This is a genomic window from Frigidibacter sp. MR17.24, assembly GCF_037095655.1.
Taxonomy (GTDB): domain Bacteria; phylum Pseudomonadota; class Alphaproteobacteria; order Rhodobacterales; family Rhodobacteraceae; genus Frigidibacter.
This window is the reverse complement of record NZ_JBAWKE010000010.1, coordinates 57672-115342: the sequence shown is the minus strand read 5'-3', so window position 1 is coordinate 115342 and position 57671 is coordinate 57672. Positions and strand designations below refer to the sequence as shown.

Below are 57671 nucleotides of genomic sequence, written 5' to 3'. Positions count from 1 at the left end.
CTTCGTCTCGGGGCTCGTGCTGGTGCCGGTGGCGAGTTATTTCTTGAACAAGTTCTGGGTTTTCAGGAGCACCGCACGATGATGAGCTCGACCGTCTCCCGTCCCCTCTCGCTCGAGCGCCTGCTGCCCGGCGCGGTGGTGCTGCTGAACCTGCTGCCGCTGCTGCTGACGCCGGCCCTGCCCAGCATCGACTTCTACGCCCATATCGTGCGCTACAACGTGCTGGCCCATCCCGACGCCTTCGCCACCCACTATCAGCCGCACTGGGCGCTGCTGCCCAACCTCGGCATGGACGTGCTGGGCACCGCGCTGATGCTGGCGCTGCCGCCGCTGGTCGGGGCCAAGGTGCTGGCCGCGATCGTGATCACCGCTCCGGTTCTGGGCTGCATGGCGCTGTCGCGCGCGCTCAACGGCCGGGTCGAGCCGATCGCGGCGCTGCTGGCGGGGCTTCTGGGCTACAATCTGATCCTGTTCTGGGGCTTCGCGAACTTCCTGCTGGGCTTCGGCATCGCGCTGGGCTCGCTCGGCTGGTGGATCTCGCGCGCCGACCGGCCGCGGCTGCAGCTGGCGGTGATGGTGCCGGTCGGCATCCTCGTGCTGTTCATCCACGGGCTGGTCTTCGCGCTCTGGGGGCTGCTGCTCGGCGCGGCCGAGCTCGGGCTCGCGCTGCAGGCGGGCCGCCTGCGCCCGCTCGACCTTGCGCGGCGCGCCGGCCGGCTGCTGCTGCTCGCGGTGATCCCGGTGCTGCTCTTCACCCAGATGCAGACCGCCGAGGGCGAGGGCGGGGCGACCGGCGCGCTGCAGAACCTGGCGGGGATCGCGGCCGAGGGCGGTGGCAGCGGCCTTGTGCTGCGGCTGGTCGAGGAGCTGCTCAAGCGCGTCGATTCCGTGCTGCGCGTGGTCGAGACCTCGCTCGGGCCCTGGCCGGACCGGGCCTTCGGCCTGGTGCTCTGGGGCCTGCTCGGGGCCGCGCTCGTCCGCGGCAGGATCGGCGTCGACCGGCGGATCTGGCCGGCGGCGGCGCTGTGCTTCGTGCTGATCGGGCTGATGCCGCCGAACCTGTTCGGGGTCGGCCATCTGGACGAGCGGATGCCGCTGCTGTTCCTGGCAGTGCTGGTGGCCGGGCTGTCGCCGCGACCGGTCGCGGGACGGGGTGCGGAACGGGGCGCGGGAACCGACCGGCCGCTGATGGCCCTGTTCCCGCTGCACCTGCTGCTGGTGGTCTGGGCGCTGGCGCAGGCGGGGACGGTCTATCGCGACTTCCTGGCGCAAAGCGGCAAGATCGACACCGGGGCGATGGCCGCGGCCGCCTTCCCGGGCGAGACGCGGGCCCGCGACGCGTCGCGCGCGTGCAAGCCGCTGCTCTACCTGCTGCAGCTGCGCAACGGCACGGCGGTGCCGACCTTCGCCAACCCGACCCAGCAGCCGCTGCGCCTGGCCGGGCCGCTGGCCACGGCAGCGGGCGCCCAGGCCGCCCCCGGCGCGCCGCTCGCGACGCAGCTGCCCGCGCTGCTCGGTGCCGGGTTCGACAGCGTCGTGGCCTGCGATCCCGACACCGCGCCCGTCCCCGACGGCACCCGGGTCGCGGCCTCCGGCGCGGGCTGGGCGCTGTATCAGAATGCGTCCAAGCCCTAACGGCGTATGGACACCCAAGGAGCGGCGATGCGGCGACCCCGCCACAACCCCATACTTCCGGCCTGCGGATCACCGGACCGAAGATTGCTGATCCCAATCTGCCAGCCGCTCGCGGACCATAGGCTCGACACCCAGGCCAAGCGCTTTGCCGTTGTCGAGCGCACCGACAAGGTCTCCCCCGGCGTCCCCGAACGCACGGGAAAGTGCCCGTACCCTGTCACGGTAATCCTTCCTTAACCATGATCCCGAAACCTTTCCTCAACCGGGGAGGGTTTCATGACAGGGTCGGCACATCACCAGGGCACGTCCGGGCGGCTTGCCCATATCGACAATCTGCGCGTCGCCTGCATGGCGCTGGGGATCTTCGTCCATACCTCGGCGCTTGGCGAGTTCGGCCGGCTCGAGGCCTTCGCCGAGGTCTCGGACTGGTTCCGGATGGCGACCTTCTTCCTGGTGTCGGGCTATTTCGGGATGATGCTGCTCGACCGCAGGCCGGTCGCGGTGTTCCTCGACCAGCGCCTGCAGGCGCTGGTGCTGCCGCTGGTCAGCTGCCTGCTGCTGCTCAACCCGGTCACGCTCTGGCTGGTCTACCGCGTGCACAACCCCGGCCCCGCCGGCTGGCCCGAGGTGATCGCCGCGCTGACCGGAGAGAGCCCCGCGCGCGGGCCGATGGTCTGGCACCTGCACCTGTGGTTCCTCGTCTCGCTGGTCTGCTACGTGCTGGCCGCGCCGCTCGCCGCCGGGCCGCTGCGCCGGCTGGCGGCCAGCCGCGCGCTGGCCCGGCTGGCGGCCTGGCGCGGCGGCGCGGCGGTGCCGGTGGCGCTGACGCTGGGGCTGGTCGCGACCGTGCTGGCGATCCAGGTCGCGGCGAAGGCGCTTGGCGGGCCCTTCACCGAAGCCTGGCTGCTGCGGGCCACGCTCGGCTACTGGCCCTATTACCTGCTGGGCATGCTGCTGTGGCGCGCGCCCGCGCTCTGGTCCGCCTGCCACCGCGTCGATCCCGCGCTGATGGCGCTGGCCGCGGCCGCGATCGGCGCGCATCTGTGGCTGCATCCGCCGGGGCCGGCCGGCGCGCTGCTTGGCCTGGTGGCGACCGCGACGATGCGCTGCGCGATCAGCTTCGCGCTGCTGGCGCTGTTCGCGCGGTTCCTCGACCGCAGCACGCCCCTGACCCGGGCGCTGTCGGACGGGATCTACACCGTCTATCTGCTGCATTACCTGGTGATCTTCAGCCTCGGCTGGCTCTGGCTCTCGGCCGGGCTGCCGCTGGGGGCCGCGGCCTTCTGGACCATCGCGGCGGCGAGCAGTGTCGCGACGCTGGGGCTGCACCTGGGACTGGTGCGCCGGGTGCCGCTGCTGCGGCTGATGCTGAACGGCAAGTCCACACCCGCCCCGGTGGCGGCGCCCCTGTCCGGCCCCGCCTTCAGCCCCGCCTTCAGCCCTGTCTCTGCTGTCCTGCCGGGCGCCGCGCCGGCCCAGGGGCCAGCACCCGCCCCGGCCGCGGCGCCCTCCGCGGCGCCACCCGCGGTCGGGCCCACGATCACGGCCTGAGACGGGAACCCCCCGGGACCAGGCCCCGCGGCAGGACGCCGGCACGGCGCGGTTACACCGGGGCACCGCCCCCGGATGATGACCCGGGGCTTGCCTTCGGCCGCGGATCGACGCTTTCTGGGATCATCTCCCCGGTCCCCTGTCCCGGCCCCGGTCCCCAGGCCCGGTGCCCAGGTCCGGTCCCCGGCCCCGCCACCAGCCAAGGATCCTCATGACCTATCTCGTCTTCGGCCAGACCGGCCAGGTCGCCCGCGAACTCGCCCGCCTGCCCGACCTCGTGCAGTCCGGCCTCGTGCAGCTCGGTCGCGACCGCGCCGACTTCTCCGACCCCGAGGCCTGCGTCGCGGCCCTGCGCGCCACCCATGCCGAGACGCCGCTGACCGCGGTGATCAACGCCGCCGCCTGGACCGCCGTCGACCGCGCCGAAGCCGAGGAGGAGGCCGCGACGCTGGTCAACGCGACCACCCCCGGCGCGCTCGCGCGGGCGGCGGCAGAGCTTGGCCTGCCCTTCGTGCACATCTCGACCGACTATGTCTTCGAGGGTTCGGGCACCCGGCCCTGGGCGCCGGGGGATGCGACCGGGCCGCTGGGCGCCTACGGGCGCACCAAGCTTGCCGGCGAGCGGGCGGTGGCGGCGGCGGGGGGCACCCATGCGATCCTGCGCACCTCCTGGGTGTTCTCGGCCCATGGCGCGAATTTCGTCAAGACCATGCTGCGCCTGTCCGAGACCCGCGACAAACTCACCGTGGTCGCCGACCAGATCGGCGGCCCGACGCCCGCGGCGGCGATCGCGGCGGCGGTGCAGGCGATCGCGGGGGCGCTGGTCGCCGATCCCTCGAAGAGCGGCACCTACCACTTCTCGGGGGCGCCGGACGTGAGCTGGGCCGACTTCGCGCGCGAGATCCTCGCCCGTGCGGGCCGCACGACCAGCGTCGAGGACATTCCGACCTCGGCCTATCCGACCCCGGCGGTGCGGCCGCCCAACAGCCGGATGGACTGCAGCGCGACCGAGGCCGCCTTTGGCATCCCCCGCCCCGACTGGCGCGCGGGCCTCGAGGCAGTGCTCGCCGATCTCGGGGTCGCCGTGCCCGGCTGACGGCAGGCTAACGGCCGGCGGGAGGCTCAGGAGGTTCACGGGGCTCAGGCCCGCCGGCTCACTCGGCGGGCTGGCCCAGACGGGGCCGACCCCAGCCGCGGGACCGCGCCAGGCGCAGTCCCAGTGCCACGCCGAGGAAGTTGGTGATCAGGTCATCGGTGTCGAACTGGCGGTAGGCGCAGGGGTAGAGCCCCCAGATCCCGGTCAGCTGCGTCGTCTCGACCGCGAGCGTCAGCCCGGCGCCGAACAGCAGGATCGCCCGGTCCGACAGCCGTCCCTGCCAGACCAGGGCCGCGCCGATGAACAGGCAGAAGACCACGTTCATCACCGCCGCCGGAATGAGCGTGCTGTCGAAGACCCCTTCCCAGCCCCAGCGGCCGTAGATGCCCATCAGCTGCGGCACCGTGTTGAACGGCATCACCTCGGCCCGCACCCCCGGGACCGGGCAGATCATCGTCGCCCGGTCGGGGAAGGGATACTGGGTCAGCATCAGGAAGAAACCCAGACTGACCAGCACCGGCAGCTCGCGGGCGGGGACCGGCGCGGGTCCGCCCGCGAGCCGCGCCCAAAGCCGCCACCCCGCCCAGATCACCGCCACCCAGACCGCGGTCCAGACCGCCGCCCCGCCCAGGTAGGACACAAGGAAGCCCAGGCTCATCGCCGCGCCCCGCAAGGCATCCGCATCGAAAGGTCCATCGATCCCCGTCTCGTCTTTCGTCTCGCCGCAAGGCAGCAAAAGGCCAACGCCGCGGGTCAAGGTCGGTTTCCAGTCGCCCCGGCCTTGCATTTTCCGCTTTCCGGACAATGCTGCAATGCGACAACCCGCGCGGCAAGCTCTCGCCGCGCGCCCCACGCCCGCCTGACCCGAACGTGACCGCGCGCCCCGCGCCGGGCGGGTCATCCGGGACACACGATCGAAGGACGCACAGCGCATGACCACCACCGCCAGCCCGCCCAGCGGGCGCAAGGGCATCATCCTCGCCGGGGGCTCGGGCACCCGGCTCTACCCGATCACCATGGGCGTGTCGAAGCAGCTGATGCCGATCTACGACAAGCCGATGATCTACTACCCGATCTCGGTGCTGATGCTCGCGGGCATCCGCGAGGTGGCGATCATCACCACCCCCGACGACCAGGCCCAGTTCGTCCGGCTGCTGGGCGACGGCAGCCAGTGGGGCATGTCCTTCACCTTCATCGTCCAGCCCTCGCCCGACGGGCTGGCGCAGGCCTACCTGCTGGCCGAGGATTTCCTCGCCGGCGCGCCCTCGGCCATGGTGCTGGGCGACAACCTGTTCTTCGGCCACGGCCTGCCCGAGATGCTGGCCGCGGCCGATGCCAAGCCCGAGGGCGGCACCGTCTTCGGCTACCATGTCGCCGATCCCGAGCGCTACGGCGTCGTCTCCTTCGACAGGGAGGGCCGCGCGCAGCAGATCATCGAGAAGCCCGAGGTGCCGCCCTCGAACTATGCCGTCACCGGGCTCTATTTCCTCGACGGCAGCGCGACCGAGCGGGCCAAGCAGGTCACGCCCAGCCCCCGCGGCGAGCTGGAGATCACCACGCTGCTCGAGATGTACCTGCACGAGGGCAGCCTCTCGGTCGAGCGGATGGGGCGCGGCTATGCCTGGCTCGACACCGGCACCCACGGCTCGCTGCTGGACGCGGGCAACTTCGTGCGCACGCTGTCGCTGCGCCAGGGCATGCAGTCGGGCTGCCCCGAGGAGATCGCCTTCAACCAGGGCTGGATCGACCGCGACCAGCTGGCCGCCCATGCCAAGACCTTCGGCAAGAGCGACTACGGCCGCTATCTCGCGGGGCTGCTCAGGGAGTGACCGGGCCGCGAGTGACGGACAGCGAGTGACGGACGGCGAGTGACCGGGCGGCCGCCTGCGGCGGAGAGATCCGCGCGGCAGGCGGCCCCGGGACCTGCGGGCGATCGGCCGGCGTGACATTTGTGTTTCCCGCAGCGGGATTCCGGGATCAGATGTCCGCGTGTCCCGATCCGGCCGGCCGAAGCGGCCGCCGGAGCGGGACCGCGAGGCCATGCTGCGGATTGGGAGACGGGAATTCGCGCCATATCGGATCGGTGGAGCCCCGGCCCCGGAGCGTTTCGCGTCCTTCTGGCGCTGGCGGTCGTGGTGTCCCATCTCAGCGCGCTGGATGTCGGCCTGCCCGCGGTGATGGTCTTCTTCATGCTGTCGGGCTACTGGGTCGCCGCGATTCACGAAGATCTTCGCAGGGAATTTCGCGCGGGGCCCCAGGCGCTGACGATCTTCTGGGCATCGCGCGGATTGCGGATCTTCCTGCCATTCGCGGCCGCCTGGCTGCTGGTGGCGCTGCTGTTCGCCTGGTCGGGGCATGCCCTGCCGCGCGATCACCGGGGGCTGTTTCTGCTGGGGCTGGCGACGCATGGGCAGGATCTGCTGAGCATATCGTGGTCGCTCGACATCGAGCTGCAGTTCTACCTGCTGGCGCCCCCGCTCTGCTGGGCCCTGCGCCGCCACCCGGCCTGGCTGGGCGTCCTGTCTCCGGCCCTGTTCTGGGCGGGCCTGCAGCTGCAGGCGATGGGGATCGTGACGGTGGCGGCCTTCGCCATCCCGTTCCTGTGCGGCGGCGCGCTGTGGCGCTGGCGCGCCGGGCTGCTGCGGCTTTGTCCGCCGGCGGTCGGGGCGGCCTCTGTCGCACTGTTCCTGGCCGCGGGGCTTGGCACATGGGCGATGCCGTCGCTGCAGCCGCTGCTCTACAAGGGCCGCCCCGATCCGATCCCGGTGGAGCTGTTCGGCATGCTCTGGACGCTTCTGCTCGCCCCCTTCCTGCTGCGCAACCTCCAGCGACGCTCGGGCAGGTTAGACCGGCATCTGGGGAACTATTCCTATTCCCTGTACCTGGTCCATTTCGCGCTGTTCGTGGTGCTGCGCGACACGCCGCTGGCGGCGATGCCCGGTTTCAAGCCGCTGGCGGCGGCCGCCGGCCTGCTTGCCGGCCTGGCCTTCTACCTGCTCGTCGACCGCCCCTGCGAACGGCTGCGGGCGCGCGCCGTCGCCGGGCTGCGCAGCTGGGCGGCAGCCGGGCCCCCGCCGGGCCCCGCCCCCCCCAGCTGACCGCGATCCGGCCCGGGCCCGACCAGGCCATCACGCCGGCCGGATGGCCCGGCAGGGCGATCCGGCGACGGCGACCCGCTCAGGCGCGGTGATAGATGTCCTCGTAGCGCACGATGTCGTCCTCGCCGACATAGGCGCCGGTCTGCACCTCGATGAGGTACATCGGCACCTTGCCGGGGTTGGCCATCCGGTGCTTCTCGCCCAGCGGGATGTAGACCGACTGGTTTTCCGTCACCAGCTGCACCTGGTCGCCGATCGTCACCTCGGCGGTGCCCGCGACCACGATCCAGTGCTCGGAGCGGTGCATGTGCGACTGCAGCGACAGGATGCCGCCCGACTTCACCATGATCCGCTTCACCTGGAACCGGGTGCCCAGGCACAGCGTCTCGTACCAGCCCCAGGGCCGGTGGAAGCGGGGATAGTCCTCGGCCTGCGGCGCGCCGGCCTGCTTCAGCAGCGCGACCGCGGTCTTGACCTCCTGCAGCCGCGAGCGGTCGGCGATCAGCACCGCGTCGCGGGTCGCGACCGCGACCACGTCCTTGAGCCCGAGGCCGACCATGTGCACCCCCGGCTCCTCCGAGCGCAGGTAGCTGCCGGTGACGTCGATCGCGGTGACCGCGCCATGGGTGGTCACGTCCTGCCCCGGCTCGATCAGCGCGTCCCAGCTGCCAAGGTCGTTCCAGCCGCAGTCGACCGGCACCGCGGCCACGTTCGCGGCCTTCTCCATCACCGCGTAGTCGAACGAGATCGAGGGCGCGCGGCCCCATTGCTTGGTCTCGAGCCTGAGGAAGCCCAGATCCTCGACGCCGCCGGAGATGGCCGATCGCACCGGGGCCACCAGCTCGGGGGCGTGGCGCTCGAAGGCGGCGATCAGGTCGCCCGCGCGGGCAAGGAAGATGCCCGCGTTCCACAGGTAGCGCCCGGCCGCCAGGAATTCGGCCGCGGTGGCGGCATCGGGCTTCTCGCGGAAGCTTTCCAGCGGCACCGGCCGGCCGAGCGCGGCGGGCTCGGCCAGTTCCAGATAGCCATAGCCGGTCTCGGGGCGGGTCGGCGCGATGCCGAAGGTCACGAGGCTGCCCTCGGCCGCGGCCAGCGCGCCGGCGCGCACCGCGGCGCGGAAGCTGTCGGGATCGCCGATCACGTGGTCCGAAGGCGCGACCAGCAGCATCTGCTCGGGCCGGTCCTCGTGCATCAGCGCCGCGGTCAGCACCGCGGCCGCGGTGTCGCGGGGGCTCGGCTCGATCACCACCTTCGCATCGTCGAGCCCGATCGCCTGGGCCTGGTCGGTGGCGATGAAGCGGAAATCCTCGCCCGTCAGCACCAGCGGCGCGTCGAAGCCCTCGCCCGAGAGCCGGCGCAGCGTGCCCTGGAACAGGGTCTCGCTGCCGGTGAGGGGCAGGAACTGCTTGGGATAGGCCTTGCGCGAGAGCGGCCAGAGCCGGGTGCCGGAGCCCCCGCAGAGAATGACGGGCGTGATCATGGGACGACTATCGCTTTGCTGTTTCAAAAGGACCATGGCGGCGCATGTCCCCCGCCTGAAATGGTCGCGGGGGACGGCGGAAGGGCGGCGAAAAAGCGCCGGCACCGCGCGCCCGGATGCCCCCGGAGGGGCCGCGCACGGCACAACGTGAAGGAGACCTTAAAATCGCGCCTGCGTCCACAGCTTCGCGCATCCGCGGGGCCGCGAAGGGCCACGGCAGCCCCGCAGTGCCTCCGGGGCGCGCCTTGGCTGGCGGGCCCGACGTGCCGCCCCCCCACTCCTCCGCGCTCACTCCGCGCCCAGAAGCGCCCGGATCTCGGCCACCTTGGCGGCGACGAGCCCGGCATCGCCGCGGGATTCGACATTGAGCCGCACCACCGGCTCGGTGTTCGAGGACCGCAGGTTGAAGCGCCAGTCGGCGAAGCTGAGCCCGATGCCGTCGGTCTCGTCGCGGGCGGCGCCCGCATAGGCCCCGGTCACCCGCGCGATCGCGGCCTTGGGATCGTCGAGGTGGAAGTTGATCTCGCCCGACGAGGGGAAGGCCGCCTGCCGCTCGGCCACCAGCCCGGCGAGCGGCCCCCCGCGCCGGCCCATCAGCTCGACCACCAGCAGCCACGGCACCATGCCCGAGTCGCAGCAGACGAAGTCGCGGAAGTAGTGATGCGCCGACATCTCGCCGCCATAGACCGCGTCGTGGTCGCGCAGGGCCTGCTTGATGAAGGCATGGCCCGTCTTCGACTGGATCGCGGTGCCGCCCGCCGCCGTCACCAGGTCCTGCGTGTTCCAGATGATGCGCGGGTCGTGCACGATCCGCGCGCCGGGCTCCTTGGCCAGGAACACCTCGGCCAGCAGGCCCACGATGTACTCGCCGTCGATGAAGCCGCCCCTGGCGTCGAAGAAGAAGCAGCGGTCGAAATCGCCGTCCCAGGCCAGGCCCAGGTCCGCGCCATGCGCGACCACCGCATCGGCCGTCGCGGGGCGGTTCTCGGGCAGGAGCGGGTTGGGGATGCCGTTGGGGAAGCTGCCGTCGGGATCATGGTGGATGCGCACGAACTCGAGCGGCGCGCCCGCCGCCGCGAGCGCCCCGGCGATGGCGTCGAAGGTGGGGCCGGCGGCGCCGTTGCCGGCATTGACCACGATCTTCAGCGGCCGGAGCGCGCCGAGATCGACGAAGCGCAGCACGCCCGCGACATAGGCGGCGCGGGCCTTTGCCGCGATGTCGGTGAGCCGGCCGCCGGGGGTGGCGGGGCCGAAGTCGTCCGCCTCGGCCAGGTCGTGGATCGCCCTGAGGCCGGTCGCGGCATCGAGCGGGGCCGAGCCGCGGCGCACCATCTTCATGCCGTTGTAATCCATCGGGTTGTGCGAGGCGGTGACCTCGATCCCGCCGTCGGCGCCGAATTCGGTCACGGCCCAGTACATCTCTTCCGTGCCGCAAAGCCCGAGGTCCAGCACCTCGGCCCCCTCGTCCATCAGCCCCCGCGCCACCGCCGCGGCCAGCTCCTCGGACGAGGCGCGGATGTCGCGGCCCAGCACGATCCTCGCGCCTTCCCCCACACCCTCTCCCGCACCCTCCCCCGCGCCGAGCACCCGCGCGAAGCCGCGCCCGATCCGGTAGGCCAGCCCGGCGTCGAGGTCATGGCCGAGCCGGCCGCGGATGTCATAGGCCTTGAAACAGGTGAGGGTCATCGAAAAATCTCCGGTCCTTGGAAATGCGGCGGCCCCGGGGGGCCCGTCTGAAAAAAGGGGCGCGGCCGGTGGCGGCGGGTCCGCGGCGGGGCGGGGCCGCGGCGGGCGCGCGTGCCCCCAGAATGTCCCGGTCCGGCCGGGCGTCAAATGCCGCGGCGGGGCCGGGGCCGGGCCATGGCGGATTTCGCCGCCCCGGGGACGGGTGGCGACCCTGTCGCGCCCGGCGGGCACCGGAGATGCATAACAATTAATCAATTGCCCGCCCATCGACTTTTCGCCGCGGCCGCCGCACGGCACCGGTTGTGCGCCGGGCGGTTGCGCCTGCATGATCGGGACGGGGATTTTCCCGCCCCTGCCGGGCCCTGCCATTGCGGCAGACGGACCGACACGAGCTTGATACCTTTTCGCTATTTCATGACGGACCAGTGGCATTGCGTAATCTTCCCCGCCGCCCCCAGGGCCAGCCGCCCAGGACAGGACAGCTTCGGGCCCTGCGGGTCCCGTCTGCGGCGACGCCGCCCGCAGGACACTCGCCGCAGGGCCCGGCCCATGGCATGATGCTGAAACCATTGACGCTGAAACCATTGACCACGGGATGTGACGCGATGCGGTCTTCGGAAGAACGGTGCGACCTGTCACGCCGGGGGCCCGGCCTCGCGGCCGGCCTCAGCTCCGGCCTTGTGGCGCTCGCGCTCGGGCTTGCCGCCGCGACGGCACCGGTCGGTGCCCTGGCCCAAAGTCAGGGCCAGAGTCAGGGCCAGAGTCAGCCGGCCCGCGCCGCGCCCGAGGCGGCCTATGTGCTGGGACCGCAGGACCAGCTGTCGGTGCGGGTGAACTCGCTGCGGCGCAACACCGGCGAGATCTACACCTGGGCGCCGCTCAGCGACACCTTCTCGATCGGAGCCGACGGCACGGTGTTCCTGCCGATCGTGGGCCAGCTGACCGCGGCGGGCACCACGCCCGACGCGCTCGCCGCCTCGATCAGCACCGCGCTGCAGAACGTGGCCAACCTGGCCGAGACCCCGTTCACCACCGTCGAGGTCACCACCTACCGCCCGGTCTATGTCATGGGCTCGGTCCAGCAGCCCGGCCGCTACGAATTCCAGCCCGGCATGACCGTGCTGCAGGCGCTCAGCACCGCGCAGGGCTTCGTGCGCTCGCCCGACGTCTCGGGCACCCAGCGCGACGCGATCGCGGCGGGGGGCGACGTGCGCTCGCTCGAGGCGGCGGGGATCGTGCTGCAGGCCCAGCTCGTGCGCTTCGCCGCCGAGAGCGAGGGCGGCACCGCCGCGCTGTCCTTCCCGCCCGAACTGGCCGCCCGCGCCGCCCAGGACCCCCGCATCGCCACCGCGATCCGCCACGAGACCGAGCGCTACGAGGCCGGGCGCGAGGCGCTGCGCGCCGAGGCGAAGGCGATCGAGGACGGCCGCGCGCTGCTGGGCCAGGAGCTCGAGCAGCTGGCCAAGAAGGCCGACACGCTGAACCGCCAGCAGGAGCTTTACGACGAGGAGGCCAAGATCAGCGCCGACCTGCTGACGCGCGGGCTGACGGTGCAGAGCCGGCAGGTGGCGGCCGAGAATTCGCAGCTGAACGTGCAGAGCAGCCAGCTCGACGTGCAGCTGGCCACGCTGCGCGCCCAGCAGAGCCTGCAGCAGGCCGATCGCGACATCATCGACCTGCGCGCGCGCTACCGCACCCAGGCGCTCGACAACCTGGTGACGACGCGCCAGCAGCTCGAGGCGAACCGCCAGCAGCTGCAGACCGCGCAGGCGCTGGTGACGCTCGCGATGTCGCGCTCGCTCGAGACGCTCGACAGCGCCGATCTCGACGGCTTCACCCCGGAATACCGGGTGGTGCGCAACGGCGACTCGGGGCGCAGCGAGCAGGTGGTGGGCGACGACTTCCGCCTGCAGCCCGGCGACGTGCTGCAGGTGCAGATGAGCCAGGCCGCGCCGGTCCAGTAGCGCCGCCCCCCCACCCGCGCGCCCCGGGCCCCAACGCCCCGGGCGGGTCAGCCGTCGCGCAGCCCGAAGCGGTTGCGCGGCGAGATCACGATCCCCAGCGCGCGCAGCGCCGCGACATAGACCGCCGCCCCCGCCAGCGCGAGCACCGCGAGATCGAGGATCGCCCCGGGCAGGACCGGGTCGACGACCGGGCGCAGCAGCGTGACCGCCGCCCCCATCGCCGCCGCCGCCAGCACCACCCGCCACAGGTTGCGCAGCTGCGCCCGCAGGCCGATGCCGCCCAGCCGGCGCACATAGGCCATGTAGACCACGAACATCACCACCGCGACCGCGAGCCGCGCTCCCAGCACCCCCGGCACCGCCGCCAGCCACAGCCCGGCCGGGATCGCCGCCAGCCGCAGCAGGCATTCCGCGGCGCTGATCTGGAACAGGTAGGCCGGCCGGTCCAGCGCCAGGCTGAACGAGGCGAAGACCTGGTGGTAGGCGACCGGCAGCACCGCGAGCGAGAGCACCTGCAGGATCGGCGCCGCCGGCAGCCACTTGTCGCCCAGCACGATCTGCACCACCAGGTCGGCGGTGACGGCGATGCCGACGCCGACCGGGATCGAGACCATCATCACGAAGCGCGCGGCCTTGAGAAAGGCGGTGCGCATCCGCGCCGGGTCGGTGTTGATCGACGAGAAGGCCGCCATCACCGCCTGCATCGCCGGGCCGACCACGCTCTGGGTCGGGAAGACCGACAGGTCCGAGGCGATGGCATAGCGCCCGAAGCTGGTGGCATCGAGATGGCGGCCGAGCAGGATCCGGTCCAGCTGCCAGTTCAGCGCCGCGCAGACCTGGGCCACGCTGAACCAGCCCGCGAAGCCCGCGAACTGCCGGAAGCGCCGCAGGCTCAGCCGCGGGCGGTAGGGCACGATGACATAGGTCCCCGCCACCGTCGCCACCGCCGCCATCACCGTGTTGGCCGCGATCGCCCAGTAGCCGCCGCCCGACAGCACGATGATCACCGCCACGGCGAAGGCGGTGACCTTGCCCACCACCTCGGTCAGGAAGGTCTGCCGGAAGCTGAGGTCGCGCGCGAAGCGCACCATCGCGGGGTTGCTGATCCCGCGCATGAACGGCGCCACCGACAGCACCATCAGCAGCGGCAGCAGCCGGTCGTCGTCGTAGAGCTGCGCGAAGGGCCAGGCCGCGGCCAGGATCACCAGCACGAAGACCAGGCTGCGGATCAGCCCCAGGGTGAAGCCGGTGTTCAGGTCCTCGTCGTCGAAGCTGCGCCGGCGCAGCAGCGCCTGGATGATCGGCACCTCGAGCACCATGTCGAGCGTCGAGATCAGCGTCATCGCCAGCGCCGTCAGCCCGAAATCGGCCGGCGACAGGATCCGGGCCAGCACGACCAGGGTGAAGAGGTCGATGAACCGCCCGGTGAAGCGCGACAGCACCAGCCAGACCGCCCCGGTGAGCGCCCTGCCGGTGAGCATTCCAGTCATCATCGCCGTTCACCATCCCGCCAGCGGCCCGGGCCCGGGCGCCCGCCATGGCGCGGCCCGGCCTCGGGTCCGATACCCCTTACCTGCCGCGACGGCCGCCGGGGCCGGCCCGCGCGTTCCCGCGCCGCGGCCCCGCAGCCGCGACCGCGGCGATGCTGCCCCGAGAAGACCCGGCCCCGGGACCGCGTTCAAGCGCGGCATCGGCCGCGGCCCGGATCGGGCGGCGAGCGTGGCACCGGCGCGCCACACCCGGCCCCCGGGCGGGGTCGGCCGCCGCGAAATGGGGCAGGCGGGAATCGGCGAAGGCTTGCCGAGGCGGCGACGGAAACCCGCCGATGGCCGCCGGCGCGGGGGCAGGCAGCGGCTGTGCATCCCGCTACACTGTCTCCGGGAGCGGGGCCCGAATCATCCCTGCGCGCGAGCTCGGGCGGGATTTCGCCGATGTTTGCGAACAATCTGCCTGATTATTCGGCACGAGCCATGACGTGATATCATAGCCGATATGAATTTTATGCAAGCAAATCAACTATAGGCTGCTTTTTCGATGATTCCCGCACAGAAACCGTTCGTCAAACATTAAAAAACATTAAACTTCTCGCCCAAGCTGCGTGAGTATGGGCGCAGCGATCGATCGGCAGAATTTCGCCTCATTGTCGACGCCACAGTGCCACAGTTTGAACACACATTTTTCCCGGAGTTTGTCATGCCCCCGGAGTTTACTGGGCCCCACACCGGCCTGTCCGAGACCGCCAGATATTCCGCGACCCTTTTTTCCACCGATCGCTTTTCCGCTTCCGACCGTGCCGTCACCGCGCATTCCCCCGCTTCGCTCACCTCTCCTGCACTGACCTCTCCCGCGCTGGCATCCCCCTCGCTGGTTCCGGGGCACCGCTCCGCGGCGCGCCGCCCGGCGGCGCCCCTGCCCGCGGCTCAGCTGAGATCGGCGCATCTTCCCGTCGCGCCGCTGGCCCCCGTGCAGCTGACCCCCGTGCAGCTTTCCGGCGCCCGCCGCGGCTATGCCGGCGACGATCCGGCCCCGCGCGAGGGCTTCTATGCCACGACCGGCAAGCGGCTGTTCGACATCGCCTTCGCCGCGGTGATGCTGGTGCTGCTCGCGCCGACGATGCTGCTGCTGATGGCGCTCGCCGCGCTTGACGGCGCGGCCCCGCTGTTCCGCCACAAGCGCATCGGCCGGCACGGCGAGGTCTTCGGCTGCCTGAAGATCCGCTCGATGGTGGCCGATGCCGACCTGCGCCTGGCGCGGGTGCTGGCCGAGGACCCGGTCGCCGCCGCGGAATGGGCCTGCGCCCACAAGCTCAGCGACGATCCCCGCATCACCCGCTTCGGCCGGTTCATCCGCCAGACCAGCCTCGACGAGCTGCCGCAGCTGTGGAACGTGCTGCGCGGCGAGATGAGCATCGTCGGGCCGCGCCCGATCGTGCGCGACGAGATGGTGCGCTACGGCGCCTCGATCGGGGCCTACCTGCAGATGCGGCCCGGGCTGACCGGCCCCTGGCAGGCCTCGGGGCGCAACGACATGTCCTATGACGAGCGCGTCGCGCTCGACGTCGACTATGCCCGCAGCCTCGGCTTCGTGCAGGACCTGAAGATCATCCTGCGCACCGCCGGCGCGGTCGTCCGCAGGACCGGCAAGTAACCGGCCGATCCCCTCCGCGCCCGGCCCTGCCGGGTCGCGGCCGACCCCCTCCGCGCCGGGACCTGCCGGGCCGCGGCGGGACCGTCTCTCCGCGCGCCGGGATTTGCCGGGCCGCGGGGGCCCGGACGCCGGCGCGCCTCGACCGCGGGATATTGCCCCGTGGCGCACCGGCCGCCCGGGCAGCCTCCGACGACCGCGGGACCTGCCCCCCCATTTCGGCGGCCCCCGCCCCCAAGACTGTGATTTCATGAGCATCGAGCCCATTGGCCTCTTTACCCTGGCGCTGGCCCTGGTCTGCCTGTTCCTCGATTACGGGGTGATGATCACGGCGCTGGTCGTCGCCACCGTCTTCGGCAGCGCGGCCGCGCTGTTCATCGGCGGCGCCAACATCCCGCCCGCGCACCTGTTCATGGGCGCGGTCACCGTGGTGACGCTGTCGCGCCCGCGGCAATGCGCCGAGCTGATCCGCGCGCTGCATCCCGACCGCCCCGGGTTCTGGATCCTGTGCTTCGTGGTCTACGGCCTCGTCACCGCCTATTTCTATCCGCGGGTGATGGCCGGCCAGACCCAGATCGTGCCCTTGGGCAACTCGGCCTTCGACGACACCGGCTCGACCGTGCCGCTGGGCCCGGTCTCGAGCAACTTCACGCAAAGCATCTACATGGTGGCGAGCCTGCTGGTGTTCCTGCTCGTCACCAGCTCGGCCGCCACCCCCGAGGGCTTCCGCACCGCGGTGATCGCCGCCACCGCCTATGTCACCGCCAACGTCCTCTTCGCGCTTCTCGACCTCGCCACCTACCTGACCGGGACCCAGGCGATGCTCGAGTTCATGCGCAACGCCCGCTACGCGCTGCACACCGAGGCCGATGTCGAGGGGATGAAGCGCATCGTCGGCTCGTTCACCGAGGCCTCGAGCTTCGCGCGCTCGTCGCTGGGATCGCTGGGCTTCATCGGCACGCTGTGGCTTTGCGGCCGCCGGCCGCTGCTCACCGGGACGCTGACGGTGCTGACCTTCGTGCTGGCGCTGCTGTCGACCTCGTCGACGGCGCTGGCGGTGATGCCGGTGATGCTGGTGATCCTGTACCTGACCGCGATCGGCCGCTCGGGCACCTCGCGGCGCGCCCGCGCCAGCGCCGTGGTCGCCGTCACCCTGCCGCTTATCAGCATCGCCGTGGTGCTGGGGATCGCGGCGCATCCGGTGCTGTCGCAGGTGGTGATGGGCTATCTCGACACGATCGTGCTGTCGAAGGGCTCGACCGATTCCGGGATCGAGCGCGGCTCGTGGAACACCTCGGCGCTGCAGAACTTCCTCGACAGCGGCGGCATCGGCGTGGGCCTCGGCACCGTGCGCACCTCGAGCCTGGCGATGGCGCTTCTGGGCGGGCTCGGGGTGATCGGCACGCTGTTCTACGCGGTGTTCATGGGGCTGACGCTGCTGCGCAACCCCGGGCCGCGCGGCAGCTTCGTCACCGATGCGCGGCTCGCGGCGCGCAACGCCTGCCTGGGGCTGACCGCGGGCGACCTGCTGATCGGCTCGAGCGTCGACCAGGGCCTGTTCTTCTTCGCCATCGCCGGCATCGCCGCCGCCCGGCCCGAACGCGCGACCCGCGCAGCCCCCCCGGCCGCGACCCGGCCGGAGACGGCCGCGCCGCCGCCCCTGGCCGCCCGCGGGCGGCGCCCCGCCCCTCCCCTGCCCGGCACGAGGAAGACGGCATGAGCGACGACCTCCTCCTCAACGGCCGGTTCCTCGGCCAGCGCCTGACCGGGGTGCAGCGCTATGCCCGCGCCATCGCCGCCGCGCTCGACGCCGATCTCGCCGCCGCCGGCCGGCGCGCGACGCTGCTCGCCCCGGCCGGCACGCCCGATCCCGGCTTCGCGGCGATGCGGCTGCGCGCCGCGGGCCCGCTGTCGGGCCACCCCTGGGAACAGCTGGTGCTGCCGCGGCTGGCCGCGGGGGGGGCGCTGCTGAACCTCGGCAACACCGCCCCCGTCGCCAAGACCCGCCAGGTGGTCTGCCTGCACGACGCCAATGTCTTCATCACCCCCGAAAGCTACGGCCGGGCGTTCCGGCGGCTCTATCACGTGCTGCACCCGATGATCGCGCGCCGCGCCGCGCGCATCGCCACCGTCTCCGAGGCCTCGGCCCGCCAGCTTGCCCGCCACCTGCCGCTGAAGGTCTCCGACATCGCGGTGCTGCCGAACGGGCACGAACATGCCCTGGCCTGGGATCCGGCCCTGGCCGAGCGCGCGCCGGCACGGGTGGGCGGTGCGCGCCCCTTCGTGCTCGCCCTCGGCTCGCGGGCGCGGCACAAGAACCTCGGGCTGCTGACCGCCATCGCCCCGGCACTGGAGGCGCGCGGCATCGACATCGTCATCGCCGGCGAGGCGGGCACGGTCTTCGCCGCCGAGGACGGGCCGGGACCCGCAGCCGGAACCGCAGCCGGGACCGGGGCCAGGACCGGGGCCGGAACCGGAACCGCCCCCCGGCCCGCGAACCTGACCGAGCTTGGCCGGGTCAGCGACCACGACCTGGCCTGGCTGATGGACCGGGCGCTGTGCCTGGCCTTCCCGTCCTGGACCGAGGGCTTCGGCCTGCCGCTGGTCGAGGCGATGGCGCGCGGCTGCCCGGTGGTCTCGTCGGACCGCGCGAGCCTGCCCGAGGTCTGCGGCACCGCCGCGCTGATGGCCTCGCCCGCCGATCCCGCCGCCTGGGTCGAGCGGATCACCCGGCTCGCCGCCGCGCCGGAGCTCGCCTGCGAGCTGGTCGGCCGCGGCCACGAACAGGTGCGCCGATTCAGCTGGGCCGCCAGCGCCGCGGGCTATCGCGCGCTGATGGACGGCCTCGGCGCGGATGGGGGCCGGAGGGCGGCGAAACCGCCGCTTCGGGCCGGGACAGAGACGATCGCGACCGCCGGCCCCGCGCCCGATGCCGCCGGCGTCGCGGTGATCGTCGCCACCCGCGGCCGGCCGGCGGTGGTCAGCGACACCGTGCGCCACCTGCTCGCCACCCAGAGCCTGCGGCCCGCCACCGTGATCATCTCGTGCAACGACCCCGCCGATGCCGGCGCGCTGGCCGCCCTGCCCGAGGTGCGCGTCGTCACCGGCCCGCCGGGCCTGCCCGCGCAGCGCAACACCGGCCTCGCGGCGCTGCCGCCCGGGATCGAGACCGTGGCCTTCTTCGACGACGACTTCGTCTGCGACCCGGGCTGGCTTGCGGCCGCGGCGCAGATCTTCCGCGACGAATCGAGCCTCGTCGCGCTGACCGGCGAGGTGCTGGCCGACGGCATCAAGGGCGCGGGCATCCCCTTCGACGCGGCGGTGGCGATCGTCGCCGCCGCCCCGCCCGAGCCCGCGATCCCGGCCTGGACCGAGCCCTTCAGCCCCTATGGCTGCAACATGGCCTACCGGGTCGCGGCGATCGGGGCGCACCGCTTCGACGAGCGGCTGGTGCTTTACGGCTGGCTCGAGGATCGCGACTTCGCGGCCGGGCTGGCGCGCGCCGGCGGGCGCTGCGCGCGCGCCGCGGCGCTGCGCGGGGTGCACATGGGCGTCAAAAGCGGCCGCGTCGCCGGAGACCGCCTCGGATATTCGCAGATCGCCAATCCGGTCTACATGCTGGGCAAGAAGACGATGACACCGGCCGAAGTCGCGGGTCAGATCTTCCGCAACGTCTCCAGCAATCTCGCCCGCGCCCCCCGGCCCGAGGCCTTCGTCGACCGACGGGGCCGGCTGCGCGGCAATCTCATGGCCCTGGGCGACATCGTCCGCGGCCGGATCGACCCGGAACGGGCGGCGCGGATCGGCGCGCCCCCCGCGCCGGCGGCACAGATGAGCGCAGCAGGGAAAGCACCATGATCCAGGGCGGAGTAGGCAGGGGCATGACGGCCGACCGGCATCGCAAGGGGCCACAGTCGCCCACCGGATCCCATCACGGGTCCCCCCACGGCCCCCAGGCCGGCGAGGATGGCCCGATCGCGCTGATCAAGGCGATCATCGCGGCGGTGCGGCGCAACATCGTGCCGCTCGGGGCCTGGGTGACGCTGTGCCTGCTGGGCGCGTTCTTCTATGCCCGCTCGCTGCCGCCGGTCTATTCGGCGGCCTCGCAGCTGGTGCTCGAGGCGCCGCGCGACTTCCGCGCCGGGCCCGGCGTGACCGCGGGCAGCGCCTCGATCGACCTCAACCGCGTCGACAGCGAGCTGCAGGTGATCCGCTCCGAGCGGCTGCAGCGGCTGGTGTTCGAGAGCCTGCGCCTGGCCGACCACCCCGAGCTGCGCGGCGAGCCCGAGGACGACACCGACACCGATGCCGGGACCGATACCGGGGCGGCGGCGCCGGGCCTGATCGGCGGGCTGGTCGGCGGGCTGGCCGACAGCCTGGCCCGCGGGCCGGCGCCGGAGGCCGAAACCGGGACAGGCACGGGGGCAGGCACGGGAGCAGGCGCCGGGACAGGCGCAGAGGCCGCGGCCGCGGCGGCAGCCGCCGCCGCGCAGGCGCGCGAGGCGGCCCGGGGCCCGGGGGCGGCGCAGACCGCCTTCCCGCCGCCGACCGCCGGGACCGAGGCCCCCGGCAGCGCCGCCGCCCGCCGCCACGAGGCCGCCTTCGCCCGGTTCCGCGACCGCTTCGGCGCGCGCCGGATCGGCCAGTCCTACGTGATCGAGATCTACTATGCCTCGGCCGATCCCGAGCTGGCGGCCCGCGTCGCCAATGCCGGCGCCTCGGCCTACCTGCTGCAGTCGGTCAGCTTCAAGGCCGCCGCGGCCGAGGGCGGCGGCGAATTCGTGCAAAGCCGGCTCGACGCGCTGCAGAACGAGGTCGCGGCCTCGGCGACGGCGGTGCGCAACGGCACCCTGCCCGCGATCCAGATCCCCAATGCCGATGCCCGCGTCATCGGCGCCGCGCTGACCCCGCTCTATCCCTCGGCGCCGCGGGTCAAGCTGATCGCCGCGCTCGGGGGGGTGCTGGGGCTTCTGGGCGGGCTCTTCGCCATCGCGCTGCGCTCGGCGCTCGACCGCCGGGTCGGCGACGGCCGCCGGCTGGGCACCGATTGCGATCTCGAGCTGCTGGCGGTGCTGCCCGATGCCGCGGCGCGGCCGTCGAAGGGCGGCACCGGGGCCGAGGGCGCGTTCTTCATGGCGCTGCGCGACATGCGCACCGCCATCGACATGAGCTTCGGCATGGATGCCCAGCCCCGCACCCGCTCGATCGCGCTGGTCTCCTGGGGCGAGGGCGCGGGCTGCAGCACGCTGGCGATGAGCCTCGCGCACATGATGCACATGGCCGGCCGCTCGGTGGTGGTGGTCGATGCCGACATCCGCGGCGGCGCCCGCGGCCTGACCTGGCGCCACCGCAACGCGCCCTCGAAGGCGGCGCCGGGCGGGCTGACGGTGATGAATGCCGAAGGGGTGCGGCTGTTGCCCGCGCGCGCGCTCAAGGGCCTGTCGGAAAGCTTCGCCAATGCCCGCGACCCGGCGGTCTCGGACCTGTTCCGCCAGGTGCAGTCCTGGGGCGACGTGCTGATCGACCTGCCGCCGCTGTCGGAATCGGCCGATGCCCGGGCGCTGGCGCTGCAGGCCGACGCGGTGATCCTGGTCGCGAGCCCCGAGATGCTGCTCGACGACGTCACCGCCGCGCGCGTGCAGCTCGAGCAGGGCGGCGCCAAGGTGATGGGCGTCGCGGTCAACACCCCCGGCCGCGCCCGCCGCCTGCCCTGGCCCCGGCGCCCGGGCCCGGCCGAGGCCGCGACCGGCACCGAGCCCGACCGCACGGCCCCGCCCGCCATCGGCCGGCTGCTGCGCGGCCCCTTCCGCCGCGTGAAAGGAGCCCAGTAGATGAACGCCCTCTCGCCCCGCCCCACGACCCCCGCGCCCCCCGCGCCCGGCTCCGGCCCCTGTGCCGGCCCCTGTGCGGGCACCTGCAGCGGAACCTGCAGCGGAACCGGCTCGGGCTTCCGTTCGGGCTCCGGTCCCGGGACCCCCGCCGAAGCCCGTCTCGAAGCCCGTCTCGAAATCGGTCTCGAAATCGGTCTCGAACCCCGGGCCGAAAGCCGTCCGGGGCCAGATCCGGGGCCAGATCCGGGGCGGCCGCTCTCCGCCGCCATCCCGGCCGCCCTGCCGGCCGACATCCCCGCCCCCGCCACCCGCGACGGGCGGCCGCTGCGGGTGGCGCTGATCCACTACTGGCTGGTGACGATGCGCGGCGGCGAGAAGGTGCTCGAGGCGCTGTGCGAGATGTATCCGCAGGCCGACATCTTCACCCATGCCTACGTGCCCGAGGCGGTCTCGCCGACCATCCGGCGCCACAAGGTCACCACCACCTTCATCGGCCGGCTGCCCAGGCCCGAGAAGCACTACAAGTCCTACCTGCCGCTGATGCCGCTCGCGCTCGAGGAGCTGGACCTGCGCGGCTACGACCTGATCATCAGCTCGGAAAGCGGCCCGGCGAAGGGGATCGTGCCGATGGGCGACGCGGTGCATGTCTGCTACTGCCACTCGCCGATGCGCTACGTCTGGAACATGTACCACGACTACGGCGCGCGCTCGGGGCGGCTCAAGCGGCTGCTGATGCGGCCGCTCACGCATTACATCCGCAACTGGGACGCGGCCACGGCGCAGCGCGTCGACGGCTTCGTCGCCAATTCCGACAATGTCCGGCGCCGGATCGGGCGCTACTACCACCGCGAGGCCGAGGTGGTGTTCCCGCCGGTCGCGGTCGACGACTTCGCCCCGGTGCCGCCCGACCAGCTCGGCGACTACCACCTGATGGTGGGGGAGCTGGTGTCCTACAAGCGCCCCGACCTCGCGGTCGAGGCCTTCAACCGCTCGGGGCGCAGGCTGGTGGTGATCGGCGGCGGCGAGATGCTGGCAGAGATCCGCCGCATCGCCGGGCCCGGCGTCACCGTGCTCGGGCCGCAGCCCTTCGACGTGCTGCGCCACCACTATGCCCGCTGCCGGTCGCTGATCTTCCCCGGCGAGGAGGATTTCGGCATCGTCCCGGTCGAGGCGATGGCCTCGGGCCGGCCGGTGCTGGCCTATGGCCGCGGCGGCGCGCTCGAGACCGTGGTCGAGGGGCGCACGGGGCTGTTCTTCGACACCCAGTCGCTCGAGGCGATCGCCGAGGGGGTCGAGCGGATGGAGGCCGCGCTGGACGCGGGCCGCTTCGACCCGGCGGCGCTCACGGCCCATGCCGCGACCTTCTCGCCGGCGGTGTTCCGCGCCCGGATGGCGGCGGTGATCGCCGCGCGCCTCGCCGCGGCCGCGCAGCCCGGACCCGTGCCCGGACAGGCGACCGCTGCCGCGACCGCTGCCGCGACCGCTTCGGGGCCCGAGCGCGGCTGGGAGACGGCAGGAGAGACGGCAGGAGAGCCCGGATGAGCCTCAGGATCCTGCACCTTCTGAACCACACCAACCGGCTGAACGGCCATGTCCATGCCGCGATCGACCTCGCGGCGGCGCAGCGCGACCTCGGCCATGTCACGATGATCGCCTCGGGCGGCGGCGATTTCGACGCGCTGATGGCCCGGGCCGGGATCGAGACGGCGCGGATCGACCACGCGCGGCGGACGCGGGTGCTGGCGGGCTCGGCGCTGGCGCTGCGCCGGCTGGTGCGCGACTGGCGCCCCGACCTCGTGCATGCCCACATGATGACCAGCGCGGTGCTGGCCTGGCCGGTCTGCCGGCTGGCCGGGCTGCCGCTGGTGACCACGGTGCACAATTCCTTCGAGCGCAGCGCGATCCTGATGGGGCTCGGCACCCGGGCGATCGGCGTCAGCGCGGCGGTGACCGCGGCGATGGTCGGCCGCGGCATCCCGCGCGGCCGGATCGAGACGGTGCTGAACGGCACCATCGGCTCGGTGCGGTTCCGCGGCCGCGACCGCGACGTGGCCGCGCTGCCCTGGCCCACGATCCTGTCGGTGGCCGGGCTGCATCCGCGCAAGGGGCTGCCCTACCTGCTCGACGCCTTCGCCATCGCCCATGCCCGCTTCCCCGAGGCGCGGCTGTGCCTGGTGGGCGAGGGCCCCTACGAGGCCGCCTACCGCGCCCAGGCCGCCGCCCTGCCCTGCGCCGGGGCGATCACCTTCGCCGGCGGCCAGGACGATCCCTCGCCCTGGATGCGCGGCGCCGCGATCTTCGTGCTGCCCTCGCTCGACGAGCCGGCGGGCCTCGTGCTGTCGGAAGCGCGCGAGGCCGGCTGCGCGGTGATCGCCAGCCGCGTCGGCGGCATTCCCGAGATGCTCGAGGGCGGGCGCGCGGGCCGGCTGGTGCCGCCGGGCGATGCCGCGGCGCTGGCCGCGGCGCTGTGCGGGCTGTTGGGCGACCCGGCCCGGCTGGCGCAGGCGCGCGCCGACAGCCAGATCGGCATCGAGCGGATGCGCCTCGAGCGCGTCGCGCGCGAGACGCTGGCCGTCTACGGCCGCGCGCTCCGGCGCAAGATCCCCGTCCCCAAGATCGCGGAGCAGGACCCATGACCAGATCGCAGCGCGCCCCCGAAGGCCCCGCCAAGGGGCAGGCCAAACCCCGGGCCGAAGATCGGGCCAAAGATCGGGCCGACCCCCGGGCCGACCCCCGGGCCGAAGGTCTTCCGCCCCCCTCCCGGGGCCGCGGCGGCGCCGATCCGGGCCGGCGGCGGCTGGTGCAGGGCCTGGCGGTGGGGCTGCCGGCGCTGGCGCTGCCCGGGCCGGGCTGGGTGCGCGTCGCCGCCGCCCAGGTCGCCGCCGAAACCGCCTTCGAGCCCGACACCGACCCGACCGAGGGCCGCACGATCAGCTTCGAGGACCCGTTCCTGCGCATCGACCACGCGACCTGGAACGCCGGGCCCAAGGCCGGCACCGCCGAGCCCGGCTTCTACGGCCGCTCGGCCTTCGCCCGCTTCGGCGGCGAGGCGGGCTTCAACCCCTATGCCATCGTTGAGGATCCCGACTGCGAGAACGGCCGCGCGCTGCAGCTGTCGGCGGGCTACATCGGGCGCAAGATGGACGTGCCGAGCTATTACGGCAACGACGATCCCGAATACCAGTGGATCAGCGGCAACCTGCAGACCGCGCGCAGCGACGGCACCGTGCTGAAAAGCTGGCGCCACGGCTATTTCGAGACCCGGATGCGCTTCCCCGCCCACCCGCTGACCTGGCCCGCCTTCTGGTTCCTCAACAACCGCGCGATCCTCGAGCCCGACAGCAGCATCGAGATCGACGTGGTCGAGCACAAGGGCTTCGAGCCGCATATCTACGGCGCCTACCTGCACGAATGGGTGCCGCCGGGCGACCACCACGAGGGCGCGGGCGTGCCGACCGGGCCCGACATGACCCAGGGCTACAACCGCTACGGCGTGCTGCTGGTCGACGATCTCTGCGTGGTCTACTTCAACCGCCGGGTGATCCGCGACATGGCCAGCGGCGAGCCGGTGATCTGGCGCATCGGCCGCGCCGCCGAGATGGCCGAAAAGGGCGACGGGTTCTGGCCGCTGCTGACGCTGGCGCTGCGGGCCGACTATGCCTATCCCGACCCGCTGCTGCCCGAGCACCACGTCGCGCACATGCGCATCGACTATTTCCGGGTCTATTCCTGAGGCCCCCCGTCCCGGGCGTCACGGGCGTCCCGGGCGTCACGGCGTCCGGAGAGGACCCTGGCAGGTGTCCGGGACAGGTGGCGGGGACAGGTGCCCGGGACAGGTGAGGGGGCAGGTGACGGGGCAGGCCGAGGGCGGACAGGAGATTCGCGGCGCCCCGTTTCGGGGCCTGCCGCGGCCCCTTTTTCCCGGCGCGCCGCGCGCCGCGGCCGGCCCGCCGGGGCCGCATCCGCGACAATCGAAGGGGCCGGCCGACATCGTTGCACCTGCATCATCGATGCTTCGAATTTGCGCCACAAAGTAGTTAACAAAATAATTCATTAACTTCAGCATGATGCGAGGAAATCGGCCGGAGTCCGCCCCCCGTCCGATCCGGATTAAGTCGGGATTGGGGCAATTCTGTGCCAAGGTCCGGCGGACCGTAGCAAGTGGATGCCCTGCCCGATGTTCCATCTCACCACAGCCCCCCGCACCGCGCCGCGCACCGGACCTGCGATGACCGCCGCGCGGCGTCCGCTGGAACTGGTCGGGCCCGAGGGCTGGGAGATGCCGGTGGCGGTCCGCAAGGGCCTGTGGCAGGGCCTGTGGCAGGCGGGGGGCAAGCGGCTCTTCGACCTGGTCGCGATCCTGGCGATGGCGCCGGTGATCCTGCCGCTGATCGGGCTGATGGTGCTGATGGTGCGCCGCGACGGCGGCCCGGCCTTCTTCCGCCAGAAGCGCGTCGGCCGCCACGGCCAGGCCTTCTGGATGCTGAAGATGCGCACCATGGTCCCCGATGCCGAGGGCCGGCTGCAGGCGCATCTCGCCGCCGATCCCGAGGCGCGCGCCGAATGGGACCGCCACCAGAAGCTCGCCCGCGATCCGCGCATCACCCGCGTCGGCCGGCTGCTGCGCCGCACCAGCCTCGACGAGCTGCCGCAGCTGCTGAACGTGCTGCGCGGCGAGATGTCGCTGGTCGGGCCGCGGCCGATGATGATCAGCCAGATCGGCCTCTATCCGGGGCGCGCCTACTACCGCCTGCGCCCGGGCATCACCGGCAACTGGCAGGTCTCGGAGCGCCACGCCTCCAGCTTCGCCGACCGCGCCCGCTATGACGAGGCCTACGAGGCCGAGGTCTCGGCCCGCACCGACCTCGGTCTGCTGTGGCGCACCGTGGCCGTGGTGCTGCGCGCCTCGGGCTGCTGACCCCGCCCCCCCGCTGACCCCGCCCCCCCGGACGTTCTCGACGTTCCCGCCGGGCCCCGCTGATCCGGGCCCCGCTGGCCGGGCGCCTCGCCCGCCCCCACCGACCTGGCCTGACCCGACTGGCCTGATCCGGGCCCGGCACCCGCCGCGTCCCGCGCGGCCGGAGACGTTTTCCCGGCACCGGCCCGAGGCACCCCAACGACGGCGGCGGATGGCGGCGTCAGGACGAGGGGCCGCGGACCGGAAAAGAGAATCATCCCCGCCCTGCCCCGCCCCGCAGCCGCCCCCGCAGCCGGCTCCGCAACCGACTCGGGCCGCCGCGCCCGCCCGCCCGCCGGGGCCGGTGCCCAACGATTGTGCACAGTCCCCGCGCCGCGCCCGCCGCCCCGGCGGACTGCCGCCGACCGGCGGCCCGATCCGCCCCGCACACCCGCCTCCCCGCCTTTGCCGCTGCTTTTTTCGCGGCAATAGTGAAAATTGGACACAGTACGGCGGAACCGTTTCCCGAACCGCCCAAGGACCGCCCAAGGACCACCGAAGGACCCGGACCAGAACCGGCACCAGAACCGGCAACAGGTCCGCCCCGCGCCTGCCCCGCGCCTGCCCTGCCCGCGCGCCGCGGGACGGCGCGGCTCGATACCGGGCGCGACGGTTTCGGACCGTCGCCGCCCCCGCTGCCGTCGCGACCCCGCGGAGCCTCCGCAGGCCAATTTCCGGCCAGACCGCCTTTCGATTTCGGCCCCGGTTCCGGCCCCCAGTTTGGACCCGCAGTTTCGACCCCCGCAGTTTCTACTCTCGCAGTTTCGCCCCCCCAGTTTCGACCACCAGCCATTTTCCACAGGTCCCCAGATGCCCAGCCATTCCGCCACCGCCCCCCCGGCCTCTGCCACCCGGTCCCACACCTCCCGCCCGCGCCGTTCGCGCAAGCCCTATGCCCGCCAGTTCGCGCGCCCCCTGCCCGAGGCCGTGCACCGCGGCCCACCCGAGGTCGTGCTCGACGAGATCCGCGTCCGCCCGGCGGTGCCCGCGCCCCGGCTCGCCGTGGTGATCAGCTGCTACAACTACGAGCGCTTCGTCGGCGACGCGATCGCCAGCGTCCTCGCCCAGGGCCGCGACGACTGCGAGGTCATCGTCGTCGACGACGGCTCGACCGACGGCTCGTGGCAGGCGATCCGCGCCGCCGGCGTCAACGCGGTCAGCATCCGCAACCTCGGCGCGCGCCGCGCCTGCCTGGCCGGGCTCGACCGCACCACCGCCCCCTTCGTGCTGTTCCTCGATGCCGACGACCGCCTCGCCCCGGGCGCCTTCGACCGGATCCTGGCCCATCTCGACCCCGGCGTGGCCAAGCTGCAGTTCTCGCTCACCCGCATCGGCGCCGAGGGCGAGGTGCTGGGCGCGGCGATCCCCAAGCTCGACGACTTCCGCAAGCGCACCGAGCTGGCGGCCCAGGTGCTGCGCACCGGGGTCTACGTCTCGCCGCCGACCTCGGGCAACGTGTTCCGCCGCGACGTCTGCGCGCTGATGGCCGAGGCCGACTACGATCCCTTCGTCGACGGGGTGACCCTGTTCGCCGCGCCGTTCTTCGGCGACATCGTCAGCCTCTCGGACGAGCTCGGCTGCTACCGGGTGCACGGCACCAACGTCTCGGGCCAGGGCCAGCGCCCGGACGAGCGCGGCCTGACCACCGATCTCGACCGCTTCGTCGCGCGCATGGCGCATCTGCGCGCGGTGCTCGCGCGGCTGCCGCAGCGCCGCCGCCTCGCCCGGACCGAGGCGATGTACTATTTCCTCGAACACCGGATCTGCGCCGAGCTGGCGGCGGGCCGGCGCGCGGGGCTGGGGCGGGTCACCCGGCTGATCGGCGCGATCCGGCACGAGCCGAAGCCGCTCAAGGACCGCTGCACCCTGGCCGCGCTGTTCCTGCTGATGGCGCTGCTGCCGCGGGCGCGGGCGCAGAGCCTGATGGCCTACCGCTACCATTTCGGCGCGCGCTCGGCCCGCGGGGTCGTCGACGCGATCCTGCTCAGACCGTGAGGCCGCGATGAGCGACAGCCCCGCCACGCTGGGCCGCGCCCAGGCACCGCTTCCCGTCCCGGGACCCCTCACGGCCGGGCCGGTCCTGCAGACCGGGCGCGAGGATGCGCCGCCGCCGCCCGCCCGCACCGGCAGCCGGCTGCGGCTGCTCTACGTCCAGTCCGGCACCACGATCTTCGCCGGGGTCGAGCGGGTCGTCGACACGATCGCGACCGAGCTTGCCACCCGCTGCGGCACCGAGTTCGAGGTGACGGTGCTGCACACCTCGGTGCATCGCGACTTCCCGACCGCGCCGCGCGCCTACCGGGTGATCCGGCAGGTCGCGCGCGGCAAGATCTCGCTGTTCCGCACCTACCGCACGGTGATCGGCCGGGGCGACTACGACGTCGTCGTCGTGCCGCAGGTCGAGCCGACGGTCTATTGCTGGCTCGCCTGCCTCGGGCTGTCGCCGCCGCTGGTGCTGCACCTGCACGGCAACCCCGCGCGCGAGCGGGCGAACTGGAAGTCGCGGATCCTGTTCTTCCTGATGGACCGGCTGGTGCTGCGCCGGCTGGCGGGGATCTTCGGCACCTCGCCGCGCCAGCTGCGCGCCTTCCGCGAGATGTATCCCCACGACATAGCCAACCACTGGGTGCCGAACCCGGTGCGCGACTTCGACAGGTGTGACGTCGACAGGCCTGACGTCGGCAGGCGCGACCTCGACAGGCGCGACCTCGCTCCGGCCGGGACGGCAGGACCGGAACCGGCGCCCGACGGGCTCTCCGGCGGGTTCTCCGATGGGCCGCCGGTCTTCGTCAACGTCGGGCGCTACGACTACCAGAAGGGGCAGGACATCCTGCTGCGCGCCTTCGCGCGGGTGGTGCGCACCCTGCCCGGGGCCCGGCTGCGGCTGGTGGGCTACGGCGCCGACGAGCCCGCGCTGCGCGCCCTGGTCGAGAGCCTGTCGCTGGGCGGGGCGGTCAGCCTCGAGCATTTCCCCGACAGCCCGGCGGTCCCGCTCGCCACCAGCGACATCTACGTCTCGTCCTCGCGCTGGGAGGGCTGGTCGCTCGCGATCTGCGAGGCGCTGCGCTTCGGCCTGCCGGTGGTGGCGACCGATTGCGACTTCGGGCCGAGCGACATCCTGACCGATCCGCGGCTGGGGCGGCTGGTGCCGGTGACCGGCGACACCGTGACCGACGAGGCGGCGCTGGCCGAGGCGATGCTCGGGGCCGCCGGGCGGCTGCGGGAAGACCGCGCCCATGCCGGGTTCCGGCGCGCGGCGATCGACCGCTTCAGCGTCGAGCAGGTGGTGCATGTCCATGCCGCGGCGCTGCNGCTCGGGGCCGCCGGGCGGCTGCGGGAAGACCGCGCCCATGCCGGGTTCCGGCGCGCGGCGATCGACCGCTTCAGCGTCGAGCAGGTGGTGCATGTCCATGCCGCGGCGCTGCGCCGGGCGGCGCGGGTCGCGCCCTAGCCCGGCCTGCGCCCGGCCTGCAGCGGCGGACCCGCCGGTCCGGGCGCACCCTCAGCGCCCGGACCGGCGCGGCGCGCGGGCCGGGTCGGCGACCTCGTCATGGCGCCGCCCGGCGCGGCCGGCGGCCGGGGCCAGCGCGTCGAGCCCGCGAAACAGCACCAGCACCAGCACGAAGACCAGCGGCGCGCTCATGCCCATGCCCAGGAAGACCAGCGCAGCGATCCAGAGCGGCGATCCCAGAAAGACCGCCGCGCCCGCAGAGATCAGCCCCGCGCCCAGCCCAAAGATCCCCAGGAAGGTCAGCACGATCTGTCTTTCAATCCGTCCAGCGCGTCAGGTTAACAGATAATGACGCATCCCGGCCCGACAAGGCAATCGCCAAGATCCGGGACCCGCGCACCTTGGAAACGGCTGGCCAAAGACAGGCCAGAGCCGTCCCCGGCACCCGCCTCCGGAACCGGCCCCAGGAACGGGCACTGGAACGGGCCCCTGGCACCCGTCCCGGCCGGACGCCCCGATCGGGCCCGGATCAGGCCCGGATCAGGCCCGCCGCGCGCCCGCCGGGGCCCGCTCCGCCCCGCCCACCGCATCGGTCTCCGCCCGGGTCTCCGCATGGGCATCCGTCCCGGCCGCGCGCCGGTGCCAGCGCCAGGCATCGCCGATCATCTGCAGCATGCTCGAGCGCGCGGGTTCCCAGCCCAGCTCGGCCGCGGCCCGGGCCGAGCCCGAGACCAGCTTGACCGCATCCCCGGCCCGGCGGCCCTCGTAGACCACCGGCACCTCGCGGTTGGTCACCGCGCGCGAGGCCTCGATCACCTCGCGCACCGAGAAGCCGCGCCCGGTCCCGAGGCAGAACACCCTGGCCTGCCCCGGCGCGACCCTGCCCGCCTCCAGGTGCTTCAGCCCCAGCACATGGGCATCGACCAGGTCCATCACGTGGACATAGTCGCGGATGCAGGTGCCGTCGGGGGTCGGATAGTCGGTGCCGAAGACCGACAGCGCCGGACGCTCGCCCGCCACCGCCTGCAGCATCAGCGGGATCAGGTGGGTCTCGGGGTCGTGCGCCTCGCCGATCTCGGCCTCGGGGTCGGCGCCGGCGACGTTGAAGTAGCGGAAGATCACCGAGCGCAGCCCATGCGCCGCGCCGAAGTCGCGCAGCATGTCCTCGATCGCGCGCTTGGAGGCGCCGTAGCTGTTGATCGGGTGCTGGGGCGTGTCCTCGTCGAGCGTGACCCCGTCATGGTCGCCGTAGGTGGCGCAGGTCGAGGAGAAGACGAAGTCGCTCACCCCCGCGGCCACCGTCGCCTCGATCAGCGTGAGCGAGGCCGCGACATTGCCGCGCCAGTACTTGCCCGGTTCGCGCATCGCCTCGCCGACCTGGCTCAGCGCCGCGAAATGCATCACCGCCACCGGCTTCCAGCGGGCGAAGACCTGGTCGAGCCGGGCGCGGTCCGACAGGCAGCCCCGCTCGAACGGGCCGAAGCGGACCGCGGCCTCGAAGCCGGTGACGAGGCTGTCGTAGGTGACCGGCAGATAGCCCGCGGCCTTCAGCACCTTGCAGGCATGCGAGCCGATGTAGCCCGCCCCCCCGGTGACGAGGACGGCGGGGGCGCTGGTGGCGATGGGGGAGGAGGAGGAAGCGAAGGAAGGCAATGTCATCTCGGTCTCTATCGCGGAATGAAAATGAATGGCGCCAGCCTAGCACGCTATCCCGCGGCGCGCTGCCCGCAAGAGGCGCCGCGGGGCAGGATCCGCACGCAAAGCGCCCCGCTCACTCCTCGGGCCGGGCCAGCCGCTTCTTCGCCCAGCCCAGCAGCGCGGCTTCCGGGCTTTTCAGCCGCGCCCGGCCCGAGCGTTCCCAGACCCCGCGCCATTCCGCCTCGAGCGCGTGGACGTCGTAGCCGGGGGCGAGCCGGCGCAGCCGGTCGCGCGCGGCCTCCGAGATCACCGGCCCCGCCGCCCAGGCGCCGCCGCCGAAGCCCGAGGCCGCGACCATGCCGTCCTCATCGACCACCGCGTCGCGCCGGGTGACGCGCAGGATGTCGCCCGGGTCCTCGGCCAGGTGGTAGTCGGGCAGGTGGTCGGTCGCGATCATGTCGCGCAGCATCTTGCGAAACACCCGCACCGGGCTGGCCGAGCCGGTCTTCTTCGCCAGCACCTCGACCGAGATCCGCCACTCGGGCTGGCGGCCGCAATGCTTGCGCGCCAGCTCGTAGATCCGCCGCTCGAGCGGCTTTCGCAGCCGGAAGTAGTCGCGCGACAGCGTCAGCACCGATTTCGACATCACCGCCCGGTACAGCCAGTCCGACAGCGTCACCTCGACCGAGATCATCCGCCCGCCCTTCGCGTGGCGCAGGATCCGCCAGCCCTCGATCAGGCCGAAGCCGGTGGTGGCCTCGACCGCGCCGGTGGTGATGTTGGTCGTGATCCGCGTGCCCGCCAGCCGCTCGAAGGCCTCGCGCAGGCGCTTGTAGCCGTCGCCGGAGGTCTCGCGGTTGGTGGCGGCCATCAGGTCGTGCGCGGTCAGCTGCAGGCGGCGCGCGGTCGGCCGGCCCGCGTTCACCGCCGCCATCAGCTGGCTCACGCAGTAGATCAGGATGTCCTTGTCGAACAGCGTCGCCAGCCCCTTGACCGAGGGCACGACCTCGATCTCGGCGCCGTTGTGCGCATAGCGCAGGATCCGCCGGTCGGGCCGGGTCGCGAGCGAGAAGATCGGGTGCTCCATGCTCGCGAGGTCGTCCTTGGGCAGCGCGTCGAGGATGTCGCACAGGAAGAAGTCCGGCCCCGGGTGATGCTCGGGCAGCATCAGCCCCTGGGTGCCCGCGGCGCTCGCCGCCGCCCGGCCCGCCTTGGTGCCCCCCGTGACCGACGCCCTGACCGAAGTCTTGGGCGCATCCGCGCCCGCCGCGACCCCGCCCGCCGACGGGGGTGTCGCGCTCGTCGCCCTGGGCCGCGCCCGCGCTCCGCGCGCGGCCGACGGGCCCGCCCCGGGCCCTGTCGCCCTGCCTGCCATCCGGTCCTGCCTGTCCCTGCCCGGCCGGATCTTTCCGGTCCCGCGGCGCCTGCTCTGCCACCCGGGCCCCGCCTCATCCGGGACCCTGCCGTCCCCCGGTCCGGTCTGTCGCCGGATTCGTGGTTTCGGTTACGCCCCAGCCTACGCGAGGGTTATCCACAGGTCCACCCGGCCCGCCCGGCGCCGCCGCCCGCGATCGGGGTTTCGGAGTCGCGCAAGCGTGGGATCGGAGTCGCCCCGTCGTGGTTTCAGAGTCGCCCCCCCTCGACAGCCGCCCCGCCGCGCCCTTAGTTTCAAGGCCGGAACCGCCCCGGCAGCGCCCGGCCCGGCGCCGTAACGTGAATCACTAACCGATTCATAACACTGAAAAATCCGCAGCCGGCGCCGGAACCCGCCGCCGCGCCCGGACCAGACCCCCCGAAATTGCTGAGAAAACCGCGATTTGTGCCGGGAATGCTTTCATGACCGGCGAAACCTGTTACATTGCCCCAAACAGCGAACATGAGGTCATCATGCGCGAACCGGCGGCAGAGCAGCCCCCCTATTTCAACATCCAGCCCGACCAGGCGCTGGCCGAGCTTGGCGCCGCGCGCGGCACCGACACCGGCGGGCTGGCGGCGATCGCCCAGGCCTGCGCGCGGGGCCGCGACGACCTCGCCTCGCGCGGGCTGAACGCCGAAGGGCGCAAGGAGCTGCGGCTGTTCTCGACCTGGGAGATCACCCGCTACCTGATCCCCGTGGCCCAGGCGCATTTCCGGCGCGTGCTGCGGCTGAACCCCGAGCTGCCGCAGGGCCGGACCGAGACCGAGGGCGGCGCGAAGTGGTTCACCCTCGACGAGGTGCTGCGCCTGCGCGCCCATTTCGCGGCCGAGGGCAAGAAGTCGAAGGAGTACCGCCCCTGGCGCCCCGAGGGGCTGCCGGCGAAGATGGTGGCGGTGGCGAACTTCAAGGGCGGGGTCGGCAAGACCTCGACCTGCGCGCATCTCGCCATGTCGGCCGCGCTCGACGGCTACCGGGTGCTGGTGATCGATCTCGACAGCCAGGGGTCGATGACCTCGATCTTCGGCGGCAAGGTCGAGGACGAATGGGGCACGGTCTTTCCGCTGATGGCGCGCCACTACGCCCGCCACCTGCAGCAGGACAACCACCGCCGCGTCGATCGCGGCGATCCGCCGGTGCCGCTCGACGAGACGCTGACCGAGGCGCTGAAGGTCACCGCCGCCGACATCGTGCAGAAGACCCACTGGCCCAACATCGACCTGATCGGCAGCCAGCTGAACCTCTACTGGGCGGAATTCCAGGTGCCGGTCTGGCGGATGGCGGCGCGGGGCTGGAAGCTGTGGGACGCGCTCGCCGAGACGCTCGAAGCCGACGGGCTTCTCGACCAGTACGACGTGATCTTCCTCGATACCCCGCCCGCGCTCGGCTACCTCACGATCAACGGCCTGGCCGCCGCCGACATCCTGCTGGTGCCGCTCGGGGCCTCGTTCCTCGAGTTCGATTCCACGGGGCGGTTCTTCGACATGCTGCATTCCACCTTCCGCTCGATCGAGGAGGGCGAGAACATCGCCGCCCGGGCGCTGGGGCGCGAGGAGCTGGCGTTCGAATGGGACGCGGTGCGCGCGGTCGTCACCCGCTATGACGGCGCGCAGCAGGCGGAACTCGCGGGGCTGATGCAGGCGCATCTGGGCCGGATCCTGACCCCGCAGCGCCAGGAGTTCACCGCGCTGATCGGCCAGGCCGGCGAGCAGGTGAACGGCATCTACGAGGCCGATTACCGCGACTTCAACCGCGACACCTACATCCGCGGCCGCGCCACCTTCGACGAGACCTATGCCGCCTTCAAGCGGCTGCTGATCGGCTGCTGGCGCCGCGACGAGCTGGCGGCGCGCCAGTCCGAGGAGGCCTGAGATGGCCGCCCCGATGTTTCGCGCGCGAAACATTTGCCGGGTCGTGACCGCGGCGCCCGGCCCGGTGACCGGATCGCCATCCCGGGGCCCGACCCTTGGTCCCTGCCCCGCAGCCCGCCCTTTCGGCCGCCTTTTCGACGGAGAGATCTGACATGGCCAAGCGCCGCCGCCTGAGCCCGGCCCAGGAGCTCTACCTGTCCGAGACGCCCGCGCTCGAGACGAAATCCGCCCTGCCGCCCTCCCCCGCTTCCGAGGTGGCGCCCGAGCCCGCGCCCGAAGCCGCGCCTGTCGGGGCCGGGCCGGCGCGGGTGCGACCCTCGATGAGCGCGGGGCGGGTGGCGCCGATCGCCCATGTCGCCGCCGATGGCGCGGCGCAGGCGGCGCTGGCCGAGCTGTCGGCCGAGATGGCGGCGGCCCGGGCCGAGGGCCGGCTTTTGCTGTCGCTGCCGCTCGAGGCGGTGGCGGCGGCCTATCTGGTGCGCGACCGGATGGAGACCGACGAGGAGGAGCTTGGCCATCTCGTGGCCTCGATCCGCACCCATGGCCAGCGCAGCCCGATCGAGGTGGCGGAACTGGCGCAGCCGCTCGGGGGGGCGCGCTACGGGCTGATCTCGGGCTGGCGGCGGCTCGCGGCGCTCCGGCGGCTGGCCGAGGCCGGCGAGGGGCCGGGGCGGGTGCTGGCGCAGCTGCGCCGCCCGGCCGAAGCCTCGGAGGCCTATGTGGCGATGGTCGAGGAGAACGAGGTCCGGCTGGGCCTGAGCTATTACGAACGCGCCCGGATCGCGGCCAAGGCGGTCGAGGAGGGCGTGTTCGAGACGGAAAAACAGGCTCTGCTTCAGCTGTTTTCGGCCGTGAGCCGGGCGAAGCGGTCGAAGATCCGCAGCTTCGTCGCGATCTACCACGCGCTCGACGGCGCCCTGCGCTTCCCCGCCGCGATCCCGGAACGGCTGGGGCTCGAACTGGCGCGGCTGGTCGAGGCCGACCCCGGCGAGGCCCGGATCCTGGCGGGCACGCTCGCCGCCGATCCCGCCGCCACGCCCGAGGAGGAGCTGGCCCGCCTGGGCGCCGCCGTCCGCGCCTGGGGCGCCCCCGACCTGGAGACACCTGATCCCGAGACACCCGACCCCGTCGGTTCAGGGTCGAAATCCGCCGGATCAGAGCCTGTCGCGCCCCCCGCCCCCCGCCCTTCTCCGGCGGTCGAGGAGATCATGCCGGGTCTCCTGCTGGAAACCGGCGGCGGCTGGCTGAAGCCGGTGCTGACCCTTTCGGGCGACAAGGTTGACCAAGCGTTCCGCGACCGGCTGATCGCCTTCCTGCGCGGACAGGTCTGAGCGGGCGGGCCTGACGGGAAGAGCCTTTTTCCCCGAAACAGGCTCTGATTCTGCCCGCCGGAATGTTTCGCGCGCGAAACATCCGCCGCGCGCCATGCGCAGGATCGTGCCGGTTGACCGATGCCGCCGCGGGCGGGCATGATCCGCTGCATTCGGTTTCGGTCCCCCTCTGGTACGAGGCTCTCGATGGCAACGGCCCTGCGATGCGGCTCCGCCGCCCTCGGTTTCCTGCTGTTTCCGGCGATGTTTTCCACCCCGCTCCCGGCTCTGGCGGCAACGATCGAGGTGGCGCCGGTGCTGTCCTCGGGGCTGGTGGTCGCGCTCACCCCCTATGGCAAGGCCGGGCCGACGGTGGGCAACAACAACATCGCCTCGCCGGTGACGATCGGCGGCCATCTCTACATCGTCAGCCAGCGCGCCGCCGAACTGTCGATCCTCGACGCGACCGGGGGACGCCGGGTGGTTCTCGATGCCGCGCATCTTCCGGCCGGGGTGACGCCGGTCGGGGCGCAGGCGCTGATCAACATCGCCGGCGATGCGGCGCGCACCTATGTCGGCATGAACTCGGCCACCCTGCCCGCGGGCTTCGCCCCGCCGGCGCCGCTGCCCGAAGCCGCGGCCTACGACACCGCGACCTTCGGCTACGAGCTGATCTATGCCTATGGGCGCGCCGCCGACGGCAGCCTGTCGAACCCGGTGCCGGTCACCGCCTTCGAGACCACCGGCACCGGCCACCGCGGCGAGGGCATGCTGGTGCTGCCCGACGGCCGGCTGCTCTATGCCCGCGGCGACAATGTGCCCGCCTCGCTCAACGGGCTCGCGGCGCCGCAGGATCCGGGCTCGACACTGTCGAAACTGCTCGTGATAGACCCGGTTTCGGGCGCGGTCACGGTGGCGGCCTCGGGGCTGCGCAATGTCCAGCACCTGACCTATACCTCGCCCGAGCGGACCGAGATCGCCTTCGGCGACATCGGCTGGGTCGCGGTCGAGGAGGTGAACCGGATCTCGGTCGCGGATCTGGCCGACACCGCGGTGATCGAGAATTTCGGCTGGGGCGCGGACGCGAACGATCTCACCCGCGAGGGCAGCCTGGTGGTGAACGCGCTGGGGCAGGTGGTGGGCCGCACGTCCCCCGACGACACGGCCTGGCGCCTGCCCTTCGCCGAGTTCGGCCGCACCGCCACCGACGGCACCGCGCTCGCGGTCAGCGGGCCGGCGATCTCGGCGGTGTCGTTCTCGCGGATAGGGATGCTGTTCGGCGACCTGGTGACCGGCGCGCTGTTCGCCACGCTGGCCACTGCGGGCGAGGGCGTGCCGGCCGATGTCCACCGGGTGCTGGTCGCGGGCCCGGACGGCACGGCGCTGCCGCTGCGCGAGGCGCTGGGGCTGGGCCGGTCGCGGGCCGACCTGCGGTTCTTCACCTTCGGCGACGGCGGGGCGGGGCTGCTGCTCGAGCGCAGCCAGCAGATCTACCGCATCACCGAGGTCATGGCGCCGGTCCCGCTGCCGGCGGGCGGGGCGCTGATGCTGGCGGGCGGCCCCGCCCTGTGGCTGCTGCGGCGCCCGTTCCGAAAGGCCAGGGCCCGGAACGGCTGACCGCAAAGGGTGTCGAAGATGTTTCGCGCGCGAAACATCTCCGTCCCCGTCCCCGGGTTCGGGTCGCGCGGCGCCGGTGAGACCGCGGATGTTTCGCGCGCGAAACATTTCGCGCCGCGGGGCAAGGGGGCGGTGGCGGCGCCCTCAGGCCTCGATGAAGGCGCGCAGCCGGGCGACGAGCGCCTGCTGGCCCGGGCTCTGCTCGCCGGGCTCGGGCGGCGGCGACAGGGCGGGGCCTGCCAGAAGCCGCTCGAGATCCGCGATCTCCCAGGCGACATGCACGCCGGGCAGCGCCTCGACCTGGCGGGCGGTGGCCAGCTGGTGGTCGTTGCGGTGCTCGCCCAGCGCATGGCGGCGCGGCATCACCACCAGGGGCTTCACCCAGCGCCGGGCCGACAGGATCGTGCCCATGCCGCAATGGCCCACCACCGCCCGGGCGCGGGTGAAGGCCTCTTCGAATTCGGCGGGCCTGAGGCTTTGCACCAGCGTCAGCCCGGGGGTCGCGGCGGCGGCGGCCTGCCAGGCGGGGTCGGTGTCGGGGCCGGTCTGGATCAGCATCTCCTCGCCCAGCCGCGGGGCGAGATCGACGAGCGCGGTGACGAGGCGGGGGAAGCCCAGCTGGGTTCCGATCGTGGCGAAGATCACAGGATCGTCCCCGCGTATTCCGCGCCGGTCTCGGCCGCGACATGTTCCCATTGCGTCATCCACAGATGCGCGACGCGGCGCGCGAGGCGGCCCGACATCGACATCTCCTCGGCATTGGCGACGCTGTCGACCCAGATCGTGCGCGCGCCCATGGCCCGCGCGAGCGCCAGCGCCATGACGCCCGGCAGCGCCCCGGTCGAGATCACCACGTCGGGGCGGAAGGTCAGGACCTGGCGCAAGAGCGCCGCCGCGGTGCGGGCCATGGCGATCTTCTCGTTGCGGTTGCAGTCGGGGATGATCGCGAAGGGGCGGGCGTCGAACTGCTCGGGCAGGCCCGGCAGGGTGGTGAGGAAGCGGACCTCGTGGCCGTCGAACGCGGGGCGCATCAGCATCAGCTGCTGCCAGTGTCCGCCGCCAGAGGCCACGGCCAGGATCCGTCTTGTGCTGGCCATCGGGCCTCCTTGGATGGAAAGGGGGAGGGGCGCGCCGTCGCGGGGCGGGGCGCGCGTGCGGGGGGCCGTCCCGGCTCAGCCGGCCCGGGGGGCGGTCGCCTGCGAAAAACCTGTGGTGCCGGACCGCTCGGGCCTTGAATGAAGCGACATGGGTGCGGCCTTCTGAAAGTGACGTCGGGAACCGGTGGTTTTGCAGTTGCAGCAATCTTCGCACCAACGCGGCCCCGGCACCAGTCGTTCCGTCTCCGGGCCGTCCCCGGGCCGTCATGGGGCCGTCATGGGACAACGCCCCGCGGATGAGCGCGGACACCGAGACGGGGTGACGGGGCAGGGTGACGGGGCAGGGTGACGGCTCAGGGCTTCGGTCCCGGGCCGCGGTCCGGTGCCGTGGCCCCGTGCCGTGGCCCGGCGCCCGGGTTCGGCGGGTCGGGCGCGAGCAGCCACCAGCCCAGGATCCCGCCGAGCGTGCCGCCCAGATGCGTCTCCCAGGCGAGCTGGCCCGCCAGCATCAGCCAGCTCGCGGCATTGGCGAGCATCAGCAGCGCGAAGGTGGCGAGGATCCGGCGCCGGGCGCCGGCCTCGAGCCCGAGCAGGCGGTCCTGCCGGGCGCGGGCGAGCTGCTGGGCCATCACCAGCCCGAAGGCCACGCCCGAGGCGCCGACCATCGGCTGCGCCCCGCCATGCAGCAGCCCGAAGCCGATGCAGCCGCCCAGCTGCGTGACCAGCCACAGCCCCGCCAGCCGCGGCGCCGGCCGCCGCCCCAGCGCCCGCGCGAGGTCGGGGGCGATCAGCGCGATCACCAGCGCATTGCCCGCCAGATGCCCGGGCCCGGCATGCAGCAGGCCGTAGCTCAGCATCATCCCCCAGGACTGGCCGGGGTAGTTGACGCTCCACCCGGTCCAGAGGCCGGGCCAGAACGCGCCGTAGCCATAGGCCAGCGCCCGCCAGCGCGGGCTGCCGACCAAGCCATGGTCGGCGAGCGTCAGCACCAGCTCGATCAGCGCGGCGAGCGCGAGCGCCGCCCAGACCGGCCAGCAGGCCACCAGCGGTGCCGGGCGCCCGTCAAGAGAGCCGTCAAGAGAGCCGCCAAGAGAGCTGTCGGGAGAGCCGCCGGGACGGCCGGCGCCGGCCCTGGCGGCGCCGGACAGGCTCGGGGAAGGGTCTGGAAAAGGGTCTGCAAATGGGTCTGCGGAAGGGGAGACGGGCCCCGCCGGTTCCCCCGCCCCGGGCGGACGCCGGCCCGCGCCGGGCGTGTCGGCAGGTCGGTCGGCGGGGCAGTCGTCCGACCGGTCGTCGGGCCGGTCGTCGGGGCGTCGGGGGGCGGGCATGGGGGCGCTCAGTTCGGGATGTAGCCCGGCAGCTGCGGCAGCGCCTGGCGCAGCAGGTCGGTCAGCCGCGCCTCGGCCTGGTCTTCGGTCTCGCCCTCGCGGATCGGGGTGATCACCCGCACCAGCGCGCCGTCGGTGCGGCCATGCACCAGGCTGTCCCACATCACGCTCATCTTCGCCAGCACGTCGTTGGTCATCCGCTTGCCGCGCTGCTCGAACCAGTAATAGACCAGCTGCTGGGACATGCCGTTCTGGATCACCGCCCGGTTCACCGCGAAATCGCCATAGGGCGTGTCGGGGAACGAGACCGTCTTCTGGGTCAGGCTCGCGATCTCCCAGCCGCCGACCGGCAGGCAGACCTCGGGGGAGTGGATGCCGGTGCCGTCGGTCTGGTTGGCATACCAGGCCGAGAACAGGTTCACGCCCGCGTCCTGGCCCGGCGCGACATAGGTGGTGTTGATGTAGTCGGTCGCGGCCAGCACCTGCACGATCTGCGGATCGAGCGGCTGCGGCTGGCCCTGCCAGTCGCCGAAGCGCTGCGGGAACAGGCTGAAGCTGTCGCGGGTGACCTGGTGGCGCTCGGGCGGCGGCACCAGCACGAAGGCCGCCGCCACCGCGAGCGACAGCAGCGCCGCGCCGATCAGCCCGCGCGAGGGCGCGATGCCCAGCATCCGGCGCAGCTGCGGCCCGAGCCCGTCGAAGTCGAGGTCGATCGTCTCGGACAGCGACTTCGGCGCGCGGGTCAGCCGCTGCAGGCCCATCGCGGTCAGGAACAGGATCGCGATGCAGCTGAGGAAGATGATCCAGCCCTCGAAGAAGTGCAGGAAGCCCTCGGCCTGCTCGATGCCGTAGCTGTTGACCATGACCCCGATCACGCCGATGCGGAACGAGTTCATGAAGACGGTGAGCGGCGCGGCCATCACGAACAGCAGCGCCTTGTGCCAGAACGGCCCGCGGTAGAGGATCGCGGTCAGGTAGGAGAAGGACAGGATCGGGAACAGGTAGCGCAGGCCCGAGCAGGCCTCGGCCACCTGCAGCTTGTAGACCCCGAGGTCGATGACGTTGCCTTCCAGGAACACCGGCACGTCGGCGAGGCGGATGAACCAGACCCCGAGTTCCGACGAGACCAGCTGCAGCACGATCGTCAGCTTCCAGTACAGCATCTGCGGCAGCGGCAGCATGAAGACCAGGTGCAGCACCGGCGCCCAGTGCGCCTTGCCCTCGTGCCAGCCGAAGACCACCAGCACCACGCCCATGCACCAGATGATGATCGCGTAGGTGACGATGTCGGGGATGCGCATCAGCGTGCCGAGGATCGCCACGGCGAGTCCGGCCAGCAGCACCGCGATCCCGGGCCAATAGATCCGCCGCCCCGGGGCGGCGGCGGCCGCGGCGGCGGTGCGGTGGCCGAAGGTGGTGGTGTTGTTGCGCAGCTCGCGCAGGTAGAGATAGAGCGAGATCAGCGGGATCAGCGGCCCGTGGCTGTATTCCGGCGTCGACCAGGCCTGGGCCAGCGACACGAAGCCCAGCCAGAACACCGGGATCGGCGCCAGCACCAGCAGCGCGAACCAGGCCAGCCCCGCGGGGTCGAGACGCTCGCGCAGGCTGCCGGCGGAAGATGTCGTATCGGTCATGGCGGAGCCCTGGCTGCGGAACTGTCGCCCTCACTATAGCGGCGGTGCGGCGAAAGGCGACCGGAAGGGCTGCGCCGCCGGACGCGGGCGGGCACAATCGCGTCATGCGCGCCGGATTGTGCCGGCGTTCATGCCGAAGCCCGGGAAGACGCCCGTGACGATGCCCCCGGACGACGCCCCGGACGAGGCCCCGGACGAGGCTGGGCCGGTGGCGGCCCGGCGCCGCGTCAGCGCAGCAGCACGAAGTCGCGCCCGATGGTCAGGAACAGGCTGTTCGAATCCGCGTCCTCGACCCCGGTCTCCTCGCGGCGGCGGTATTCGTAGCCGGTGCTCAGCGTCCAGTCCTGGGTCAGCTCGCGGTTCCAGCTCATCCGCAGCGAGCCGTTGGCGCTGCTGTCGTCGCTGCCCACGCTTTCGGATTCGGTGTAGCCGAGCCCGAGCCCGAGGCTGTCGACCTGGGTCAGCGCGTGGCGGTAGTCGAAGCTGAAGGCCGTGACCAGCCGGCTCTCGTTCTGGTCCGAGGTCCGCACCGCCCGCGTCGCCTCGAGCGAGACCGTGCCGGTGGGCAGATCGCGGCTCCAGCCCAGCGCGCCGATCAGGTTGGTCTCGCCGTCGAAGTCGCTGGCGCCGAGCTGCCAGGAGACGCTGCCGTGGGCGCGTTCCTCGAGCCCGCCGAAGGTCAGGTTCACCAGCTGGCCCTCGTCGCGGTCCTCGTAGCCGAGGTTGGCGGTCAGCGCGCCGGCCGGGCGGTCGCGGGTCAGGCCGAGGTTGACGGTCGGGGTCCGGGTCGTGTCCTCGCCGGGGGTGTCGCTTTCGTAGACCTGGTAGCCGAAGCCGAGCGAGCCGGTCAGCGCCGGGGCGAGGCGGGCGTTGAAGCCCAGGCTGGCGGTGTCGGTGCGCGAGCCGTCGCGGGTGGTGTCGCCGCTGTAGTCGGTCTGCGAGGCGGTGTAGCCGAGGCTGGTGGCCAGCGGGCCGTCGAGCCCGAACCCGAGCGACAGCCCGGCGCTGCGCTGGGTGCGGGTGCCGGTCACGTCATAGGCTTCGGGATCGGGGTCGGTCACGTCGACGCTGCGGTAGCTGAGCGAGGACTGGTCGACCTTGGCATAGCGCAGGTCGAGCCCGATCCGGGCGCTGCCGTTGCTGCGTTCCCAGCCGAAGGCGACGAAGGGGTCGCGCAGGCCGTCGCTGGTGGTCGCGGGCCCGTCCGAGCCGCGCAGCGTGGTGCCGAAGTCGAGGCGGAAGCTGTTCAGCCCCTGATACTCGCGCCAGCGCAGGACCATGTCGGTCTCGGCCAGGGTGGTGCGGCCGCGGCTCTCGGGGTCGAGGTCGAGGTTCTCGACGCTGCGCAGGGACTGGGTCAGCCCGAAGCTCAGCCGCGGCTGGCGCCCGGCCGCCGGCCGCGCGCGGCCCGCCGCGCGGACGGTGGGCGCGGCGCCGGCCAGCGAGCGGGCGCGCTGCACCGGGGTCTCGCGGCTGGCGGTCGCGGCCTGCCAGGAGGCGCGGCCGGCGGCGATGTCGGCGGCGGTGCTGTCGAACGCCATGCCGTCGACGGTCTCGCCCAGCGGGTAGTCGGCCATCCCCGGTCCGGTGGCGGTGTCATCCTGGGTGTCATCCCCGGTGTCCGCCTCATCGGCGGTCCCGTCTGTGGCGGGTGTCCCGGTGGCGGCCTGACGGGCCGCGGGCAGGGTGCCGAGCAGCGGGCCTGTCGCCGTGGTGCCGGTGGTGCCGCCCGTCGTGGTGCCGGTGGTGGTGCCCGCCGTTGTACCCGCCGTTGTACCCGTCGTGCTGCCCGTCGTGCTGCCCGTCGTGGTGCCCGTCGTGGTGGTCGCCGCGTCCTGGCCCCAGCCCGGGGCGGCGAGGATCGTCGCAAGCGTGCCGGCGAGCGAGAGGCCGAGGGCGAGCCGGACCGGTGTCGGTCGCAGGGACGTCGGCCGCAGGGACGTCGGCCGCAGGGACGTCGGCCGGACGGGGCGGGTGGGGAAAAGACGCATGCTCGACTGTCCTTCTGGCCTGACCCCTTCTGGCGGGGGTGACGGGCGGGAAATGCGGTGCGGCGGCCGGGCCCCCGGGCTGGGGCCGGCCGCCGCCGGGTCATCGGTGCGACATCACTCGAACAGGCCGCGCTGCGGCGCGACGATCACGTCGCCCTCGCGCAGCGGCGTCAGGCCGGCCTGGCTGCCGCCTTGGGTGATGGCGCGGTAGTTGAAGCGGTAGGTCATCGCCTTGCCGCCGACGTTGCGCTGCAGCAGCAGCCGCTTCTGGGCGGCGAAGCTGGTCAGGCCGCCGGCGGCGGCGACCGCCTGCAGGAAGGTGGTGCCGGGCTTGACCTCGATCGCGCCGGGGCGGCCCATCTCGCCGGTCATGTAGACGGTGATCGTCTCGGCCTCGGCCTCGCTGCCCTGGGCCAGCTGGCCGAGCGAGACGTAGACGTTGGGGCGCGAGGCGAAGTTCGGCGACAGCCGCTCGGCCAGGTCGGACTGGATCGCGCCGGTCGAGCGGCCCGCGGCCGAGAGGCTGCCGGCCAGCGGCACGTTGATCGTGCCGTCGGGCGAGACCAGGACGTCGCGGTTCAGGCCGGCATCCTCGATCACCTCGATGCGCAGCACGTCGCCGGGCTGGACCCGGTAGCTCTGGGCCTGGGCGGGCAGGGCCAGCGTCAGGGTGGTCAGGGTCAGGGCCAGCAGGGCCTTCAGGAATTTCATCGTGTCACATCTCCTCGGAAGGCAGGGCGCCTGCGGTCTGGCGGCGGTCTGCCGGGGGCGGGCCGGGCCCGACCGCGTTCGCGCGAAGACTACGGGCGGCAAGGGCGCGGAAAAAGGGGATTTTGCCGGATCGGCGAGTTACCCCGGCGTCGTGCCGCAGAGGTCACAGCCCCGACAGGGTCCCGGGCAGGGTTCCGCGCAGGGTTCCGGGCAGGATCCGGTGCAGGATCCGGTGCGGGGCCCCGGCGCCCTCCGGCGCCGCCGGCCAGGATGGCCGCAGAGGGGTGGCGGACGGGGGCCGGGCCCACCGACCACCCACCGACCACCTGCCAGCCACCCGCCGACCACCTGCCAGCCACCTGTCGGGCTGCCCGCCGGTCACCTGCCGTTCCGCGAGCGCCCCCCAAGTTTCCGGGGGCGGTCCCGGAGGGCGGGGCGCTTCCTTGCGCAATCGGGTCGGCGGCCTCAGCAGTCGGTCGCCTCAGCCGTCGGTCGCTTCCGTGCCGGGGCGGGCGGGGTCCGTCGGGGCGGCGGCGGGGGCGCCGTCGGGCGCGCCGGCGGGGGCCGCGTCGGGCGCGCCCGCGGGCGGGGTGCCGCTCTCGATCCGGGCCAGCATCTCGCGCGCGGCCTCCATCTGCGGCAGCGCGCTGTCGCCCGCGATCTCGAGGGCGCGGCGCAGGTGCGGCGCGGCATCGGCCGGCCGCTTCAGCGCGTCGTAGACCACGGCGAGGTGATACTGGATCAGCGGGTCGTTCGACCGGCCGCGGGCGGCGGCCTCGAGATAGGTCAGCGCGCCGCGCACGTCGCCGCGCCGGTAGATGATCCAGCCGTAGGTGTCCTGGTAGGCCGGGTGGTTGAGCGTGCGCAGCCGCCGCGCGATCGTGTAGCCGCGCTCGAGGCTCTCGGGGTCGTCGCGATAGCCGGTGATCATGCTGGCGAGGTTGTTGGCGATGACCACGTCGTCGCTGTTCTCGGCATAGAGCTGTTCGTAGAGGCCGATCGCCTCCTCGATCTTGCCGGTGCGCTCGAACTCGCCGGCCTGGATCCAGCGCAGCCGGCGCGAGGTCGGGTTGGCGGCGAGCCCGGCGGCCAGCACCTCGGCCGCCTCGTCGGCGCGGCCCTGGCTTTGCAGCACGCCGAACAGGATGCGGATCACCTGCTCGTTGCCGGGGGTCTCGTCGTTGAGCTTGCGCAGCGCGCGCTCGGCGGCCTCGTTCTCGCCGCGCAGGGCGTCGAGCGTGCCGCTGAGCAGGCGCAGGTCGCGGTCGTCGGGCTTGTCGGCCAGAAGGCCGTCGAGATAGCTGCGCGCCTCGTCGGTGCGGCCGGCCTGGATCTGGGCCTGCAGCACCTGGGCCACGCTCTGGGCCGAGTTGTCGTTCTGGGTGACGAGGCCGCGCAGGAAGTCGATGCTTTCGTCGAAGCGGTTCTGGCCGGTCAGCAGCGCGGCCTGCAGCCGGCGGGCGGTGTCCTGGGCCTGGGGCGTGTCGATCCGGCGCAGCTGTTCCAGGAGCTGGGCCGCGGTGGTCCAGTCGCTGGCCTGCAGCGCGATGTTGGCCTGCAGGCCGATCAGGCGCACGTCATCGGGGGTGACGCGGCGGGCCTGGGCCAGCACGCCGCTCGCGGCATTGGTGCGCCCGTCCTGCAGCAGGTAGCTGGCGTAGCGCAGCGATTCCGCGGCCGCGTTGCCCGAGGCGCTGACCGCCTGGGCCAGCATCTGGCCGCCGAGTTCCGCGTCGCCGGCGCGGAAATGCGCCTCGGCGAGCAGGGTCGGGATCTCGGGGTCGCCGGCGGCCTGGCCCTGGGCCTGGCGCAGCGAGATGATCGCGTCGCCGGGCTTGTCCTCGTCGATCAGCATGCGCCCGCGCAGCTTCAGCGCGTCGATCTGGCCGCTGTCGTGGCCCAGCACCTGCTCGACCTGGGCGCGGGCGCCGACGCGGTCGCCGGTCGCCAGCAGCATCCGCGCCAGCATCACCCGGGTCCGGTCGGTGACCTGCGAGGGCTCGGCCCCCTCGAGCGTGGACTGCAGCTGCGCGATCGCGCCGTCGCGGTCGCCCTGGTCGAAGACCATCCCGGCCCGGGTCGAGACATAGGTCCGCCCGGCCTCGGTCGCGCCGTTGGCCGCGATCAGCCGGTCGAGCTCGGCCAGGGCGGCGGCGTCGCCGCCGGTCTGGCGCAGGAACTGCACCAGCATCAGGTGGCCGTCGACCGCGCCGTCGTCGGGCCCGGCGATGCGGCGCAGGAAGGCCTCGGCCCCGGCGGTGTCGCCGGTCTCGCGCAGCCAGGCCACCATCAGCCCGCGCACCTGGGCATTCTCCGGCCAGCGCTCGTACATCGCGCGGATCTGCGCGCCGCTGGCCTCGAGATCGCCGGCCTGCACCTGCAGGCGGAACTTCAGCAGGTTCAGCTCGTAGGCCGCGGGCTCGCGCGTCAGCGCCTCCTCGACCTCGGGCAGCGCGTCGAGGGGCCTGGGCCCGGCGAGGGTCTCGTCGATCACGATGCGGCGGGCGACCTGCAGATCGGGGAACGAGGCCAGCATCACCCGCGCGGAATCGGCGATCGAGGACCGCTTGGCGGCGTCGCGCCGCTGCACGGCCTCGCGGTAGTCGCGCGCCAGCACCAGCGCGCGCACGGCGGGATTGCGCGGCTCGATCCCTTCGGCCGCGGCGGTGTGGCGCTGGAACTCGTCCCAGTTGCCGGACTTGAGCGCCATCTCGGCCACGCGCAGCCGCAGGTCGAGGTCGTTGGGGTTCTGCTCGATCAGCCGCAGGTACTGGCTGTAGGCATCGGCGATCTCGCCGCGCTCGGTCAGCAGCCGGGCATAGGTCTCGCGCGCCTCGCGGTTGGTGCCGTCGTAGCGGAAGACGTTGCGCAGCTCGATCATGGCGCGGTCGGTGTCGCCCGCGGCCAGAAGCTCGTTGGCCGACTGCAGGAAGCCGGCCGCCCGCTCCTCGTCGGTCTTGCAGCCGCTCACGAGCAGCGTCGCGACCAGGAGGGGGACGGTCAGGACCGGGCGGAACGTGGCGGGCATGAACACTCTCTGCTTGGGACGCGGGCAGCATACTGCCGGCGCGGGGAACTGCATAGCGGCGGGGACCGGATCGGGCCGGACCTCGCCACAAGATGATCGCGCGCAAGATGACGCAGTTTGCGGTTGCGGCAACCCGCTTCCTCCAGATCCCCGTCGGATTGACCGCAAAGCGGCACATGTTGCCAAATCATGCCGTGATTGTTGAAAAAACACGGGGTGGACAGCGGGAAGGTTGCGTCTATCTGCACCGCAGCGAAGAATTGGGTGAAACCGCGTCGCGCCGCATGCCTCGGGGTTGCGGTGCGCGGTCAGGACGAGGAAGATGCTATTCAACTTGTGCAGCCACGGACGTCGTCCCTGAACATGATCCGGAAATTTTGGCGCGGCCGCGGCCCGCAGGACACCGACCCGAACCACACGACCGCCCCCCCGGCGGAGCCGGTGCTGCGGGTCGTGCCCCGGATCGGCGGCGAGGCCGGGCCCCACCCGTCGCGCCCCGCGCCCGAGCCGCCGGTCGGCGCGCGCGGTCCCGATCGCGGTGTGGAGGATCACGGCGTGCACGATCCCGGTGCGGAGGATCCCGGCGGGGAGGGCGGCGACGACTTCGGCTCGGGCCGGGGCGTGTTGTCGGCGGATGTCTATGCCGCGCATTTCGGCCTGCGCGAGCGGCCGTTCTCGCTGGTGCCGGACCCGGAGTTCCTGTTCTGGTCGCAAAGCCACCAGCGCGCCAAGACGGTGCTGGAATACGGGCTGATCACCCTGGCGCCGATCACGCTGATCACCGGCGAGGTGGGCGCGGGCAAGACCACGCTTCTGCACCACATGCTGCATGCGCTGGGCGACGAGGTCACCGTCGGGCTGGTGTCCAATGCCCAGGGCGAGCGGGGCGAGCTGCTGCGCTGGGTGCTGCTGGCGCTGCGCCAGCCGGCCGAGCAGGGCGACACCTACGTCGACCTGTTCCGCCGCTTCCAGGACTTCCTGATCGCGGAATATGCCGCCGGCCGCCGGGTGGTGCTGATCTTCGACGAGGCGCAGAACCTGACCCGCGAGTCGCTCGAGGAGCTGCGGATGTTCACCAACGTGAACTCCAACAAGGACGAGCTGCTGCAGCTGGTCCTGGTGGGCCAGCCCGAGCTGCGCGACGTGATCCGCCGGCCCGACATGCTGCAGTTCGCGCAGCGGATCTCGGCCAGCTTCCACCTGCCGGCGCTGGGGGCCGAGAGCATCGGCCCCTACATCGCGCACCGGCTGAGCGTCGCCGGCGCGCCCGACGGGGCCGCGGTCTTCTCGGACTCCGCCGCCCGGATGATCTACGATGCGACCGGCGGGGTGCCGCGGCTGGTGAACCGGCTGTGCGACCTCGCGCTGCTCTATGCTTTCAGTGCCGACCTCCAGACCGTCGATGCGCCGCTTCTGCGCGAGGTCCTGGAGGATGGCGTCTTCTTTGCCACGACGCCCGTGACCCGGGACTGACGACGGATCCGACATGGATATTTCATTCTACCTCAAGCTGTTCCTGCGACGCCTGCACTATGTCGCGATCTTCGCGGTCCTGGGGGCCGTGGTGGGCTTCACGGTGGCGGCGATCCTGCCCGCGACCTATTCCGCCACCGCGCGGCTGGTGGTGCAGGGCGACCAGATCCCCGAGAACCTCGCCGAATCCACGGTGCAGGTCGCCGGGGTCGAGCAGATGCAGATCATCCAGCAGCGGATCATGACCCGCGCCAGCCTGATCGACATGGCCAACCGGCTGCAGCTCTACGGGCCGAACCCGCCGCCGCCCGACGCGATCGTCGCCGACCTGCAGGGCCGGCTCTACATCGACACGAAGGGCCCGCCGCCGCGCACCCAGCAGACCGCGACCATGGTCACGGTCTATTTCTCGGACCGCTCGCCGCAGCGCGCGGCGCAGGTGACCAACGAGGTGGTCACCATGATCCAGAACGAGGACGTGGCGATCCGCACCTCGGTGGCGCGCGACACGCTCGACTTCTTCGAACAGGAGGTCTCGCGGCTCGACACCGCGCTGTCGCAGGCCAACCAGCGCCTGCTGCAGTTCCGCTCGGACAACCGCGGCACCCTGCCCGACGACCTGGAGATGAACCGGACCCGGCAGGGCGACCTGCAGACGCAGCTGACCGAGCTCAACACCCGCGAGGCGCAGCTGCAGGCGGCGCGCCGCACCATGGTCGAGACCTACGAGAGCTCGGGCCAGATCATCGCCTCGAACGGCGAGGTCCAGGCGACCACCCCGCGCGAGCGCCAGCTGCAGGAGCTGCGCAACCAGCTTTCGGCGGCGCAGGCGATCTACTCGGCGCAGAACCCGCGCATCCTGATGCTGCAGAACCAGATCGCCTCGCTCGAGCGCGCCTCGCTCGGCGCCGGCGGCGCCAGCGGGCTCACGCCCTACCAGGTGCAGCTGGCAAGCTACGACACCCAGCTGTCCGAGATCGCCCAGAACCGCCAGGCGGTCGAGTCCTCGCTGACCGAGGTCAACGGCCTGATCGCCCAGATCGGCGCCAATGACGCGAGCCTCGAGGCGCTGGCCCGCGACCGCGACAACGCCAGGCTGCAGTACGACCAGGCCGTCGCCCGCCGCGCCCAGGCCGCCACCGGCGACCTGATCGAGGCGATGTCGAAGGGCCAGAAGGTCACGCTGATCGAGCAGGCCTCGGTGCCGCGCGACCCGGTCAGCCCGAACCGCACGCTGATCGCGCTGGGCGGGCTGGGCGGCGGGCTGTTCCTCGGCGTGGCGCTGGTGGCGCTGCTCGAGCTGCTGAACCGCTCGATCCGGCGGCCGGTCGAGCTGACCAGCAAGCTCGGCATCACCCCCTTCGCCAGCCTGCCGCTGATCCGCACCGACAGCGAGCGGCGCCGGCGCACGGCGATGGTCGGGGGCGTGCTGGCGGTGGTGGTGGTCGGCGTGCCGGTGATGCTGCTGCTGCTCAACACCTATGTGATGCCGCTCGACCAGCTGCCCGGGGCGCTGGCCCTGCGCCTGCGCGACCTGATCGGCTGACGGAAGGACCCGACCGATGGAAAAGATCCAGGAAGCCCTTGCCAAGGCCCGCAGCTCGCGCGCGGCGATCGAACCGCGCGCGCCGATGGCCGTGCCGGGCGCCACCGCCACCGCCGACTGGTCCGCGCTCGAGCCCTTCGTGCCCGATCCCGCCCAGCTGATGCGCGAGCACATCCTCGCCGGTGGCGGTGCCGGCGGCGGCTCGGTGGTCATGGCCTTCGACGTGATGCGCACCCGGCTGCTGCAGGTCCAGCGCGACAACGGCTGGCGCCGGATCGGCATCACCTCGCCGGGGCCGAACTGCGGCAAGACCACGATCTGCCTCAACCTCGCGCTCGGGCTTGCCCGCCAGGCCGAGCAGTCGGTGATCCTCTACGAGACCGACCTGCGCCGGCCGTCGATGGCCAAAAAGCTCGGCTTGACCCGGGCCGGCGGCATGGGCGGGTTCTTCGCCGGGACCGAAGGCTTCGAGACCCGGGCGCGGCGGCTCGGGACCAACCTCGCGGTGCTCTGCGGCGAGCAGCCGACGGCGGGCTCGGCCGAGATCCTGCACGGCGGCGCCGTGCACGAGGTGCTCTCGGGGGTCGAGGCGCGCTATGCGCCGACGGTCGAGCTGTTCGACCTGCCGCCGATGCAGGCCGGCGACGACGTGATGGCGATCGCGCCGAAGCTCGACGCGGTGCTGCTGGTCGCGGCGGCGGGGCAGACCTCGATCAAGGAGATCGACCATTGCGAGCGCGAGCTCGCGAGCCAGACCAACGTCATGGGCGTGGTGGTCAACAAGTGCCAGTTCCTGCCCAAGGACGAATCCTACGGCAGCTACTACGGCTATCGCTGAGGCGGCCGGTTCCGGGGCCTGCGGTTCAGGGACCGAGGGTGCCGGAACGGGGGGGCCGGGGCGTTCGGGAGGCTGCGCGCGCTGGTCTCGGGCGGCGTTAACCAATGGGCGGCAGGATGGCGGGCGTTCCGATGCCGCCAGGAGACCCGCGCATGGCCGACCGTTTCGCCTCCCACGCCCCGAACCTGACCGCGCCCGCCAGCGACGGCGCGGCGCTGGTGCCCAGCGACGCCGCGGCCCTCGCCGAGGCGACGCGCGCCGTCTATGTCGGCACCGGCGGCGACCTGCATGTCCGCTTCGTCTCGGGCGCCGATGTCACCCTGCGCAACCTCGCCGGCGGCATGATCTATCCGCTGCGCCTGAACCAGGTGCTGGCCACCGGCACCACCGCCACCAACCTCGTCGCGCTGCGCTGACCGGCGCGGCCCCCGTCCGGGTGCGCCCCGATCCAGAGCCTTGATCCGGGGCGATCTTTCGCCCGGCCGGGGGGCGCCCGATCTGGACCCCGGGGCGGGGTCGGCCTACCTTTCGCCGATCTGCGAGAGAGGGTGACGATGGTCAAGGCGAACGGTCCGGCGGTGAAGGTGAAGCGGCTCCTGGGCTCGGTGCTCGCGCCGCGGCTCTGGCTGCATCCGCTGCGGATGCTGCACTACTACGGCTACACCCATGTCCGGCCGCGGGCGGCGATGACGGTGGGGCGCGACGTGCGCATCGCGCCCAACGCCTCCTTCGCGCATGGCGAGCGGATCGAGCTTGGCGACCAGGTGCAGCTGGGCGCGCGCTGCGCGCTCTGGGCGGGGCGCACGACCAGCCGGATCCGGGTCGGTGCGCGCACCACCTTCGGGCCCGACTGCTTCGTCACCGCCGCGGATTACGGGCTGGCGGCGGGGATCCCGATCACCGAGCAGGAGATGGTCGAGCGCGACATCACCATCGGCGCCGACTGCTGGATCGGCACCAAGGCGGTGATCACCGCGGGCGTGACGCTGGGCGACGGCTGCGTCGTGGGCGCGGGATCGGTGGTGACGAAGGACGTGCCGGCGAACGCGATCGTCGCCGGCATCCCCGCAAGGCTCATCCGGATGAGGAGCTGAGGCTGACCATCGCATCCGCCGGCCCGGGCTCAATGGCGGCCGGTCCCGGCTCGGGCGGATCGGGGATCCTGCCATCGAGCAGGCCGACCAGCGCCGGCACCACCTGGCGCACGATCTCGGCCCGGCCCTGGCTGTTGAAGTGGCAGGTGTCCCAGCGATAGTCGTTGCCGAGCGTGTCGGTGTTCATGCCGAGCACCATCCGTGGATGGGCCTGAACGACGTCCGCCTGGATCGCGCGCACCTCCTCGACCCCGTTCGCGCGCAGGGCGCCGATGCATTTGGTGGTCTGGAACATGTAGAGCGGCGCCTCGGGCATCGCGTCCAGAAGCTTTTCGCTGAGGGTGGACAGCTCCGTGCGGATCACGTTGCGGTCGCGTTCGATCAGCGCGTCGGATTCGCCTTGGTGCCAGAGCGCGAGGTCTATTTCGTATCCGGCCGCGCGGGCGGTCTCGATCCGCCGCGTGAGGGCCGCGAGATAGCCCGAGCGCGTGTCGTTCCAGTCGGCATACTGGGTGCCGCCGAGCCCCCCGTTGATCAGCAGCACAGGCTTGCCCGTCGCCGTCGCGAGCTTGTCCCCCATCAGCGACCAGAGGCTGCCGGACGAGTTGTTGGCGCCAAGGATCGGATCCGCGGCTGGGTAGCAGGCGCCCTCGAACCACACGGAAACCTGGGGCCCTGCCGTGTGAAGTGTCGGGATGACGTTGGTGGCATTGGACTGGCCGCCGGTGACGACGACGATGGTGTCGGCCACCGAGGGACAGGCGATCGGCACGAGACCGGCCACCTTGGTCGCATCCGGAAGGGGCAGCCAGTATTTCTCCAGTCCCAGCACCTTGCGCGCCTTGTAGCGCAGGTCGGTATAGGCCTCGGCTGGGGCGGGAGAGTTGATCGCCGCCATGAGGCCGCCGGTGGCGGCGAGCGTGGACAGGGCGAGGGTGAACAACCAGGTGGGTCTGAACATAACGGTCTCGTAAAGGGCTGGCGGGAGAGGACGCCCTCACTTCGGCAGGCTGGTGGCCTGGGCCGAGGGGGAAGGGCGCGGGCTTCCGCGCAGGAGGGAAAAATCGAACAGCGCGGCGACGGCACGGCTGCGCGATCGCGCCGCCTGCAGCAGCGACGCGGCCAGCAGGGTGACGAGGAAGAGGATCGCGTAGAGCAGGCCGGAGGAAATCGGGCTTTGGAAGAAGACCTTGCGTGCCAGGAAGACCAGCACCGGGAAATGGGCGACGTAGAAGACGATCGAGTTGCGTCCGATCCATTCGAAGGGACGGGTCAGCGCGCTCTCGTGATAGAAGCGCGAGATGTAGAGGACGAAGGCGATCAGCCCGAGCGGTGCCCAGGCATAGAGCGGGTCGTACTTGCTGGTCCCGAAGCGGACCGAAATCCAGGAGCCGGCCAGGGCGGCGACGAGCCCGACGAGGGCCAGGGGCAGCGTGACCCGGTCCTTGACCTCTCGGATCACGGCGACATGGCCGAGCAGGAAGAAGGCGAAGAGGAAGCAGAACCGGTCGATGCGCAGCCCCCCGGGTGCCACGCTCGATGCGGCGAGAAAGACGGCTGCCAAGACCAGGAACGACAGCCTGAGACGATCCGCGAGCAGCGCCAGCAGGTAGTAGGCGGTCAGGAACCAGAGGTACCACAGCAGCGACGGGGCGCTGATCGGGGTCTTGAGCACGTATTCCAGCGTCAGCCGGCCTTCGGCGGCATAGACCACCAGGCTCCAGATCAGGAACGGCCAGAAGATCAGGTCGAACTTGCCACGGATGTTCGCGCCCACGCTCTCGTTCAGCGAGCGGTGCAGGAACATGCCCGACATGAACATCAGGAACGGCATCCGGTAGGGGCCGACGATGTCGTTGAACAGGCGAGCCGGTTCCGGATAATTTTTCTCGGCGAAAAATGACAGCGCGGAAGAGGTGTGCAGGAAGACGACAAGCCGATGCAAATTCCGCGCGCCAGATCCATCCACTGCATGCGTGCTGATGGCATGAAATCCTCGTCAAGACCATTTGGGCTCGGGAATCGGCTCCCCCCTGTTCTTAACGGAAAATTTATCTTCTCGTGATACCCGCCGTGCTTTAGACGAAATTTTTGAGAAAACCATCAACAATTTTGCGCATATTTCGGCTTTGGTGCGGTTTGTTGCGCAATTCTGCAAGGAGGGCGCCTGAACCCTTCCCATGTGACTGTTTGCCCGATGCGGCGGGGCACGGGCTGCAGCGGGCGCCAGAGGGCTCGAGCCCCCCTGTCTCTCAGGCCTGTCCCGTCACCGCCTGGCGCAGCATCCAGCCCATCCGCGCGAGCCTCAGCCGTGCGAGCGTGCACAGGCCCGCGCGCTTTTCGGGCCCGCTGAGCGCGCGGTGGCGCAGCACCCGCGGCGCTTGCGCCAGCAGGTTCGCGGTGACCGAGAAGCCCTCCTCCTCGATGTCGCCGCATTCATATGCGGAGCTAGGTGTTTGATCCCACGGTTTAACGGTGTGGCCTTGCCCCCGTTTCACCGACACTCAGGCGCCACCGGTCCGAACTGCAATGATGAGGGCCTGACCGCCATCGGTCCGAGGGCGGGACCGAATGATCGCAAGCTTCACTCTCGCATCTGACCCGGTCGGCCCTGCATCGCTGCCGATCACGCGCCACGACATCTCGCGTTTGCCAGAGGTGGAGGGCGATAAGCCGAAGCGGCAGCGGTTCAAACGCCACCCCATCGGGCCCTTTCACATCGACATAGCCGGAGTGCAGACGGCGGAGGGAAAGCTCTACCTGTTCGCGGTCAGCCAGCTCTTCGACAAGGCCGACAGGAAGACGGCTTGAGAGGGCCTCGAGCATCTGCTGAGCGTCGTGCCCTATCGCATCCACACGATCCTGACTGACGATGGGATCCAGTTCGCCGATCAGCCCCGCAATCGGAACACGGTCAGCTCCAGGCGGATGCGCTTCGACATGATCTGCGAGGGCGAGACCTTGTCCGCCGTCGCCAGGGGCGCTCGGACCAGTGGCGCACCACTGGCAACTTCGAGGACAATGGTCGAGCGGGATCGCGCATCGGCTGCCGCAGCCGAACCATCCTTGGAGTGAGGAGGACCAGAAAACGATCCGGGGGATCGTTTCCCCGCTGAACGTCAAACGCTTCCACTACGAGAGCCACGAACAGCTACGCCCCCACCTCGGCGACCACATGGCAGCCTACAACGATGCTCGCCGCCTGAAGACGCTCAATGGCCTCACGCCCGACGAATACATCTGCAAAATCTGGACTTCAGAGCCAGACAGATTCATCGTGAACCCGATCCACCAAATGCCGGGACTGAACACCTAAGCCTCGCGGGTCGCTTGGTGCCGCTGGCACTGTTGCCTGTGCGACGGCTTTCGGCCTGCCCGGCCTATTCCGGGCTGGAGGAGAGCGACGGCGCGGGCGGCAGCGCTTTGCCGCGTGACAGCAGCCAGGCAGGCAGGAACAGGCTGGCCGTGATTGCCAAGGTGATAAGGTCGCGCTGGAGACGGGAGAAGTCGGTCCAAGGCAGCAGGCAGAGGCAGGCGTATAAGACCGCCACATGCCAGGCATAGATCTGCAGCGAGTGCTGACCGAGCATGACCAGCGGTCGCAGGGTGACGATCCAGCGCAGGGCAGCGGCAGCGAGTCGGACGATGGCCGATCCCGACACCGGGCCCGCGATCAGCAACCAAGTGAAGAGGCCCAGATAGGAGAGCGTGTTGAACACGTAGAGGGGGCTGAACGTCTCCTTGCTTTCGACGGGGAGGGGCAGGGGGGACGGGGACAGCCGCTTGAGCAGGAAGATCGCGATCACCCCCGCGAGGCAGACCCAAGCGACCATTCGCCATTGCGGTTCGCGCAGCCGGAGAGGGTCGAACCTGCCGGACGCGACCTGCGCGCCGATCATGAGCCCGCCGAAATACAGCGGTGCCCAGCCGAAGTAGCTGAAATAAAGGCCCAGGTGCAGTCCTTGTCGGTCCAGCCCCAGCGCCCGGTCCGCGGCGGCGAGCAGGGTCTCGAATGTGCCGATCTGTCCGAAGACCCACAGGCCGAGGCAGATGGCGCCAAGCCCGAGAGCCCGACCGTGGGCGATCAGACGCAGCGCGGTCGGGGTGAACAGCATGAAGACCAGATAGAGCTGCAGCACGTCCGCCATCTTCGGTCCGTCGAGCAGCGCCGCCGACAGAAGGACGAAGAGTTCCGGGGCCTGACCGTAGCGGTCGAAAAGAGTGACAGCTGTGGGCGACAGATCCGGGGCGAAGCGGAAGAGGTAGACCAGAGCGGCCAGTCCCACAGCATAGGCCCATACAAGCCGGATTCTGCCCCACATGGCTTGCCGCATCGCGGCTGCCCCGCTGCGCGCGAGCTTGCGGGTATAGACGATGCCAATGACAAGGCCGGACATGAAGACGAAGCCGTGCGCGGCATCCGCCCAGGTGACGCCGTGATAGAGCTGGGGCAGTTTCGAACCTAAGGTCAAGCCGGCATGGGTCAGGGTCATCAGCAGCAGGAACAGCCCCCGGAACCCGTCGATTTCAGCATATCGCCGCATCAAGCCTCCTGATGTCGTCAGTTTACAGATTTGTAGGAACTCTGCCGTCAGGAACCCCTGCGGCCAAGGCATTTCGCATCTGCAGCATCGCGGGTGCACCCTCTTTGTGGCGTTCCGGCGCAAGGACCCTGCATGGCTTGCGGAAAACGGTGTCGACTGCCTCGGAGGCAGCGCATTCTGCCGGCGTTCCCTTGGGAGAGCAGAGGGAGCCGCACTGCCTGCTCCGGCATCGCCCGCAGGTTTTCCGCCTCAGGCCCTCCCCGTCACCGCCTGGCGCAGCATCCAGCCCATCCGCGCGAGCCTGAGCCGTGCGAGCGTGCACAGGCCCGCGCGCTTCTCGGGCCCGCTGAGCGCGGGGTGGCGCAGCACGCGGGGGCCATGGGCCAGCGCCGAGACCGGCATCGCCAGCGCGCGCAGCGCCCATGTCGCCCGCGCCACGGCACCGCCGCCGGTCAGCCCGTAGCTCTCCAGCGTCAGCCGCCGCCACTTCTTCGCCAGCGCCGCCCAGTCCGAGCGCGACGGATGCCCCACCCGCAGCCCGTCGTCATGGCGCAGCCGGAACCCCTTCGACACCGCGCGGCGGCACCATTCCAGATCCTCGGACAGCCCGTGGATCAGCGGCCCGGTCGCGGTGAAGACCGCGC

The 57671-nt window shown here is 71.9% G+C and carries 42 protein-coding genes and 2 pseudogenes (1 of these 44 only partly in view); 25 read left to right on the top strand and 19 right to left on the bottom strand.

Annotation, left to right across the window (positions count from 1 at the left end; translation table 11 throughout):
- Positions 1–78: 78 nt before the first annotated feature.
- From V8J39_RS20840 to rfbD, 3 genes are all read left to right on the top strand, one after another.
- Positions 79–1635: a hypothetical protein gene (locus V8J39_RS20840; RefSeq protein WP_336462899.1), complete on the top strand. Its 1557-nt coding sequence runs from the start codon at positions 79–81 to the stop codon at positions 1633–1635.
- A gap of 276 nt (positions 1636–1911) precedes the next feature.
- Positions 1912–3186 carry an acyltransferase family protein gene (locus V8J39_RS20835; protein WP_336462898.1) on the top strand — a complete coding sequence of 425 codons (1275 nt, stop codon included), beginning with the start codon at positions 1912–1914 and terminating at the stop codon, positions 3184–3186.
- A 211-nt stretch (positions 3187–3397) separates the two neighbouring features.
- Positions 3398–4282, top strand: a complete 885-nt coding sequence (gene rfbD, locus V8J39_RS20830) for a dTDP-4-dehydrorhamnose reductase (RefSeq protein WP_336462897.1) — start codon at positions 3398–3400, stop codon at positions 4280–4282.
- A 58-nt stretch (positions 4283–4340) separates the two neighbouring features.
- On the opposite strand, the gene V8J39_RS20825 is transcribed toward rfbD, so the two are convergent.
- Positions 4341–4940 carry a VanZ family protein gene (locus V8J39_RS20825; protein ID WP_336462896.1) on the bottom strand — a complete coding sequence of 200 codons (600 nt, stop codon included), beginning with the start codon at positions 4938–4940 and terminating at the stop codon, positions 4341–4343.
- Between the two features lie 274 nt (positions 4941–5214).
- Between V8J39_RS20825 and rfbA the strand changes: the two genes are divergently transcribed.
- Positions 5215–6111 carry a glucose-1-phosphate thymidylyltransferase RfbA gene (gene rfbA / locus V8J39_RS20820; protein ID WP_336462895.1) on the top strand — a complete coding sequence of 299 codons (897 nt, stop codon included), beginning with the start codon at positions 5215–5217 and terminating at the stop codon, positions 6109–6111.
- Positions 6112–6231: 120 nt separating this feature from the next.
- Positions 6232–7380, top strand: coding sequence for an acyltransferase family protein (locus V8J39_RS20815; protein ID WP_336462894.1), 1149 nt, complete (start codon positions 6232–6234; stop codon positions 7378–7380).
- A 79-nt stretch (positions 7381–7459) separates the two neighbouring features.
- On the opposite strand, the gene V8J39_RS20810 is transcribed toward V8J39_RS20815, so the two are convergent.
- Together V8J39_RS20810 and V8J39_RS20805 are read right to left on the bottom strand one after the other, a co-directional pair.
- Positions 7460–8860 carry a mannose-1-phosphate guanylyltransferase/mannose-6-phosphate isomerase gene (locus V8J39_RS20810; protein ID WP_336462893.1) on the bottom strand — a complete coding sequence of 467 codons (1401 nt, stop codon included), beginning with the start codon at positions 8858–8860 and terminating at the stop codon, positions 7460–7462.
- A 288-nt stretch (positions 8861–9148) separates the two neighbouring features.
- Entirely contained in the window at positions 9149–10546 is a 1398-nt protein-coding gene (locus V8J39_RS20805; protein WP_336462892.1) for a phosphomannomutase, read from the bottom strand.
- Between the two features lie 605 nt (positions 10547–11151).
- On the opposite strand from V8J39_RS20805, the gene V8J39_RS20800 reads away from it, so the two are divergent.
- Positions 11152–12510, top strand: coding sequence for a polysaccharide biosynthesis/export family protein (locus tag V8J39_RS20800; RefSeq protein ID WP_336462891.1), 1359 nt, complete (start codon positions 11152–11154; stop codon positions 12508–12510).
- Positions 12511–12557: 47 nt separating this feature from the next.
- On the opposite strand, the gene V8J39_RS20795 is transcribed toward V8J39_RS20800, so the two are convergent.
- Complete coding sequence (locus tag V8J39_RS20795; protein WP_336462890.1) at positions 12558–13991, bottom strand: lipopolysaccharide biosynthesis protein; 1434 nt, start codon at positions 13989–13991, stop codon at positions 12558–12560.
- A gap of 982 nt (positions 13992–14973) precedes the next feature.
- Between V8J39_RS20795 and V8J39_RS20790 the strand changes: the two genes are divergently transcribed.
- From V8J39_RS20790 to V8J39_RS20745, 10 genes are all read left to right on the top strand, one after another.
- Positions 14974–15657 carry a sugar transferase gene (locus V8J39_RS20790; RefSeq protein ID WP_336462889.1) on the top strand — a complete coding sequence of 228 codons (684 nt, stop codon included), beginning with the start codon at positions 14974–14976 and terminating at the stop codon, positions 15655–15657.
- 247 nt (positions 15658–15904) lie between these two features.
- The gene (locus V8J39_RS20785; RefSeq protein ID WP_336462888.1) at positions 15905–17374 is read left to right on the top strand and encodes a hypothetical protein; all 1470 of its coding nucleotides are present in this window, start codon (positions 15905–15907) and stop codon (positions 17372–17374) included.
- Positions 17371–19512, top strand: a complete 2142-nt coding sequence (locus V8J39_RS20780) for a glycosyltransferase (protein WP_336462887.1) — start codon at positions 17371–17373, stop codon at positions 19510–19512. Before V8J39_RS20785 ends, V8J39_RS20780 begins: the two co-directional genes overlap by 4 nt.
- Positions 19513–19535: 23 nt before the next feature.
- Positions 19536–21485 (top strand): P-loop NTPase, encoded by a 1950-nt coding sequence (locus V8J39_RS20775; protein ID WP_336462886.1) that lies wholly within the window; start codon positions 19536–19538, stop codon positions 21483–21485.
- A gap of 330 nt (positions 21486–21815) precedes the next feature.
- Positions 21816–23027, top strand: a complete 1212-nt coding sequence (locus V8J39_RS20770) for a glycosyltransferase (protein ID WP_336462885.1) — start codon at positions 21816–21818, stop codon at positions 23025–23027.
- Positions 23024–24121: a glycosyltransferase family 4 protein gene (locus tag V8J39_RS20765; protein ID WP_336462884.1), complete on the top strand. Its 1098-nt coding sequence runs from the start codon at positions 23024–23026 to the stop codon at positions 24119–24121. Before V8J39_RS20770 ends, V8J39_RS20765 begins: the two co-directional genes overlap by 4 nt.
- A gap of 164 nt (positions 24122–24285) precedes the next feature.
- A complete protein-coding gene (locus V8J39_RS20760; protein WP_336462883.1) occupies positions 24286–25218 on the top strand; it encodes a glycoside hydrolase family 16 protein in 933 nt (310 codons plus the stop codon).
- A 444-nt stretch (positions 25219–25662) separates the two neighbouring features.
- Entirely contained in the window at positions 25663–26403 is a 741-nt protein-coding gene (locus tag V8J39_RS20755; protein WP_336462882.1) for a sugar transferase, read from the top strand.
- Positions 26404–27252: 849 nt separating this feature from the next.
- On the top strand, positions 27253–28437 hold the full coding sequence (locus V8J39_RS20750) for a glycosyltransferase family 2 protein (RefSeq protein WP_336462881.1): 1185 nt from the start codon (positions 27253–27255) through the stop codon (positions 28435–28437).
- Positions 28438–28444: 7 nt separating this feature from the next.
- Positions 28445–29893 carry a glycosyltransferase gene (locus V8J39_RS20745; protein WP_336462880.1) on the top strand — a complete coding sequence of 483 codons (1449 nt, stop codon included), beginning with the start codon at positions 28445–28447 and terminating at the stop codon, positions 29891–29893.
- A 51-nt stretch (positions 29894–29944) separates the two neighbouring features.
- On the opposite strand, the gene V8J39_RS20740 is transcribed toward V8J39_RS20745, so the two are convergent.
- The 3 genes from V8J39_RS20740 to V8J39_RS20730 all read right to left on the bottom strand — a co-directional run bounded on the left by V8J39_RS20740 (position 29945) and on the right by V8J39_RS20730 (position 32699).
- On the bottom strand, positions 29945–30199 hold the full coding sequence (locus V8J39_RS20740) for a hypothetical protein (protein ID WP_336462879.1): 255 nt from the start codon (positions 30197–30199) through the stop codon (positions 29945–29947).
- A 234-nt stretch (positions 30200–30433) separates the two neighbouring features.
- Complete coding sequence (gene galE, locus V8J39_RS20735; RefSeq protein WP_336462878.1) at positions 30434–31552, bottom strand: UDP-glucose 4-epimerase GalE; 1119 nt, start codon at positions 31550–31552, stop codon at positions 30434–30436.
- Positions 31553–31664: 112 nt separating this feature from the next.
- Positions 31665–32699, bottom strand: a complete 1035-nt coding sequence (locus V8J39_RS20730) for a replication initiator protein A (RefSeq protein ID WP_336462877.1) — start codon at positions 32697–32699, stop codon at positions 31665–31667.
- Positions 32700–33418: 719 nt separating this feature from the next.
- Here V8J39_RS20730 and V8J39_RS20725 point away from each other — a divergent pair.
- The 3 genes from V8J39_RS20725 to V8J39_RS20715 all read left to right on the top strand — a co-directional run bounded on the left by V8J39_RS20725 (position 33419) and on the right by V8J39_RS20715 (position 37743).
- Complete coding sequence (locus V8J39_RS20725) at positions 33419–34816, top strand: AAA family ATPase (RefSeq protein WP_336462876.1); 1398 nt, start codon at positions 33419–33421, stop codon at positions 34814–34816.
- A gap of 152 nt (positions 34817–34968) precedes the next feature.
- Positions 34969–36147, top strand: a complete 1179-nt coding sequence (locus tag V8J39_RS20720; protein WP_336462875.1) for a ParB N-terminal domain-containing protein — start codon at positions 34969–34971, stop codon at positions 36145–36147.
- 186 nt (positions 36148–36333) lie between these two features.
- The gene (locus V8J39_RS20715; RefSeq protein WP_336462874.1) at positions 36334–37743 is read left to right on the top strand and encodes a hypothetical protein; all 1410 of its coding nucleotides are present in this window, start codon (positions 36334–36336) and stop codon (positions 37741–37743) included.
- A 144-nt stretch (positions 37744–37887) separates the two neighbouring features.
- On the opposite strand, the gene V8J39_RS20710 is transcribed toward V8J39_RS20715, so the two are convergent.
- The 7 genes from V8J39_RS20710 to V8J39_RS20680 form a co-directional block, all read right to left on the bottom strand.
- Positions 37888–38388, bottom strand: a complete 501-nt coding sequence (locus tag V8J39_RS20710; protein WP_336462873.1) for a glycosyltransferase — start codon at positions 38386–38388, stop codon at positions 37888–37890.
- The gene (locus V8J39_RS20705; RefSeq protein ID WP_336462872.1) at positions 38385–38840 is read right to left on the bottom strand and encodes a glycosyltransferase; all 456 of its coding nucleotides are present in this window, start codon (positions 38838–38840) and stop codon (positions 38385–38387) included. Before V8J39_RS20705 ends, V8J39_RS20710 begins: the two co-directional genes overlap by 4 nt.
- A 353-nt stretch (positions 38841–39193) precedes the next feature.
- A complete protein-coding gene (locus tag V8J39_RS20700; RefSeq protein ID WP_336462871.1) occupies positions 39194–39883 on the bottom strand; it encodes a rhomboid family intramembrane serine protease in 690 nt (229 codons plus the stop codon).
- Between the two features lie 293 nt (positions 39884–40176).
- Entirely contained in the window at positions 40177–41802 is a 1626-nt protein-coding gene (xrtD, locus tag V8J39_RS20695) for a VPLPA-CTERM-specific exosortase XrtD (RefSeq protein ID WP_336462870.1), read from the bottom strand.
- Between the two features lie 227 nt (positions 41803–42029).
- Positions 42030–43793, bottom strand: a complete 1764-nt coding sequence (locus V8J39_RS20690) for a hypothetical protein (RefSeq protein WP_336462869.1) — start codon at positions 43791–43793, stop codon at positions 42030–42032.
- Positions 43794–43907: 114 nt separating this feature from the next.
- Positions 43908–44504, bottom strand: a complete 597-nt coding sequence (locus V8J39_RS20685; RefSeq protein WP_336462868.1) for a polysaccharide biosynthesis/export family protein — start codon at positions 44502–44504, stop codon at positions 43908–43910.
- Between the two features lie 481 nt (positions 44505–44985).
- The gene (locus V8J39_RS20680; protein ID WP_336462867.1) at positions 44986–47532 is read right to left on the bottom strand and encodes a tetratricopeptide repeat protein; all 2547 of its coding nucleotides are present in this window, start codon (positions 47530–47532) and stop codon (positions 44986–44988) included.
- A gap of 363 nt (positions 47533–47895) precedes the next feature.
- Between V8J39_RS20680 and V8J39_RS20675 the strand changes: the two genes are divergently transcribed.
- The 5 genes from V8J39_RS20675 to V8J39_RS20655 all read left to right on the top strand — a co-directional run bounded on the left by V8J39_RS20675 (position 47896) and on the right by V8J39_RS20655 (position 52483).
- Positions 47896–49005, top strand: coding sequence for an ExeA family protein (locus V8J39_RS20675; protein ID WP_336462866.1), 1110 nt, complete (start codon positions 47896–47898; stop codon positions 49003–49005).
- Between the two features lie 13 nt (positions 49006–49018).
- Positions 49019–50551 carry a GumC family protein gene (locus tag V8J39_RS20670; protein ID WP_336462865.1) on the top strand — a complete coding sequence of 511 codons (1533 nt, stop codon included), beginning with the start codon at positions 49019–49021 and terminating at the stop codon, positions 50549–50551.
- Positions 50552–50567: 16 nt separating this feature from the next.
- On the top strand, positions 50568–51389 hold the full coding sequence (locus V8J39_RS20665; RefSeq protein ID WP_336462864.1) for a CpsD/CapB family tyrosine-protein kinase: 822 nt from the start codon (positions 50568–50570) through the stop codon (positions 51387–51389).
- Positions 51390–51541: 152 nt separating this feature from the next.
- Positions 51542–51805, top strand: a complete 264-nt coding sequence (locus V8J39_RS20660) for a spike base protein, RCAP_Rcc01079 family (protein ID WP_336462863.1) — start codon at positions 51542–51544, stop codon at positions 51803–51805.
- Positions 51806–51943: 138 nt separating this feature from the next.
- A complete protein-coding gene (locus V8J39_RS20655; RefSeq protein WP_336462862.1) occupies positions 51944–52483 on the top strand; it encodes an acyltransferase in 540 nt (179 codons plus the stop codon).
- On the opposite strand, the gene V8J39_RS20650 is transcribed toward V8J39_RS20655, so the two are convergent.
- From V8J39_RS20650 to V8J39_RS20640, 3 genes and pseudogenes are all read right to left on the bottom strand, one after another.
- A complete protein-coding gene (locus V8J39_RS20650; RefSeq protein WP_336462861.1) occupies positions 52464–53444 on the bottom strand; it encodes a sialate O-acetylesterase in 981 nt (326 codons plus the stop codon). The genes V8J39_RS20655 and V8J39_RS20650 overlap by 20 nt on opposite strands.
- 159 nt (positions 53445–53603) lie before the next feature.
- A pseudogene (locus V8J39_RS20645) lies at positions 53604–54452 on the bottom strand (acyltransferase family protein); the annotation flags it as partial.
- Between the two features lie 283 nt (positions 54453–54735).
- The gene (locus V8J39_RS20640; RefSeq protein ID WP_336462859.1) at positions 54736–54981 is read right to left on the bottom strand and encodes a hypothetical protein; all 246 of its coding nucleotides are present in this window, start codon (positions 54979–54981) and stop codon (positions 54736–54738) included.
- A gap of 80 nt (positions 54982–55061) precedes the next feature.
- Here V8J39_RS20640 and V8J39_RS23590 point away from each other — a divergent pair.
- Positions 55062–55799: pseudogene (locus V8J39_RS23590) on the top strand (IS481 family transposase); the annotation flags it as partial.
- 64 nt (positions 55800–55863) lie between these two features.
- Here V8J39_RS23590 and opgC read toward each other — a convergent pair.
- Together opgC and V8J39_RS20620 are read right to left on the bottom strand one after the other, a co-directional pair.
- Positions 55864–57027: an OpgC domain-containing protein gene (gene opgC, locus V8J39_RS20625; RefSeq protein ID WP_336462857.1), complete on the bottom strand. Its 1164-nt coding sequence runs from the start codon at positions 57025–57027 to the stop codon at positions 55864–55866.
- Between the two features lie 249 nt (positions 57028–57276).
- On the bottom strand, positions 57277–57671 hold the 3' end of the coding sequence (locus V8J39_RS20620; protein ID WP_336462856.1) for a glycosyltransferase family 2 protein. It continues 529 nt past the right edge of the window; only the last 395 of its 924 coding nucleotides appear in the window; its start codon lies beyond the right edge, outside the window — the gene reads right to left on this strand; the stop codon is at positions 57277–57279.

What these genes read in the sequence shown, in the direction of transcription:
- V8J39_RS20840 (WP_336462899.1), top strand. Translation starts at nt 79, where the DNA reads ATGATGAGCTCGACCGTCTCCCGTCCCCTCTCGCTCGAGCGCCTGCTG.
- V8J39_RS20835 (WP_336462898.1), top strand. Translation starts at nt 1,912, where the DNA reads ATGACAGGGTCGGCACATCACCAGGGCACGTCCGGGCGGCTTGCCCAT.
- rfbD (WP_336462897.1), top strand. Translation starts at nt 3,398, where the DNA reads ATGACCTATCTCGTCTTCGGCCAGACCGGCCAGGTCGCCCGCGAACTC.
- V8J39_RS20825 (WP_336462896.1), bottom strand. Translation starts at nt 4,940, where the DNA reads ATGAGCCTGGGCTTCCTTGTGTCCTACCTGGGCGGGGCGGCGGTCTGG.
- rfbA (WP_336462895.1), top strand. Translation starts at nt 5,215, where the DNA reads ATGACCACCACCGCCAGCCCGCCCAGCGGGCGCAAGGGCATCATCCTC.
- V8J39_RS20810 (WP_336462893.1), bottom strand. Translation starts at nt 8,860, where the DNA reads ATGATCACGCCCGTCATTCTCTGCGGGGGCTCCGGCACCCGGCTCTGG.
- V8J39_RS20805 (WP_336462892.1), bottom strand. Translation starts at nt 10,546, where the DNA reads ATGACCCTCACCTGTTTCAAGGCCTATGACATCCGCGGCCGGCTCGGC.
- V8J39_RS20800 (WP_336462891.1), top strand. Translation starts at nt 11,152, where the DNA reads ATGCGGTCTTCGGAAGAACGGTGCGACCTGTCACGCCGGGGGCCCGGC.
- V8J39_RS20795 (WP_336462890.1), bottom strand. Translation starts at nt 13,991, where the DNA reads ATGCTCACCGGCAGGGCGCTCACCGGGGCGGTCTGGCTGGTGCTGTCG.
- V8J39_RS20785 (WP_336462888.1), top strand. Translation starts at nt 15,905, where the DNA reads ATGAGCATCGAGCCCATTGGCCTCTTTACCCTGGCGCTGGCCCTGGTC.
- V8J39_RS20780 (WP_336462887.1), top strand. Translation starts at nt 17,371, where the DNA reads ATGAGCGACGACCTCCTCCTCAACGGCCGGTTCCTCGGCCAGCGCCTG.
- V8J39_RS20775 (WP_336462886.1), top strand. Translation starts at nt 19,536, where the DNA reads ATGACGGCCGACCGGCATCGCAAGGGGCCACAGTCGCCCACCGGATCC.
- V8J39_RS20765 (WP_336462884.1), top strand. Translation starts at nt 23,024, where the DNA reads ATGAGCCTCAGGATCCTGCACCTTCTGAACCACACCAACCGGCTGAAC.
- V8J39_RS20755 (WP_336462882.1), top strand. Translation starts at nt 25,663, where the DNA reads ATGTTCCATCTCACCACAGCCCCCCGCACCGCGCCGCGCACCGGACCT.
- V8J39_RS20750 (WP_336462881.1), top strand. Translation starts at nt 27,253, where the DNA reads ATGCCCAGCCATTCCGCCACCGCCCCCCCGGCCTCTGCCACCCGGTCC.
- galE (WP_336462878.1), bottom strand. Translation starts at nt 31,552, where the DNA reads ATGACATTGCCTTCCTTCGCTTCCTCCTCCTCCCCCATCGCCACCAGC.
- V8J39_RS20730 (WP_336462877.1), bottom strand. Translation starts at nt 32,699, where the DNA reads ATGCTGCCCGAGCATCACCCGGGGCCGGACTTCTTCCTGTGCGACATC.
- V8J39_RS20725 (WP_336462876.1), top strand. Translation starts at nt 33,419, where the DNA reads ATGCGCGAACCGGCGGCAGAGCAGCCCCCCTATTTCAACATCCAGCCC.
- V8J39_RS20720 (WP_336462875.1), top strand. Translation starts at nt 34,969, where the DNA reads ATGGCCAAGCGCCGCCGCCTGAGCCCGGCCCAGGAGCTCTACCTGTCC.
- V8J39_RS20715 (WP_336462874.1), top strand. Translation starts at nt 36,334, where the DNA reads ATGGCAACGGCCCTGCGATGCGGCTCCGCCGCCCTCGGTTTCCTGCTG.
- V8J39_RS20705 (WP_336462872.1), bottom strand. Translation starts at nt 38,840, where the DNA reads ATGGCCAGCACAAGACGGATCCTGGCCGTGGCCTCTGGCGGCGGACAC.
- xrtD (WP_336462870.1), bottom strand. Translation starts at nt 41,802, where the DNA reads ATGACCGATACGACATCTTCCGCCGGCAGCCTGCGCGAGCGTCTCGAC.
- V8J39_RS20690 (WP_336462869.1), bottom strand. Translation starts at nt 43,793, where the DNA reads ATGCGTCTTTTCCCCACCCGCCCCGTCCGGCCGACGTCCCTGCGGCCG.
- V8J39_RS20685 (WP_336462868.1), bottom strand. Translation starts at nt 44,504, where the DNA reads ATGAAATTCCTGAAGGCCCTGCTGGCCCTGACCCTGACCACCCTGACG.
- V8J39_RS20680 (WP_336462867.1), bottom strand. Translation starts at nt 47,532, where the DNA reads ATGCCCGCCACGTTCCGCCCGGTCCTGACCGTCCCCCTCCTGGTCGCG.
- V8J39_RS20675 (WP_336462866.1), top strand. Translation starts at nt 47,896, where the DNA reads ATGATCCGGAAATTTTGGCGCGGCCGCGGCCCGCAGGACACCGACCCG.
- V8J39_RS20670 (WP_336462865.1), top strand. Translation starts at nt 49,019, where the DNA reads ATGGATATTTCATTCTACCTCAAGCTGTTCCTGCGACGCCTGCACTAT.
- V8J39_RS20665 (WP_336462864.1), top strand. Translation starts at nt 50,568, where the DNA reads ATGGAAAAGATCCAGGAAGCCCTTGCCAAGGCCCGCAGCTCGCGCGCG.
- V8J39_RS20660 (WP_336462863.1), top strand. Translation starts at nt 51,542, where the DNA reads ATGGCCGACCGTTTCGCCTCCCACGCCCCGAACCTGACCGCGCCCGCC.
- V8J39_RS20655 (WP_336462862.1), top strand. Translation starts at nt 51,944, where the DNA reads ATGGTCAAGGCGAACGGTCCGGCGGTGAAGGTGAAGCGGCTCCTGGGC.
- V8J39_RS20650 (WP_336462861.1), bottom strand. Translation starts at nt 53,444, where the DNA reads ATGTTCAGACCCACCTGGTTGTTCACCCTCGCCCTGTCCACGCTCGCC.
- opgC (WP_336462857.1), bottom strand. Translation starts at nt 57,027, where the DNA reads ATGCGGCGATATGCTGAAATCGACGGGTTCCGGGGGCTGTTCCTGCTG.